The sequence below is a fragment of the Edwardsiella hoshinae NBRC 105699 = ATCC 33379 genome, from assembly GCF_000474215.1.
GTDB lineage: Bacteria > Pseudomonadota > Gammaproteobacteria > Enterobacterales > Enterobacteriaceae > Edwardsiella > Edwardsiella hoshinae.
Genome location: NZ_BAUC01000003.1, coordinates 114,205 through 160,641, shown reverse-complemented (window position 1 = coordinate 160,641; position 46,437 = coordinate 114,205). Strand labels below are relative to the sequence as shown.

Below are 46,437 nucleotides of genomic sequence, written 5' to 3'. Positions count from 1 at the left end.
TGGATGGTGTGATGTTGGGCGTTCTGCCCCTTGGTGCTCTTGGCCTCCAGGCGACTATGTTGTGTGATGGTGCATTCATGGGGCATAAAGCGCATCTGAATTTCTCTGCGGCGTATTAGCTCAGCGCGCGACGGTAGCTAACATCGTGTCGGTTGATGAGCCTTTGGACGCGTTTTATCGTGTAAAAAAACAAACATATCCACAGCATACCGCGACAAGTTTCGCTGTGCGCTTTACTGTCCAGCGCCAGGGGATACAATGGACGCCCTTTGTTCATGCCCCGTTAAGGAGAGAATCATGCGTCCGCGTTATCTATTGGCGTCGTTGGTCTTACTCAGCGCCTGTAGCAGCGTACCGGGTCACTTTGTGCGTAGCGAGGAGGATCCGGTCTCGCACTCCCTGGTGTATCGCTTCGATCCCGCAGTGGTCGACCGGGCGGCGATGGAAGCCGATGCGTTGTCTTATTGCCAGCATAATGGTTTCGATGGCGCCTATGCCATTCCTGGGCTGAAGTCGAGCCCTACGGGGCAGGCGCGCGCGGCTTATCTGTGTGTTTATCACCCCGTCAGCGCCACCAGCAGTGACCAGCGATAAATTCGCTGACGCCGTTGATGGCGCTGGTAATATCACACCAATCGTTGTATATTTTAATATATAGCGATGGTTGACTTCGATTGCTCACAGCTTATCGCTGATATTGTTTGCTACAGTCTACTTTTTGCTTTCATTTTCCCCGTGCTTTTGTTGCGGGGTCTTTTTTTAGGCGTCGGCGAGAGGCGCTTGAGATAATAGAAGCGAGCGACCTTTAGATAGAGCCAGCGCCCGGCGCACCGCATCTTGTCATCGATGTTGCCATGACAGTATGGGACGCCAGCGAACTGGTGGAAAAGAGGGAGAGAGGCGATGTGATGATGCGTTATTATAAATGTTCGCCGGGCAGTAAGATCTCGCCGGTAAACTGACCATAGGCATGGCTCAACGCCTGTTGACGATTACCGTTACCGATCAACTGGCGTAATTCGTCCATCCGTGCCTGTAGCTGTTTCTTCACCTCAGCCTCGTTGCCAAGGATCTGCTGTATTATCTGGCGCAGTTGGTTTTGCTGCGCCGGGGTCGGTTCAGACGGCGACATCAATTGGGCCGTGTTCGATACCGCCGTAAGGTAGTCCACCTCCAGCGCGATCAGCGCCTCCCATTGCTCTTGCTGTGCTAAGTCACGCATGCGCTCGCTTAAGGCCAGAACCTGATGGTAGGCTTGGAGTAGCGGCGGTAGTCCATACATAGTATTACCCCTGCTGGGTGGTTGGAGAATGGGGGCCTATCTGGCGCCAGGCGTCTGCAATGTTGTCGAGGAGTTCTGTCACGTGGCGAACGGCGTCGGCGTCGTTGTGCAGGTTAGCCTGTAGCAGACGTTGCACCATATAGTCGTACAGCGCGCTCAGGTTTTGTGCCAACTCGCCACCCTTCTCCAGATCTAATCCGGCCTTGAGGCCGTTATCGATGATGTTGATGGCCTTACTGAGTGATTGCCCCTTTAGGGCGATCTGCCCGGCATCGATGTGCAGTGCTGCGCGAACCAGGGCGCTATGCGCCCCGTCAAACAGCATCACGATCAGTTGGTGTGGACTGGCGCTCATCGCGCCGCTCTCCAGTCCGACTTTTGCATAGGCTTGGCTGCCCATTGCGTTATACATAGTAACGATTACCCTTATTTACTGTTGCTCATGGCATTAAATTGTTGGGTGAGATAGCTGCTGGTGCTGTTCAGTTTGGCCATCATCTTATCCAGTTGGACAAACTGGGCCTTATAGCGGTTGATGGTCTCGTCGATACTCTGATTGACGCTATCGATACGATCGCTTAGGTGCTGTAGGCTGTTGTTGATGCTCTTGGTGGTCGAGTCGATGACGCCATCGCTCTTGATATAGCTCTGGATCTCTTTGTGGATCATGTTGGCCATACCGCTATCTTTGCCGTCGCCGACAAAGAAGTGCTGCAATTGCTCGGGATACTCGTCGATGACCTTCTTCAGTTTGCTGTCGTCGATGCTCAGTTTGCCGGTCTGCGGATCGGTGCTGATGCCCAGGTTCCCTAGCCCCTTGATGTTAGGGTTGTCTTGCGCCGAGCTCATCACCCCTTTGACGCCGGACTGGATGGCACGCAGCGTGTTGTCGCCCAGCAGTGGGCCGTTGGTGAAGTTTTCGGCCTGACCTTTCTTGACCGGGGTAAATTTGGTCAGCGAGGCGAAGGTATCGATCAGCGAGTTATAGCTGTCGACCCAATCATGGATCTTCTTGCTTACCCCGTCGCTGTCATTGGTAATGACCAGATTTTGTGAGCTGTCTTTAGGCGTGACGGCCTTTAGCTCTAGCGTCACGCCTTGGGGTGCATCGGTGATCTTATTGCTGCTGCGGGTGATCTTCACGCCATTGAGTGTCATTTCGGCGTCTTTACCTTCGACGGTCTGCGCCATATTCGTCGTACCGGTTGCGGGGTGGCTGCTATCGTAGTTCAGCATATCGCCTAACTTACTGTCCCCGCTGACATTGAGCTTGATATTACTCTTCGCCCCGGTTTCGGCGGCGGTAATGGATAGGGTGTAGGCCTTATCGGAGATCTGGATCACACTGGCTTTGACGCCGGCGCCAGACTTGTTGATGGCGTCGCGTAACCCGGTCAGGGAAGTTTGTTCGTCGCTCAGGGCGATCTTGGTCTCTTTCGGCGGCTCGCCGACGGTGATGGTCAGCTCACGGTTGCTGGCACCGGCGCTGCCCATTTGCTCCGTCTGGCTGCTGGCGTGCGTCTGTGCGGTCAGGCTCTGCGCCTGGGCCAACTGGGTGACATTGATCGCATAGTTGCCCGGCACGGCGCTGGCGCTGGTGGTGACGGTAAACTGGTCGTGGCTGCTGGCCTTGGTAATGGTGAATGCATCACTTTTCGCCAGCTCCTTGCTCACATCATCGAACTTTTCTAATGCCCCCTTCAGGGTGCCATAGGCGGTCAGCTTGGATTTATAGCTGCTCTGTTGGGTGGTATAAGGCATCAAGCGTTGTTTCTCGACCCCGGTCAGCTTGGTCAGCAGGGAGTTGAGGTCGAGTCCAGAGCCGATCCCCAGTGATGAAATGGTTGCCATGAATATTTCCTTTCTGAATGACTAGTGCGCTATACGCGTTATCGGCTCTGTCTAAGAAAAGTTTACAGAAAGATCGTAAAAAACGATGGGCCAATAGACGCAGGAAAATGGGGGCTTTTTCGCCGATTGGCGGTGCCACAAAAAAAAATGAAAAATTTACTAAAGGTTATTCTGGGAACGTCGATACCTAGGGGGACGGTGGCTGATGACGCCGTGGGGCAATCAGGCCCGACCGATTAACTGTGATGCGCAACGGCGCAACATTTGAAGGAAAGCATACTATGGCACAAGTCATTAATACCAACAGCCTGTCGCTGATGGCGCAGAATAACCTGAACAAATCCCAGTCTGCCCTGGGCACCGCCATCGAGCGCCTGTCCTCCGGTCTGCGCATCAACAGCGCCAAGGATGACGCCGCCGGCCAGGCGATCTCCAACCGCTTTACCGCTAACATCAACGGCCTGACCCAGGCATCCCGTAACGCCAACGACGGTATCTCCCTGGCGCAGACCACCGAAGGCGCGCTGAACGAAGTCAACGACAACCTGCAGAACATCCGTCGTCTGGCTGTTCAGGCACAGAACGGTTCTAACTCTGCCAGCGACTTGTCATCTATCCAAGATGAAATTAATCAGCGTCTGGATGAAATCGATCGTATTTCTAAACAGACTGATTTTAATGGTGTTAAGGTTCTGAGCGGTGACCAGAAATTGAGTATTCAGGTAGGTTCTCAAGATGGTCAGACGATTGATATTGATTTGAAAGCGATTAATCGCTCTACTTTAGGGCTGGATGGCTTTTCCGTTGCGAAAAATAGTGTCAGTGTTGGGGATGCTATTACCGCTGTAACTGGCGATGGTACTGGTGCTCCTAAAACTGTAGATTTAAGCGCGGCTGCGAAAGATTTAGGTGCTGATGCTTCTACGTTATCTTTGCATGCCCTAAAAGATAAAGATGGTAATTTGACCGGTAATTATGTGGTGCAGTCAGGAGATACTTTCTATGCAGCTTCTCTGGACGCGGCATCAGGTAAAGTAGGCTTGAACAAAACCGATGTTAAATATACCGATCCGGACAATGGTTTGACAACGGCGGCGACTCAGGCTCAACAGCTGGTCAAAATCGGGGTTGATAAAGATGGTAACAATGTCGGCTATGTAACTTTCCAGGGCAAGAGCTATGCAGCAGCAGGTACCTTAGCGAATGGTAAAGATAAAGTTACTGGTAATACGGCAATGGGTGGTACTGCTGTAAATACGACTTTGGCATTAAGTGGTGCAGCAGCAACGGCTACATTTAGTGGCGTATCATCAGCCGATCCGCTGTCTAAATTAGACAGCGCCCTGTCTCAGGTAGATGACCTGCGCAGCGGCTTGGGTGCGGTACAGAACCGTTTCGATTCTGTCATCAATAACCTGAACAGCACCGTCAACAACCTGTCCGCCTCCCGTTCTCGTATTCAGGATGCCGACTACGCGACCGAAGTGTCCAACATGAGCCGTGCGCAGATCCTACAGCAGGCCGGTACCTCCGTACTGGCGCAGGCTAACCAGTCTACCCAGAACGTCCTGTCTCTGCTGCGTTAATTCTCAGCCGAGTCCGTCTCTGTCAAACCCCGCCTTGGCGGGGTTTTTTCATGCTTAGCGCACCGTAGCGCGCCCTGTTACGCAGAACAAAGCGGCTAAAAGGAGGCTTTTTTACCGACTAATTGCACCATTGCCCTTGGTGAGATCCGGGATAATAGCCCGGCATTCATTAACCCGAGTTTTGTCGACGTGACTGATTTGTATACCGCTGAAGGCGTGATTGACAAAAATACGTTATGGCAGCGCTATGCGCCGCTGGTGCGTCATGAGGCGCTGCGCCTACAGGTTCGTCTTCCGGCCAGTGTGGAGCTGGACGACCTGCTACAGGCGGGCGGCATCGGGCTACTGCATGCGGTAGAGCGCTATGACGCCATGCAGGGGACTGCCTTTACCACCTACGCGATCCAGCGTATTCGTGGCGCAATGTTGGACGAATTACGCAGTCGAGACTGGGTGCCGCGTAGTGTGCGCCGCAATGCCCGAGGTGTCTCGGCAGCGATGCAGCGTGCCGAACAGCGCCTGGGACGGGTGCCGAGCGACGGTGAGATCGCTCAGGAGATGGGGATTCCGTTGGCGGAGTACCAGCAGATCCTGCTGGATACCAATAGCAGCCAGCTCTTTTCCTACGATGAGTGGCGTGAGGAGCATGGCGATAATGCGGAGCCGGTCTGGGGCGAGGAGGAGAGCGCGAACCCACTACGCCAGTTGCTGGAGAGCGATCTGCGTGGTCGAGTGATCGCTGCCATCGAGGCCTTGCCGGAGCGGGAAAAGTTGGTCTTAACGCTCTATTACCAGGAAGAGTTAAACCTCAAGGAGATCGGTGCAGTGCTAGAGGTCGGGGAGTCGCGCGTGAGCCAGCTACATAGCCAGGCGATCAAGCGTCTGCGTAGCCGTCTTCTCTCTCAGCATTAAGCCGTCTTTATGCCTACAGCGGAGTGCTGCGATGTCATTCGTCTCTTTTCCATCCCTCAGCAAACCACGGCCATTGAGCCGTTATCTGAAAGACTTTAAACATAGCCAGAGCCACTGCGGCCACTGTGGACGTCCACTAGATCGCATCTCGCTGGTGCTTGGCGGTCACCTGTTAAATCGTGAACGTCAGGCACAAATGGAGCGGCTGATCGATGACGATGACTGGGCCGATTTACAACAGTCGCTGTTAGTGTTGTGCCGCTTCTGTAGCGATGTCTATTGCCATGCCCAAGGCAGTCGGTTCGATATCATGGGTTTTAAGCAATATCTGTGTGAACAGACCGACATGCGCCATAGCAGTATCCGGGAGTATGTGGTACGCCTGCGTCGCCTGGACGAGATGGCGGCGCTCCGCGAGCTCTCGGCGCAGACCTTAAACGATCCTAGCACCGAGTGGGAATGGCTAGAACGCTTGCCGCCATGTAGTCAGAACAACTACCGCATCGCGCTGCGCAAATATCGTCAATTTCTGCGCGCAGGACGAGAAGCCGCCGAGGCGGGGACGAACAGTAGTTATTTCAGTTAACGATTAGCATATGCTTTTTTATTCCTTTTCATGCGGTGATGACTTGCTACAGTGGCCGCAGAGCGCGCCGTGGGGTGGCGTGATGAGGAGAGCAGAGCGTGAGCGCCATCGAACTGACACAACTGGTGAAGTCTTATCATCAACAACGCGTCTTACACGCTATCGACCTGAGCGTCCAACCGGGCGAGGTAGTGGCGATCATCGGCCCCAGCGGTTCGGGTAAGAGTACACTGCTACGTAGCATTAACCTGTTGGAGGCGCCAGACGCCGGACATATCCGCGTCGCCGGGATTGAAGTGGATGCCGCGCGTCCGTTGGCGCGGCAGAAGGCGCAGATCCGCCGCCTACGTCAACAAGTCGGCTTCGTCTTTCAAAACTTCAATCTGTTTCCCCACCTCACGGCGCTGGAGAATGTCAGCGAGGGGCCGCGCGTGGTCAATGGCGTCGCCCGGAAAGAGGCGGAACGCCAAGGGTTGGCATGGTTGGCACGTGTCGGATTGGCCGATAAGGCGCACGCCTATCCGAAGCGTCTCTCTGGCGGCCAGCAACAGCGGGTCGCGATCGCGCGGGCGTTAGCCATGCAACCGCAGGTGTTGCTGTTCGATGAGCCGACCTCAGCGTTGGATCCGGAGCTGGTGGGGGAGGTGTTGGCCACTTTGCGTTCACTGGCGCAGGAGCGGCGCACCATGGTGATCGTTACCCACGAGATGCGTTTCGCCCGAGATGTCGCGCAGCGGGTGATCTTTATGGATGGCGGACGCATCATCGAACAGGGACCGGCCGAACAGTTGTTCAGCCGGCCGCAACATCCGCGTACCCGTCAATTTCTCGCCCAGTATCTGGCGGAGGTCATGGCACCCGAATTTGAGATTTAGGGCTCATCTTCGGTTGGAAAGCGGCGCAACCTGCGCATTGTGTGGGGGCGCTGTATCGTCCTGACTCATCCCGTCCCACCTCGTACATCCTCCCGACATAGCGTGCAGACTTAGTTAGCCTATCCCTTAGTTAACAGCGGCTTGTGCCGGGGGAGGCTTGCATCTTTCGCTCAGGCTGGCTAGGCTTGAGGTGCGGAGTGTGAATAGAGAAACGTGGTCGGCACCTCCATGTAGCGCGTGTCTTTTCTGTGCCGGGTACGTTTCATCTATGGACATTTCGCCGCGCGGTGCCAAGTAGCGTCACGGCTGTAGAGCTCCAGTTTAACTTGCTGCGCATACACTGACGCCTCGGTAGGCTTAAGGATGGAGCAAGGCTGTGAAAATCAAGGGATGGATATTGCTCATCAGCATCGCGCTGGCGGCTGGGGTGTTTGTCTATGCGGTGTTGTTTAGCGCGGATAAGGTTTGTGAGCATCAGCAGTTATTTTCTGACTTCTGCCGCCACGTCGATATATCCGCACCGTATATTACGCAATAAATCACTTGTCGTGTCAGCGTAATTCGAGGTACCAATCTTGTCGCGCTGGCACCCGCTGTCTTCCCCATAGGACAACCGCATTGATACCGTCTGGCGGTGCTTAATGGATTGGCGAGTCATGCCCCTCGGTGTGATGCGTCCTGCCGGCGGATTAGCGCGGTGAGTTCTTTTAATTTGTTAGCCTCTCGCTGCGCGTATGTGTTGTATGGCATAGCGTGCTGCTTCCCGCCATTCCCGTTGCTGACGCTAGGCGCGAGTGTGAGCTGCGTGGCCTAGCGCCGGGGAGGGGAAATTAGGCCTCTTCGCGCATGCAGATCCCACCGCGTGAGGCTTTCCCTGGATGGCTCAGTTAAGCCGCTCTACGATCATGGCTATCCCCTGACCGCCGCCGATACAGAGCGTGGCCAGTCCCAGAGACTTATCGCGGGCGCGCAGCGCATGTAACAGGGTGACCATGATGCGTGCCCCGCTGGCGCCGATAGGGTGGCCAAGAGCGATCGCGCCGCCGTTCACGTTGACCTTATCCGCATCCCAGCCCATTTGGGTGCCTACGGCCAGAAATTGGGCGGCAAAGGCTTCGTTTGCTTCGATCAGGTCAATGTCGGCAAGTGTGAGCCCGGCTTTTTTCAGTGCATTGTGGCAGGCCGGCACCGGTCCCATGCCCATCAGGGCCGGAGAGACGCCACCGCTGGCGTAGCTACGTATGCGTGCCAAGGGCTGAACCCCTAGCGTCTTGGCACGTTGCTCCTCCATAATTACCAGTGCGGCAGCGCCATCATTAATGCCAGAGGCGTTGCCTGCCGTGACACTTCCCTGTTGAGCAAAGACCGGTGAGAGCTTGGCTAACGCTTCCCGCGTGCTATCGGCGCGAGGGAACTCATCCTGCGCTATCGTCTGGGTAACCCGGCGCGTGGTGACTGGGATCGGCACAATTTCGGCGTGAAATGCGCCATGAGCAATGGCCTGGCAGGCTTTTTGCTGAGAGTGCAGGGCCAGTGCGTCTTGGGCCTCACGGCTGATCCCATACTGTTTGGCGATATTTTCCGCCGTTACCCCCATCGCGTAACCCTCTATAGCACAGGTCAGGCCGTCTTGCTGGATGACGTCCAGCAGTGAATGATGGCCCATCCGGTATCCCCAACGCGCATGATGCGTCAGTATATAGGAAGCTTGGCTCATGTTCTCCATGCCGCCAGCGACGATGACGGTGGCATCGCCCGCTTGGATAGCCTGGGCCGCCAGGGCGATACTTTTCAGGCCGGAGCCGCACACTTTATTGACCGTATACGCCGTGACGCTGTCCGGTAGGCCACTTTTTAACGCCGCTTGCCGCGCCGGGTTTTGTCCGAGTCCGGTCTGTAGCACATTCCCCATAATCACCTCGTCGATCATCGTCGGCGCCAGCGCTGCCCGCGCGTACGCCTCCTCAATTACTGCGGCACCCAGCGCGACGGCGCCGAGGTGAGAAAATGCACCACCGAAATTACCGATAGCGCTGCGTACGGCGCTGCCAATCACAATGTTTTTCATGCGCGGGCATCCTGTGGTTGAGGCATGGTAGCGAGTTGAGGAGAAACCAGAAACTGCGCGGTCGTTTTTTGTCGCAAGGTGTCGACATCGATGCCGGGGGCCAACTCAGTCAGCACCATGTGCTGCGGTGTAAAATGAAACACGGCCAACTCGGTGACCAACATGTGTACGGCATTGACCGCCGTCAGGGGAAGGGTACAGCGGCGTAGAACTTTAGCCGCCCCGTCTTTGGTGCAGTGCTCCATCCCGATAATGACCTTACGGGCACCGGTGACCAGATCCATGGCACCGCCCATGCCGGGGACCATCTTCCCCGGAATAAGCCAGTTGGCGAGATTGGCCTGCTGATCGACTTGTAACCCGCCCAAGACGCAGACGTCCAAATGACCTCCGCGGATGAGGGCAAACGACAATGCGCTGTCAAACATGGCGGCGCCCGGCACGATACCGCAAGGCTGCCCGCCCGCATTGACCAGATTAGGTTGAGCCTGGCGCAGTGGGCCGAGGCCAAGAAAGCCATTTTCGGACTGTAGAATAATATCGACACCTGGCGGTAAATAGTCGGCGACCAGGGTAGGTATGCCGATCCCCAGATTGACAATATCGCCATCGTGAAACTCTTGGGTGATGCGATAGGCAATGCGCTGTTTGGCATCCATGTCTATTTCCCCTCTGGCGACAGAATATAATCAATAACGGCGCCGGGCGTGACGATAAGGTCAGGATCTAATTCCCCGGCGTTGACTAGCTGCTCTGGCTCTACCATGGTGACCTCGGCTGCGAGGGCGATCAGTGGATTAAAGTTACGGGCGCTCAGTTGGTAGCATAAATTACCCAGCGTATCGGCCTGATAGGCTTGAATGAGGGCCAGATCGGCCCTCAGCGGGCGCTCCAGTAAATAGGTTTTCCCCTCCAGCGTTATCTTTTGTTTCCCTTCCTCAACCAGGGTACCGACGCCGGTGGGGCTCAGTACGCCGCCTAACCCAGCCCCAGCGCAGCGGATTTGCTCGATGAGGGTTCCCTGGGGAATCAATTGAACCTGCAACTCTCCGGCGATCATCAGGCGACCGGTTTCCGGGTTGGTACCAATATGCGAGGCAATGACTTTTTTTACCCGGCCGTGGTGGATAAGCATACCGATGCCGCTATTGGTAAACGCCGTGTCGTTAGCAATGATGGTTAATGCTTTAGCGCCTGAGTCCAGTAATGCTTGAATTAAACGTGGCGGGCTACCGCAGCCCATGAAGCCGCCGATCATTACGGTCATTCCATCGGCAAAATGTGTATAAGCCTGTGCTATTGTTATTTGTTTATTCCGCATGGCAGGTCCTTTTTATTGGCTGACTGCGTCAGGGCTTGAACCCCAAGCGAGGTCATCATCTTGGTGCAGGAGGTGCATCCGGGGCGTAGTGTTGTCCCCAGTCTGTCTTTCTCAACGTATCGGTGAACACGGGCGCGCCCGGACAGCGGAGATCGGGTGCCTATCCGGTCGCTAACGTAGGCCGCTATTGGGCCAGCCAGCCCCCATCCATATTCCATGCCGCTCCGCGTACCTGATCTGCCGCTGGGCTGCACAGGAACAGCGCCAATGCGCCTAATTGCTGTGGGGTGACAAAATCCAGAGACGGTTGTTTTTCTGCCAGTAGCGCATCACGGGCCTGCTGAGTATCACCGTCGCCCGTCCTGGCATCTATCTGCTGTTGTACCAAGGGCGTGAGCACCCAGCCGGGGCAAATGGCATTGCAGGTGATCGGGCTACGCGCAGTCTCCAGCGCAATCACCTTCGTCAGTCCGACGACGCCATGCTTGGCGGCCACATACGCGGCCTTTTGTGCGGAGGCGACCAAGCCATGTACGGAGGCGATATTGATAATGCGTCCCCAGCCCTTTTCCTGCATGGTGGGCAAGGCTAGGCGGCTGGTATGAAATACCGATGAGAGGTTAACGGCCAGAATGGCATCCCATTGTTCTGGCGGAAAATGCGTGACGTTGGCGACATGCTGTATTCCCGCATTGTTGACCAGAATATCGACGCCGCCGAACTGTGTTGTGGCGTAATCGAGCATCGCGGCGATTTGCTCTGGATGCCTCAGATCGGCCGCGTGGTAGCCGGGGGACGGGCCGAAGGCGGCGATGTGCTCGGACGCGTGCGCCACATCGCCAAAGCCATTCAGGATGATCTGCGCGCCCTGTTGCGCCAGCGCTTGTGCAATACCTAATCCGATTCCACTGGTGGAACCGGTTATCAAGGCGACCTTGCCGTGTAAGCTTACCATATGGACTCCATATCACTTATTACGCCGCATAGCGGCACGCGTTAGACAATGCCGGTCAGATAGAACACGGCGATGACAAAAAATACTGCCAGGGTTTTAATCAGGGTGATGGCAAAGATGCCGCCATAGGATTGGCGGTGGCTCAGGCCGGTAATGGCCAATAATGTAATGACGGCGCCATTGTGCGGCAGTGTATCCATACCGCCGCTGGCCATGGCGGCAATGCGGTGCAACACCTCCATGGGAATACCGCTCGCGTTGGCGGCCTCAATAAAGGTATTGGACATCGCCGCCAGCGCAATACTCATTCCGCCGGAGGCCGAGCCGGTAATCCCGGCCAACAGCGTGATACTGATAGCCTCGTTGACTAATGGGTCTGGGATCGCCTCGAGCCCTTTAGCCAGCAGCAGAAAGCCCGGGAGTGCGGCGATAACGGCGCCAAAACCATATTCTGAAGCGGTATTCATGGCGGCGAGGATAGCGCCGGAAACGGCGTTTTTACTGCCCTCGGCCAACCGCCCGCCGATATTACGAAAGCCGAAGAGGGCGACCAATAGAATGCCGACCAACAGCGCCGCCTCGACGGCCCAGATCGCGGTGACCTGCGCAATGGGGATCACGATCGGGCTGGCCATTCCGGGCAGGGCGAAGGTGTGTGTGGTGCCATACCATTGTGGAATATATTGGGTAAACAGTAAGTTACTTATTCCCACGGCAAGCAATGGCGTCAGGGCGATAAAGGGATTGGGTAAGTTGAGCGTATCGGGGGTTTCGGGCTCATTGAGTAAGTCGACGCCATAGCCCTCATGGGTACGCTGGGCTTTGCGCCGTTGACGCTCCAGGTAAGTCAGACCGAGCGCTATCATAAAAAGTGCGCCGATGAGGCTCAGTGAGGGGGCGGCCCAGGCATTGGTGTTAAAGAAAGCGGCCGGAATAATATTTTGGATCTGGGGGGTGCCGGGCAACGTATCCATGGTGAATGAAAATGCACCCAAGGCTATCGTGGCCGGGATTAAACGTTTGGGAATATTGCTTTGCCGGAACATCTCTGCGGCAAAGGGATAGACGGCAAAGGCGACGACAAACAGCGACACTCCGCCATAAGTGAGCAGGGCGCAGACAATGACGATGACCGGTATGGCATGCCGTTGTCCCAATAGGCGGATAGCGGTAGCGACAATCGCGCGGGAGAAACCAGAAAGCTCAATCAGTTTGCCGAAGAGGGCCCCCAGCAGAAATACCGGAAAATAGAGTTGGATAAAACTGACCATTTTGTCCATGAATAGTCCGCTAAACGCCGGGCCGACTGCGCTGGGGTCGGTGAGCAGTACGGCAGCGAGGGCGGCCAAGGGCGCAAAGAGGATCACGCTGTAACCCCGGTAAGCGGCCAGCATAAGCAAACACAGAGAGGCGAGGGCAATAATAATGTCCATTTATGATTCCTCATTTAATTATAATTAACGTGGCTTGCTGTTATTTACCTGCCAACGCGCGTCATCCAGAAATAAAAAATATGATTTGATAAATTGCATTCACTAATAAGATAAATATCTGCTGTGGCCAATCTCGCCGTCAGTTTTATGGAAGAATAATTGACAAAGCTGGATGTTTTGTTAATTTTATTTTTCCAATGTATTAGTTTGTTATTTTTATTAATGATGGGTTACCCTCTGATTTATAACTGATTGGGACGAATAGGCGATGGCAATGAGCATTAAGCAATTACGCGCATTTTTAGCTGTTGCTCACAGTTTGAACTTCGCACAGGCCAGCGTGAGGCTGAATCTTTCTCAACCGGCGTTGAGTTTGGCTATTCGTAATCTGGAAGACACATTGGGGGGGCGTTGTTTGTGCGGACGACGCGTCAAGTGAGGCTCACGCCGGAAGGGGAGGCTTTTTTTCCGCTGGTGCGCCAATTGCTGGTGGATTGGGATAATACGGTCGAAACGATAAGACAGCGTTTTACATTACAGATCGGTAGGGTCGCCATCGCCGTGATCCCCTCTTTTGCGGCGAACCCGCTACCGTTCATTTTGCAACGCTTTCGCTGCCGTTATGCCGGGGTCAATGTGGTGGTACACGATGTCATTAACGAGGCGGTGTATGAGATGATTGCCGAAGGGCGGGTGGAGATGGGCATCGCGTTTGAGCCGGAGTCCGATGCGCGGTTGCATTTTACCCCATTAGGCATGAACCGATTTATTGCCGTGGTTCCGCCGGCGTGCTCCCTGGCTCGACAGCAGGATATTGGCTGGCGACAGTTACTTTCGCTGGATTTTATTACCCTACAGCGGCCCTCTTCCATGCGTCTGCTGCTGGAGCAGCGTCTGGCGCAGCACGGTCAACACTTGTCGGTAGCGTTTGAAAGCCACCAATTGATAACGGTAGGCAATATGGTCGCTAACGGACTGGGTGTCAGTGCGGTACCAGCATGGTGCGCTCGGCAAATGCGGCAGTTGGGCGCCGTGTGTCTGCCGTTGACCGATCCGGTGATTGAAAACCGCTTCGGCCTGGTAAGTCTGCGGCATCATCCGTTTTCCTGCGCCGCGCAGGCCATGGCTGACACGATTTGTGACTATGCACAGGTTAACGGAGGCGGCTTTACGTGAAGGGGCGAGCGATAGAGTCTGGATTGGTTGATTTTGGCTATTTTGTGCATTTTCTTCATTTTCTTTTTAAATCAAAGTGATTAACCTCTGTTTTTGCTAAACGTCAGACAATTAATCCCCGATAGTTTGATTTTGATCCTGTTACCTCGCTTGGGTTATTTGGCAGGATGGATTGACCTGATGATTACCCGTTTCATGCCGATACTGAGCGCGGTCGCACAACGCTTATTGTAAATAACATGTTAACATCGGGCGGTAAAGTTAACAGGCAGGCGTGGTTTTCTCCGGCCATTCCCTATCCCGGAGGCGCGTGCTGCACGATAAATTTATAGAAGCTGATGTTGTAAGCGAGAGAAAAATGTCAAATAAACCCTTCCATTACCAAGATCCGTTCCCGCTGCAAGGCGATGACACCGAATACTATCTGCTGAGCAAGGAGCATGTCTCCGTGGTCAGCTTCGAAGGTCAAGAGATGCTGAAGGTCGAGCCGCAGGCGTTGACCCTGTTGGCGCAACAGGCATTCCATGACGCCTCTTTCATGCTGCGTCCGGCGCACCAGCGTCAGGTCGCCGCTATTCTGGATGATCCTGAGGCCAGTGAGAACGACAAATATGTCGCGCTGCAATTCCTACGTAACTCAGAGATTGCCGCCAAGGGTGTTCTGCCGACCTGCCAGGATACCGGTACCGCCATCATCGTCGGTAAGAAAGGGCAACGGGTGTGGACTGGCGGTGGCGACGCCGAGGCCTTGTCACGCGGCGTCTATAACACCTATATCGAAGATAACTTGCGCTACTCTCAGAACGCCGCGCTGGACATGTATAACGAGGTTAATACCGGGACTAACCTGCCGGCGCAGATCGATCTGTATGCGACTGACGGTGAAGAATATAAGTTTCTCTGTGTTGCCAAGGGGGGCGGTTCGGCTAACAAGACCTACCTGTATCAGGAAACCAAAGCCTTGCTGACACCGGAAAAATTGAAGGCGTTCTTGGTCGAGAAGATGCGTACCCTGGGAACGGCCGCTTGCCCGCCGTACCATGTCGCCTTCGTGATCGGCGGTACCTCTGCCGAGTCAACCCTGAAGACGGTCAAACTGGCCTCCACCAAATACTATGATGCGCTGCCGACCGAGGGGAACGAACACGGCCAGGCCTTCCGCGATTTGGCGCTGGAGCAGGAGTTGTTGCAGGCGGCGCAGGAGCTGGGGCTGGGAGCACAGTTCGGCGGTAAATACTTTGCACATGATGTGCGAGTGATCCGTCTGCCGCGTCATGGCGCCTCATGTCCGGTAGGAATGGGGGTCTCCTGCTCCGCTGATCGTAACATTAAGGCCAAGATCAACCGTGAGGGGATCTGGATTGAGAAGTTGGAGCACAACCCGGGTAAATATATTCCCGAGGCGCTGCGTCAGGCCGGTGAGGGTGAGGCCATTAAGGTCGACCTCAACCGTCCGATGAAGGAGATCCTGGCTCAGCTCTCTCAATACCCAGTATCGACCCGTCTCTCACTCTCCGGCACCATCATTGTCGGGCGTGACATCGCCCATGCCAAACTGAAAGCCTTGTTGGACGAAGGTAAGCCGTTGCCGCAGTATGTGAAAGATCACCCGATCTACTACGCGGGCCCGGCTAAGACGCCCGCTGGTTATGCTTCTGGCTCCTTGGGGCCAACCACGGCGGGGCGTATGGATTCCTATGTCGATCTGTTCCAGGCTAACGGCGGCAGCATGATCATGCTGGCCAAAGGCAATCGCAGCCAGCAGGTGACCGATGCTTGCCATAAACATGGTGGCTTCTACCTGGGGAGTATCGGCGGCCCGGCGGCGGTATTGGCGCAACAGAGCATCAAGAGCCTGACCTGTGTGGCTTATCCGGAACTGGGGATGGAGGCGATCTGGAAGATCGAGGTAGAAGACTTCCCAGCCTTCATTCTGGTGGATGACAAGGGTAATGACTTCTTCCAGCAGATCCTGAGCAATCGCTGCAATGGCTGCATGAAGTAACCCGCTTACGCCGCCGCGTTTTGGGCGGCGGCGGTATCGCTGAGCGCTCCCCGTAGGCCAGGCCTGCGGGGATTTTTTTACACTTAACGCAACTGATCGCGTGCGGTGTAGAACTTGGCGTAGGCCAGATAGCCGGCGATGATGGTGGAGAGGCTGGCGGTCGACAGCAGCATAAAGGTCACCATGATCTGGTAACGAATGGCCTTGACCGGATCGATGCCAGCGAAGATCAGTCCGGACATCATGCCCGGCAGACTGACCAGGCCGACGGTTTTGGCGGAGTCGACCGTCGGGATCATCGCCGCCTTGATGCTGGCACGAATGATCGCTGCCGAGGCTTGCTTCGGGGTGGCGCCCAGGCTGAGCATCTCTTGCACCCGCTGACGTTCGTCGTGGAAACGTTGGCGTAGGTTATTGTAACACAATCCGACCGCGACCATCGCATTGCCGGCGATCATCCCGGCGATGGGGATCACCTGCATTGGCGTAAAGACGATGGAGCCGCTGACGATGAGGATGGTGAGTGTCAGGGCGGTGCCGGTAACGATGGCGATCAGCGACATGGCGAAGGCATTGCTCAGACCTTTGCTGCGTTTCTTAGCATTCCAGGCGGCATTGACGCAGATGAATAGCACCATCAGCAGCGTTAACAGAGCATTGTCCAGATGGAAGATATATTTCAGGACGTAGCCGACCACGATCAACTGGACGATGGCGCGGCTGATGCTCCAGAGAATGTCTCTACCGAGCCCTAATTTTTCGCGCCCACTGATGACCAGGGCAATGGCGACCAACGCCAGCGCCATCACCAAGGATTGGTCGGTAATGTTGTGGCTAGTCATGTTGTGCCTTCTCCTTAGTTTGGCTGCCGCCTTGTGTGTCGTCGGTTTCGTCTTCCTCGTCATCCGCCAGGCGAGGTAGGGTCAGTACATTGTCACCGTGGGCGATCTCATCGCTGTTGTGCGTCACCCAAATGACCGCGATCCCCTGCTGCTGATTTAGCTGGTTGATCACCTGCTGGACGATGGTGCGGTTATGGCTATCCAGGGCGCTGGTGATCTCATCCAGTAGGAGCACCTGCGGCATATACTGGATATTGCGCAATAGCGCTACGCGCTGGCGCTCGCCACCGGAGAGATCTTCGATACGTTGATCCAGGGTATGCAGCGGCAGGGCGAATTGCATCAGACCGCGGCGAATGCGGTCCATGTCGGGCGGGTCATTACGGATTTGGTAAGGGAACAGCAGATTATCCCGTACTGTGTCGCCGAACAGGACCGGCGTCTGGAAGCTATAGGAAACGCGCTTGCGGTACGCCTCCGGCGAGTAGTCGCTCAGTGGCTTACCCTGGAGGCGGATCTCGCCCTGTTGCGGATCTAGCAGCGAGGCGGCGATCTTCAGTAGGGTGCTCTTGCCGCAGCCCGAGGGGCCGGTAATGATTTTAAATTCACCGGGTTGTAGTGCCAGTGAGACATCGTGCAGGATGGGGCGTCCATCGGCGCTGAAGTGGATGTGGTCGAGCGCCAGTAAGGGGGGGGTCACCATGTTTTCCCTCATGGAGTAGCAATAAAAAAAAGGCCTGTCCCGGGGGGACAGGCCCGTATTGTTCGTCAGGTAAGATTAACTGCGTACCGACCAGCGCAGCGTTTCACCCGCCAGGAAGGGGATCAGCGTCTCCTCGCCGCAGGCGATACTGTCGACCACGGTCGCAGGTTCTTGAACCAGCTCAATATACTCTTCATTCGGCGGGAGTCCATAGAATGCCGGACCATTCAGCGAACAGAAGGCTTCCAGGTGTTGCAGCGCCTGCTCCTGTTCGAAGACCGTAGCGTAAGCCTGTAGGGCGCTGGGTGCATTGAAGACGCCGGCGCAGCCACAGGCGGACTCTTTACGTCCACGCAGATGCGGGGCGGAATCGGTACCGAGGAAGAAGCAGGATTGGCCGCTGGTGGCCGCCTTGCGCAGCGCCTGTTGGTGTACGCTACGCTTGAGGATCGGCAGGCAGTAGAGATGTGGTCGAATGCCGCCGACCAGCATGTGGTTGCGGTTAAACATCAAATGCTGTGGGGTGATGGTCGCCGCCAGATAGCGATCACCCGCGGCGACGAACTGGGCCGCCTCTTGGGTGGTGATATGTTCAAAGACGATGCGCAGCTGCGGGAAGTCGCGGCGCAGCGGGATCATCACCTGATCGATGAAACGCGCTTCGCGGTCAAAGATATCGATATCCGCTTGCGTCACCTCGCCATGGATCAACAGCGGCAGGCCGCTCTGCTGCATCGCTTCAAACAGCGGATAGAGCGCCGGGATAGCGGTGACGCCGGCAGACGAGTTGGTGGTGGCATTGGCCGGGTAGAGTTTGGCGGCGCTGAAGATCCCCTCGCGCTGGCCGAGCATCAGCTCATCGACACGCAGGGTATCGGTGAGGTAGCAGGTCATCAACGGTGTAAAGCGTTGCCCTTGCGGTACGGCAGCCAAGATACGCTGGCGATAGGCGAGACACTGCTGCACGGTGGTGACCGGCGGCATTAGGTTCGGCATCACCATGGCGCGGGCGAAGTGGCGGCTGGTATAGGGCAATACGCTGTGCAACATCTCGTCGTCACGCAGATGGAGGTGCCAATCATCGGGGCGGCGGATCTTCAAGGTGGACTGCATTACGGTCATTACGAACTCCGGCTGATAGAGATGTTTGCGAGGCTGCATAGCGAGCGCGCTGCCAAGGTGCAACGGGTCGCGACGCGGTACATTAACGTTGCCGGGCGTTAAGGATAACGGGAAATGGCGCATGATGCATCCGTTAGTTACCTGGGATGACGAATTTGTGCGCGCGGCCGCGGCGGTTTCGACGTCGCGGCGAATAGGGGGACGCTGCCGGGGTACCTGCTAGCGCCAGTGTGGGCGGTTAATCAGGCGCGCGGAGTCGGGATGCGCGAAGCCGTCGTGGAGCCAGGGGATACGGAGCGGCCGCGCGCTTTTTATGTTCGGCGTGTGCCAGTGCGTATTGGTTGTCTAGCCCGGCGAATGACAGGGCGATGGGGACTGACGCGCCAGAGGCGTGGTCGTTGTGGGTGACAAGGTGCAGCGCTGAAGGTTTGGTTTTCATCCTGCCGGCATAAAAAAAGCCTCATCAGAGTCGTGATGAGGCTTTTTTCGTATTCCCACCGGATCGTTTAAGCGATTATCTGGCTTGATCGAGTGGGGCCAGACGGCGGTCTTTTAACGCCAGAAAGTAGCGTTTAGCCTTGTGGCATCGATGGCTTGGTCGCCGGTGCGCTCGCTTGGCTGGTCGCGGCTGCACCACCAGCCGCTCCACGTCCCTGGAAGTCATAGACCGGACGTACCCAGGTGCTGACGACGACGAGCGGGGCGACGTAGGCCGGCGCCGGTGCTCGGGTCATCGGTGCGCTGGCGTGACCGTGGGCATGGACGACCACACTTGCTTGTGCATGCGTTGCCATTTCCTGTGCGTGGGCGGTTACGCTGGCTTCGGCTTCGGCTTCGGCTTCGGCTTCGGCTTCGGCTTCGGCTTCGGCTTCGGCTTGTGCGAGCGGCGGAATCGTCTCGGCTAACGTCGGGGCGGCTGCGGCGCAGGCGGCGTGAGCCGGAGCCTCTTCGCGCGCGGCCATCTGCGCATCGTCGCTCTTGACATCCTCATCGGCATGGCTCTCGACGCCTGTCTCAACGACGGCAGCAGTAGGCGCGCTAAGCGCAGCGACCTGCGGTGCAGCGATGGCGGCGTCAGACTCGCTTAGTGCTTCGGTGGCGGCCGCTTCGCTGATCACAACGTCAGACGGCACAGCTGCTGGCTGAGGCGCGCTGTCGACGGTAGCGTGCGGAGCGCTTGCGTTGGAGGCGACGCCCTCGACAGTGGCGCGCTGTTCCACATCCTGGTTGTCGGCGCTAAGCGGGGTGACCGGATAGCTGATCCATACTTTGCCGGAGGCCATCTCGGGTGAGTAGACCGCCAGGGTTAACGGCATCGGTGACTGCTGCGGATAACGCTCGTCACGGTAACGGCGGCGGCGCTGACCGCTGACGCGCAGGTGACGCGGCGAGCGACGAGAGCGACGCGGCATGCCATTCTCATGGCGGTTAGCGTTCTCCTCTTCGCTGGCCGGCGCGGCGGCGGTTGGCGGGGTGTTTTCCGCAACCGGGGCGCTAACAGGCGGTAGCGCGGCTTTATTCTCGTCGGCAATAACCTCAAGTGATACGTCACTAGCGCTGGTCGCAATCGCCGCATTATCGACGATACGGACTTTCTGGCTCAGTTGGCGACGCTGACGACGTTGCGCCGGCGCGCTTTCTTCCGCGATCTCTTCATCGGGCTGTGCGGCGACATCCAGTGCTTTGACCTCTTGCTGCGCCTGACGCTTCTCTTCCTGACGACGACGTTGGCGCTCGTTACGCTGTTCGCGGCGTTGCTGCTGATCTTCGCGTGTTTGCTCACTTCCAGCCTCGGCGCTCTGCGCCGGTTGTGACTGACGGCGATTACGACGCTGTTCGTCACGCGCCTCGCGATTTTCGCGATTGCCACGCTCCTGACGCTCACCGCGTTCTGTACGCTCACCGCGTTCACCACGCTCTGTACGCTCGCCACGCTCACGGCGCGGATTCTGACGACGGGCGCGACGCTCTTGCGGTGCACGGCTCTCTTCACGCGGGCTTGCTGTCTCTGAAGCCGGAGCGGCTTCTTGCTGCGGTGCCTCGCCGGCGAAGATCCCTTTCAACGAGGCCATCAGGCGGCCGAACAGACCCGGACGGGCCGCGGCGGCTGGCTGGACGCGGGGCTCGCTCGGACGTACTGCGGCGGAAACCGGCGTGCTGTTGCTCTCTTCCAAGGGGGGCGCGGTGACATCCAGGCTAAAGGCAGCCAGCGCCGGTTGCTCTGGACGTTTACGCTCGGCCGGTACCTCTTCTTCACTACAGGCTTCTGCTTCGTGCAGTTGCGGCAACTTATAACTCAGGGTATGGGTCTCTTCGCCCTTGCGTACACGCATCACGGCGTAATGCGGCGTCTGCATCTGGTCGTTAGGTACCACGATCACCCGAACATCGGTCTGACGCTTTTCAATGGCGCTGACGGCGTCACGCTTCTCATTCAGCAGGTAGGAGGCGACCGGAACCGGTACGATGGCATGGACTTCGCGGGTGTTCTCCTTCAGCGCTTCTTCTTCGATCAGGCGCAGGATGGAGAGCGCCAGTGACTCGTTGTCGCGCACGGTGCCGGTGCCGTTACAACGCGGACAGACGTGGTGACTGGACTCGCCCAGTGACGGGCTGAGGCGCTGGCGTGACATTTCCAGCAAGCCAAAGCGCGAGATGCGACCGATCTGGATGCGTGCGCGGTCTTGACGCACCGCATCACGCAGGCGGTTTTCTACCTCGCGTTGGTGGCGCACCGGCGTCATGTCGATGAAGTCGATGACGATCAGACCGCCCAGGTCGCGTAGACGCAACTGACGGGCGATCTCGTCCGCCGCTTCCAGGTTAGTGTTAAAAGCGGTCTCTTCGATATCACCGCCGCGCGTGGCACGCGCGGAGTTGATGTCGATGGCGGTCAACGCCTCGGTGCTGTCAATGACGATAGAGCCGCCGGAAGGCAGGCGCACCTCACGCTGGAAGGCGGACTCGATCTGCGATTCGATTTGATAGTGGCTGAACAGCGGGATTTCGCCGGTGTACAGCTTAATCTTGCTGCTAAAGTCTGGGCGACCCAGGGCGGCGATATGCTGCTTGGCCAGATCGAGGATCTTCGGGTTGTCGATCAGGATCTCGCCGATATCCGGACGCAGGTAGTCGCGGAAGGCGCGCACGATGACGTTGCTTTCCTGATGGATCAGGAACGGTGCCGGGCGACCCTCTGCGGCTTTCTTGATGGCGTCCCAGTGTTTCAGGCGGAACGAGAGATCCCACTGCAACGCATCGGCAGACTTGCCGACGCCCGCGGTGCGGACGATGAGTCCCATTCCATCAGGGATTTGCAGCGACGAGAGTGCTTCTTTCAGTTCGGTGCGATCGTCACCCTCGATGCGACGAGAAATACCGCCGGCACGGGGGTTATTCGGCATCAATACCAGATAGCTACCCGCCAGGCTAATAAAGGTGGTCAACGCGGCACCTTTATTGCCGCGCTCCTCTTTATCGACCTGGACGATGACTTCCTGCCCCTCTCGCAGCACGTCTTTGATATTAGGACGGCCATGGGCGGAGTAGTTGCTAGGGAAGTATTCGCGGGCGATCTCTTTTAGGGGTAGGAAACCGTGTCTTTCGGCACCGTAATCGACGAAGGCAGCTTCTAGACTGGGTTCAATACGGGTGATTTTACCTTTGTAAATGTTCGCTTTTTTCTGCTCATGACCCGGGCTTTCGATATCCAGGTCGTACAGTCGCTGGCCATCCACAAGGGCGACACGCAACTCCTCCTGCTGAGTTGCGTTGATTAACATTCTTTTCATCGTTAACGTACTCGTTTTTTTGCATTGGCTACTTAAGCTGCGGGCGAAAAGACCTTTTCTGACCGGGAGGAAGACCGATGACCCCGAGTCTTATCGCAAAGTCGTCAACCTCACGGTTGTCGCCTGCATAGGGGCGCAATATTCGGTAAGCCTGCATTTCTTTGTGAAAGGCAGCGCTGTTTATCAGGATGACGCCGCAGAAAAAGGATGCGGCAAACTGACTCCATGTTGTTGGTCAGACTGCGACCCGCAGCCCGCTAATTACTTGATTTCGCATTACGTCTTACGCCATTGCTGCATTTTTGCGCTATCAGGTAAACGTCGTATCCTGCTTCTTTTCCCACATTGGCGGAAAAAAACGCGGAAAACGGCTCCATTATTTCACTGCAATGGCAAATATAGCAAGATGCCATTGCGCCTTGTGCGCAGAAAGTTGCTCAATAGCACGACGTCATACTATTTGGCATATCTATGTATATACGCCGCCAGCGCGCTTGTCAGGGAGATCGCTGCATTATTGTTCTCGCGTGTCAAAATAGCAGTGGCGCGCAGGGCTGCCGCTCTTTAAAATCGCGCCCCATGAATACACAAAATACTTCCGTCAAGTTAGTCACGATCGCCGCCGACGAGGCGGGCCAGCGGATCGATAATTTTTTGCGCAACCAGCTGAAGGGTGTGCCGAAGAGTATGATTTACCGCATCGTGCGCAAGGGTGAGGTGCGGGTCAATAAGAAGCGCATCAAGCCGGAATATAAACTAGCAGCCGGGGATGAGGTGCGTATCCCGCCGGTGCGGGTCGCCGAGCGTGACGAGGCTCCGGTTTCCGCGCGGCTGGATAAAGTGGCGGCACTTAATGATTGCGTCCTGTATGAGGACGACTACCTGCTGGTGCTGAATAAGCCCTCCGGTACGGCGGTACATGGCGGCAGCGGATTGAGCTTCGGCGTGATTGAAGGGCTACGAGCCTTGCGTCCCGAGGCGCGTTTCCTCGAACTGGTACACCGTCTGGATCGCGAGACGTCAGGGGTGCTGTTGGTCGCCAAGAAGCGTTCTGCGTTACGCTCGCTGCATGAGCAACTGCGTGAGAAGGGGATGCAGAAGGATTACCTGGCCTTGGTGCGCGGCCAGTGGCAGTCGCACTGCAAGGTGGTGCAGGCGCCCTTATTAAAGAACATATTGCAGAGCGGGGAGCGCATCGTGCGGGTCAATGCGGAGGGGAAACCGTCAGAGACGCGCTTTAAAGTGGAAGAACGCTTCGCCAACGCGACCCTGGTGAAAGCCAGCCCGGTAACCGGGCGTACGCACCAGATCCGCGTCCATACCCAGCATGCCGGACATCCGATCGCTTTCGATGATCGTTATGGCGATCGCGAATTTGATCGTGAGCTGGCGGATACCGGCCTCAATCGCCTGTTTCTGCATGCGGCGGCCCTGCGTTTTGTCCACCCACATAGCGGCGAGACGATGCGGGTTGAGGCACCGTTGGACGGCACGTTGCGCCATTGTCTGGCGGTGCTACGCGCCCGTAACACGGCGCATTAACGTTCGCATCGCTTCACTCACCTCCGCTGGCTATCACGAGGCCATGCTGAGCGTCATGGGTTTCATCTCAACGCCAGGCATGGCCCGTGGCATGCTGCTGATGCATTGCGCAGCAGCATGCGCTTGCGCCTTAGGCTGACGGCCCGTGTCAGCGCATAGGTTGGCGACTGCCTCTATCGCCCACCGCGCTTTCCGGGGGGGAGCGCGGCAGCGCGCGGCGCGATTAGCCACGTGGCACCAGTAGCGGGTTGACGCCGTGACGGCGCAGCAGTGTGTTGAGCGCAATCAACGGCAGCCCGATCAGGGCGTTGGGATCGCGCCCCTCCAACCGTTCGAATAGCAGGATCCCCGCGCCTTCGCACATAAAGCTGCCGGCACAGTGTAATGGCTGTTCCAGCGCGACATAGGCGGTGATCTCCGCCTCGCTTAACTGACGAAAATGCACCTGGAAGGGTTCGCACAGGGTATGACACTCACCGCTGGTACTGTTGAGCACGCTTAATCCACTGTAGAAGGTGACGCATTGTGCGCTGGCGGCGCGCAACTGAGCACAGGCACGCTCAACGCTGAGAGGCTTGCCGCAGATTTGCCCATCCAGCACACACACCTGATCGCCGCCGATGATCAAATGATCGGGGTAGGCTACGGCCAGGGCGCGTGCCTTGGCTTCGGCCAGGCGACAGACTAACTCTGGCGCTGTTTCACCGGGCAGCGGTGTTTCGTCGGTGTGCGGTGCCGCGCAAATGAAGGGGAGCGCCAGTTTTTCCAACAAGGCGCGGCGATAGGGCGAGGTGGAGGCAAGCAGTAACGGCAACATATTTTTTTCCGAAAGCATGGCGTTAATCATGCCATCATTTTAAACTGTCCGCCGCTCAGGAAGCGAATATTGGGGAAAGGGGCGCGAGAGTGGCCTTTTCCTTTGACTCAATGGCTTTACAAAGTTAATATGCGCGCCCTATGCAAAAGGTAAAATTACCCTTGACCCTTGATCCGGTTCGCGCTGCGCAGAAGCGTTTAGACTATGTTGGTGTCTATGCTTCCGAGCAGGTTACGCGCTTAGCTGAATCTGTGGTCAGCGTGGACAGCGATGTCTGCGCTGAAATGTCCTTTTCGATCGACAATCAGCGCTTGGCTGTGATTCGCGGGCATGCCGACGTTACTGTAACGTTGCAATGTCAGCGTTGTAATCAGCCATTCCAGCATCAACTCCACGCAACGTATTGCTTCAGTCCGGTCGCCAATGACGAGCAGGCTGAGGCATTGCCGGAAATTTACGAGCCGATCGACGTCAACGAATATGGCGAGGTCGATCTGCTGGCGATGGTCGAAGATGAACTCATCCTTGCCTTGCCGGTGGTTCCGGTGCATGAATCTGAACACTGTGAAGTGTCCGACGCGGACATGGTATTCGGTCAGTTGCCTCCCGAGGCGGAAAAACCGAACCCATTTGCCGCACTAGCCAGTTTAAAGCGAAAGTAATCAAGGAGTAAGGTCAATGGCCGTACAGCAGAACAAAAAAACCCGCTCTTGCCGTGGTATGCGTCGTTCCCACGATGCGCTGACCACTGCAACCGTCTCTGTTGACAAGGTTTCCGGTGAAACTCACCTGCGTCACCACGTCACTGCGGATGGTTTCTACCGCGGTCGCAAGGTTATCGCTAAGTAATACAGCTCTGTATTAACAAGGCGATACCTTGACTCGTCTAACCCTTGCGTTAGATGCGATGAGCGGGGACTTTGGTCCCTGCATCACAGTGCCTGCCGCGTTGCAGGCACTGGCTTCAACTTCGTCACTGTCCCTTTTGTTGGTCGGCCAGCCCGACGCCATCGCGCCTTATCTCTCCGCCGCGGACGCAACGCTGCTTTCCCGCTTGCGCGTGGTCGCCGCCGAAACTGTGATCCCCAACGATGCCAAGCCATCACATGCTATTCGTCATAGCCGTGGCAGCTCGATGCGTGTCGCGCTAGAGCTGGTGAAAAATGGCGAGGCCCAGGCGGTGGTGAGTGCAGGAAACACTGGCGCGCTAATGGGGTTGGCGACACTGTTGCTAAAACCGCTCACGGGCATAGAACGCCCGGCGTTGGTGACGGTGTTGCCGAATCAACGCCAAGGGAGGACGGTGGTGCTGGATCTGGGGGCTAACGTGGCCTGTAGTAGCACCATGCTGGTACAATTCGCCGTGATGGGCGCGGTATTGGCCGAAGAGATCGTCGGCATCCCAGCTCCGCGTGTGGCGTTGCTGAATATCGGCGAGGAGGAGTGTAAGGGGCTGGACAATATCCGCGAAGCCGCCGCTGTGCTGAAGACAACGCCGGCCATCGACTATATTGGTTATCTGGAAGGCAATGATCTGCTGAGTGGAAAAACCGATGTATTGGTGTGTGACGGCTTCGTGGGTAATGTTACGCTGAAGACCATGGAGGGAGTGGTACGCATGTTCCTCTCCTTGCTGAAACCAGCGGGCGACAAACCTCGTAGCGCCTGGTGGCTACGCTGGTTAGGTCGTTGGATACAAAAAAGAGTTGCTAAGCGTTTCGGGCAGTTGAACCCCGACCAGTATAATGGCGCTTGTCTGTTAGGATTACGCGGCACCGTAATCAAGAGCCATGGGGCGGCAAACCAACGGGCATTCGCCGTCGCCATACAACAGGCTGTGCAGGCGGTGCAACGGCAGATCCCTGAGCGGATCGCGCTGCGCCTTAAGGCTGTATTACCCAAGAGTGACTAATCGTACATGCATACAAGAATTCTCGGTACGGGGAGCTACCTGCCCGTACAAGTACGCACCAATGCTGATTTAGAGAAAATGGTGGAGACCTCTGACGAGTGGATCGTCAGCCGTACCGGCATCCGTGAGCGTCGTATCGCCGCGCCGGACGAATCGGTCGCTACCATGGCATTTGAGGCCGCTAAACACGCCTTAGCGATGGCGCAGGTCGATAAAGACGACATCGGCCTGATCATCGTGGCAACCACCTCGGCGAATCACGCCTTCCCCAGCGCCGCCTGTGAGGTGCAGAATCTGCTGGAGATGCGCAACGGTTGTCCGGCGTTTGATGTCGCCGCCGCCTGCGCTGGCTTCACCTATGCCCTGAGCATCGCCGATCAGTATATTAAGAGTGGCGCGGTACGCCATGCGCTGGTGATCGGTTCCGATGCGCTGGCGCGTACCGTTGATCCGCAAGATCGCGGTACGGTGATCCTGTTTGGTGACGGTGCCGGTGCCGTGGTACTGGGAGCCTCCGAGCAGCCGGGTATCCTGTCGACGCACATTCATGCCGATGGCCGCTATGGGGCGCTGTTGACATTGCCCAATCGCCCGCGTCATACCGAAGACCAGGCTTACCTGACTATGGCCGGTAACGAGGTATTTAAGGTGGCGGTGACTGAACTGGCCCATATTGTCGATGAGACTTTGCAGGCGAACCAGCTGTCTCGAGAAGATCTCGACTGGCTGGTGCCGCATCAGGCTAACCTACGAATCATCAGCGCCACCGCCAAGAAATTGGGGATGAGTCTGGATAGCGTGGTGGTGACCCTGGATCGTCACGGCAATACTTCTGCGGCTTCGGTTCCGGCGGCGTTGGACGAGGCGGTGCGCGATGGCCGTATCCAACGTGGTCAGTTGATTTTGCTGGAAGCCTTTGGTGGAGGATTCACCTGGGGCTCCGCCTTGGTTCGTTTTTGATTTTTTGTTCAGGAAAACACTCATGTCTACATTTGCAATGGTATTCCCGGGACAAGGCTCGCAGAGCGTCGGGATGCTGGCCGATCTGGCCGCACACTATCCACTGGTCGAACAGACTTTCGCCGAGGCCTCCGAGGCTCTGGGTTATGATCTGTGGAGCCTGGTGCAGCAGGGGCCGGCCGAAGAACTGAACAAGACCTGGCAGACCCAACCGGCGCTGTTGACCGCGTCCGTAGCGATCTACCGTGTCTGGCAGCAGAACCATGGCAAGCAGCCGGCGATGATGGCAGGGCATAGCCTGGGAGAATACTCCGCGTTGGTGTGTGCCGGGGTAATTGACTTTAAACAAGCGGTACGCCTGGTCGAGCTACGTGGTCAGTTGATGCAGCAGGCGGTGCCGGAAGGTACCGGTGCCATGTATGCCATCATCGGCCTGGATAACGATGCGATCGCACAGGCCTGTGTCGACGCGGCCCAGGGCCAGGTCGTCGCACCGGTTAACTTCAACTCACCGGGACAAGTGGTGATCGCCGGTAATAAAGAGGCGGTCGAGCGTGCCGGTGCGGCGTGTAAAGCGGCTGGTGCCAAGCGGGCGCTACCCCTGCCGGTCAGCGTGCCGTCACATTGTGCCCTGATGAAGCCGGCGGCCGATAAACTGGCTGAGGCGCTGAAGGCGATCCCATTCATGGCGCCGCACTGTCCGGTGATCAATAACGTCGATGTGCAGCCGGCCAACGATGCGGAGGCGATCCGTGATGCATTGGTGCGCCAGCTGTACAACCCGGTACGTTGGACCGAAACTGTGCAGCAGATGGCCAGCGATGGCGTGACGCAGTTACTGGAAATCGGTCCGGGCAAAGTGTTGACTGGCCTGACCAAGCGTATCGTGGACAGCATGAGCGCGGCCGCGGTGAATGACTGCGCTTCCCTGAACGCCGCTCTCGAACAGTAAGACGAGGAAAACATGAGCTTAGAAGGTAAAATTGCACTGGTAACCGGTGCCAGCCGTGGCATTGGCCGCGCTATTGCCGAGACGTTGGTCGCACGCGGTGCGCGCGTCATCGGGACCGCTACCAGCGACAAGGGCGCGGAAGCTATCAGTGCCTATCTGGGCGATAACGGCAAGGGAATGGCGCTGAACGTGACTGATCCGGCCTCTATCGACAGTGTGCTGGAGCGCGTGCGTGCCGAGTTCGGCGAGATCGATATCCTGGTTAATAACGCCGGTATCACCCGCGACAATTTGCTGATGCGCATGAAGGATGATGAGTGGCAGGATATCCTGAACACCAACCTGACTTCGGTTTTCCGCCTGTCAAAAGCGGTAATGCGCGCTATGATGAAAAAGCGTTGTGGGCGCATCATTACCATCGGTTCGGTGGTGGGAACCATGGGGAACGCCGGGCAGGCTAACTATGCTGCCGCCAAGGCTGGCCTGATCGGGTTCAGTAAGTCGCTGGCGCGTGAAGTCGCTTCACGTGGTATTACTGTTAACGTGATTGCACCGGGTTTCATTGAAACCGACATGACGCGCGCACTCTCCGATGAGCAGCGCAGCGGCATTCTGGCTGAGGTTCCGGCCGGTCGTCTGGGCGATGCCAAAGAGATCGCCTCTGCTGTCGCATTTTTGGCTTCCGATGAGGCGGCTTACATTACCGGCGAGACGTTACATGTCAATGGCGGCATGTACATGATCTAAAAATCACGAAAACTATTTGCCTTTCTTGAGCGAAACACCGCAAAATAGGGCAAAATCGTGGTTTGACCAGCCGGGATTTGGTTGCATCTTTTTCAACTTTCAATACACTACGAAAACCATCGCGCAAGCGAGTTTTGATAGGAAATTTAAGAGTATGAGCACTATCGAAGAACGCGTTAAGAAAATCATTGTTGAACAGCTGGGTGTTAAAGAAGACGAAGTTGTGAATTCAGCTTCTTTCGTTGACGATCTGGGTGCTGATTCTCTTGACACCGTTGAACTGGTTATGGCTCTGGAAGAAGAGTTTGATACTGAGATTCCGGACGAAGAAGCAGAGAAGATCACCACTGTTCAGGCTGCTATCGACTACATCGAAGCTGCAAACAAGTAAGTGAACTCATCTAGGCGGTCACTCGACCGCCTACGTTTTTCCTGCGTTTAATCAGTATCATTTCCCTCCCTGGAGGACAAACGTGTCTAAGCGTCGAGTTGTTGTGACCGGACTGGGCATGTTGTCTCCTGTCGGCAATACCGTAGATTCCACATGGAATGCGCTTCTTGCCGGTCAGAGTGGCATCAGCCTGATCGACCATTTCGATACTAGCGCCTATGCAACGCGTTTTGCGGGCTTAGTAAAGGATTTTAATTGCGAAGAGCATATTTCGCGCAAAGACGCGCGGAAGATGGATCTCTTCATTCAGTACGGGATCATGGCTGGCATTCAGGCCTTCCACGACTCCGGGCTGGAGATTACGGAAGAAAACGCCCCGCGTATTGGCGCCGCTATCGGCTCCGGGATCGGCGGCTTAGGTTTAATCGAAGAGAACCACAGTGCGTTGATGCACGGCGGTCCGCGTAAGATTAGCCCGTTCTTCGTCCCGTCGACCATCGTCAATATGGTGGCCGGGCATCTGTCTATCATGTTAGGGCTGCGTGGTCCGAGCATTTCTATCGCCACGGCCTGTACCTCCGGCGTGCATAACATCGGCCATGCCGCGCGCATGATCGCCTACGGCGATGCCGACGCGATGCTGGCGGGGGGAGCCGAGAAGGCCAGTACCCAGTTGGGCGTTGGCGGATTCGGAGCCGCGCGTGCGCTCTCGACCCGTAACGATGATCCGCAGGCCGCCAGCCGTCCGTGGGATAAAGACCGCGACGGTTTTGTGCTAGGTGATGGCGCCGGCATCCTAGTGCTGGAAGAGTACCAGCATGCCTTGGCGCGCGGTGCCAAGATCTATGCCGAGCTGGTTGGCTTCGGCATGAGTAGTGATGCCTATCACATGACGTCACCGCCTGCCGATGGCGCAGGGGCGGCGCTGGCGATGGCAAACGCCTTGCGTGATGCGGGCGTGACGCCGGAACAGGTCGGCTATATCAACGCCCATGGCACCTCGACGTCAGCCGGCGACAAGGCGGAAACCCAGGCGGTGAAACGCGTCTATGGCGATGCCGCTGCGCGGGTGATGGTCAGTTCGACCAAGTCGATGACCGGCCACCTGCTGGGCGCGGCCGGCGCGGTAGAGTCGATCTTTACCATCCTGGCGCTGCGCGATCAGGTGGTGCCGCCGACCATTAACTTGGACAACCCCGATGAGGGCTGTGATCTGGACTTCGTGCCGCATGAAGCCCGCCAGGTTAGCGGTTTGGAGTATGCCCTGTGTAACTCCTTCGGCTTTGGCGGAACCAATGGCTCGATCATCTTCCGTAAGATGTAACCGGGTCACGCCGCCTAATGGCTCCTTCGGGAGCCATTTTTTTTGTCTCTGCGGGTAGAATAGGCGAATAGGGCAGCGCGGCAGAGGGAGTAAGGAGAAGGCATGTACTGGATCGATGGCGAAGAGCAGGCGCAGATTGCGTTGAGCGATCGTGGCCTGAACTATGGTGATGGGTGCTTCACCACCGCCCGGGTTTGGCAGGGGCGCATCGATGGATTGCGCGCCCATCTGGCACGCATGCAGCATGCCTGCGCGCGTCTACAGATCTACGGTGTGGATTGGGCGTGTTGGCAGGCGGAGGCTGAGCGTGCCGCCGCGCTACAAGGCGAGGGGATGCTGAAGAGCGTGATTACGCGCGGCAGCGGCGGACGCGGCTATGATCCGCATGGCGCCGACACCCCACGCCGGATCTTGCTCACGGCCGCAGCACCGGCGCACTACCCGAAGCTGCGCGAGCGGGGGATCACCTTGAGTGTCAGCCCGATACGCCTGGCGCGTCAGCCGCTGTTGGCCGGCATCAAGCACTTGAACCGACTGGAGCAGGTGTTGATCCGTGCCAACCTGGCGCAGAGCGCGGCGGATGAGGCGCTGGTGCTTGACACCCAGGATAGGCTGGTGGAATGCTGTGCGGCCAATCTATTCTGGCGCTGTGGACAGCAGGTTTTTACTCCACGTCTGACGCAGTGCGGTGTCGATGGAGTGATGCGCCAGCGTATCTGCCGTCTATTGGCGTCGAGTTCTTATCGTCTGCACGAAGTGGAGAGTGGGCTGGAGGCATTGCTCCAGGCCGATGAGGTGGTGGTGTGTAATGCGTTGATGCCGTTATTGCCGGTCAATCAGGCGGCGGGGCGGCGCTTTACGGCACGCACATTGTATCAATTTTTATTGCCGCATTGCTTAAACGGTGAGGCATAGCGGCGTGATGGCGGTGGAATGAAGAAAAAACGGATAGCCTTGATGGCGGCGTTGGTGCTGCTGTTACTGCTCGGTTTAGGTCTGCTGGGGTATCGGCAGGTGGAGCGGTTCGCTCACACGCCGTTGCCGTTGAGCCAACCGACACTGTTCAAACTGCCGGCCGGTAGCGGACGGGAGATGTTACAGACGCTGTTGCTACGCGATCGTCTGATCCAGTCGGGACGTTACCTTCCCTGGTTGTTGCAGTTGGAACCGGCGCTGGCCAAGTTTAAAGCGGGAACCTACCGACTGATGCCTGGTATGACGGTGCGTGACATGCTGGCGTTGTTTAGCAGTGGACGCGAGGCGCAATTCGATGTGCGTTTTATCGAGGGAACCCGCTTCAGCGACTGGTTGAAGGTCCTGGCCGATGCACCGCAGTTGAAGCATACCTTGCAACGGGCGAGTGAGGCGCAGATCGCCCAACAACTGGGGGTGAAGGCGGGACAGTCGTTGGAGGGGGGGTTCTATCCCGACACCTATCGTTATACCGCCGGCACCACGGATCTGATGCTATTGAAGCGCGCCTATGTACGCATGGAGAAAGAGGTGGAGCAACAGTGGGCGCAGCGTGATCGGACATTGCCCTACAAGACGCCGCAGCAGTTGGTCACCATGGCTTCGATCATCGAGAAAGAGACCGGATTAGGTGAGGAGCGTCCCAAGGTCGCCTCGGTATTTATCAACCGCCTGCGTATCGGTATGCGCCTGCAAACCGATCCGACGGTGATCTATGGTCTGGGAAAGGCCTATAATGGCAACCTAACGCGGCGCGATCTTCAGCAGCCGACCCCCTATAACACCTATGTGATCGCCGGCCTACCGCCGACGCCTATCGCCATGCCGAGTAAAGCCTCGCTGGTCGCGGCGGCGCATCCGGCCAAGACGCCCTACCTCTACTTCGTGGCAGATGGCAAGGGCGGACATGTATTTAGCACTAACCTGCAAAGCCATAATCAGGCGGTGCGCGCCTATTTGCAGGTATTAAGGGATAAGAATGAAAAGTAAGTTCATCGTGATCGAGGGGCTAGAGGGTGCCGGCAAGACGACGGCGCGCGAGGTGGTGGTGGAGGAGCTGCGCCGGCACGGGGTGCAAGAGGTGGTCTTCACCCGGGAGCCCGGCGGTACGCCGTTGGCCGAACAGTTGCGTCAGTTAGTGAAAGAGGGGTGTAGCGGGGAGACACTGACCGATCGCGCCGAGGTGTTGATGCTCTATGCCGCTCGGGTTCAACTGGTGGAGAATGTGATCAAGCCGGCGCTGGCGCGTGGCGCTTGGGTCATCGGTGACCGGCATGATCTCTCCTCGCAGGCCTATCAGGGCGGTGGGCGTGGCATCGATCCGCAACTGTTGCAGACCCTGCGTGATACGGTGCTGGGGGCCTTCAAGCCCGATCTCACCCTCTATCTGGATATCCCTCCCCAACAGGGGCTAGCGCGTGCGCGCAGTCGCGGCGAGCTGGATCGCATCGAGCGTGAGTCGCTGGCGTTTTTTGAACGTACCCGGGCGCGCTATCTGGCGTTGGCCAGCCAGGATGACAGCATCATCACCCTCGACGCCTCGCAGCCGCTGGCGCAGGTGAGTGCCGCCATCCGTCAAGCGTTGCAAGCGTGGCTGGCGCGTCAGGAGGCCCAGGCGTGAACTGGTATCCCTGGCTCAACGTCCCCTATCGTCAATTGTTGGCGCAGCATCAGAGCGGACGCGGTCACCATGCGCTGTTGTTGCATGCCATCGCTGGCATGGGGGAGGCGTCGCTGGTGTATGCCTTGGCGCGTTGGCTGCTTTGCCAACATCCCCTGGGGGAGAAGAGCTGCGGCCAGTGCCATGCTTGTCGACTGATGACGGCTGGCACGCATCCCGACTGGCATTGCCTCCAAGCGGAGAAAGGTAAAAGCACACTGGGCGTCGAGCCGGTACGTCAGATCATCGAGCAGTTGCAAAGCCATGCCCAGCAGGGCGGGGCGAAGATCGTCTGGATCGCGCGTTGCGAGCAACTGAGCGAGGCGGCGGCCAATGCGCTGTTAAAGACGCTGGAGGAGCCGCCTGCCCAGACCTATTTCCTGCTGACAACCCGAGAGCCGGCGCAGCTGCTGCCAACCTTGCGCAGTCGCTGTTTCTATCTGTATCTGGCACCGCCAGCGGAAAGCCACAGCTTGCATTGGCTGCAACAGCAACAACCCGGCGATCCCCAGGCGATGCATGCAGCCTTGCGGTTGTGCGCCGGGGCTCCTCTCGCCGCGCTGGCTTTGCTGCAACCGGCGCGCTGGGCGCAGCGTGAAGCCGTGTGTCAGGCGCTGAGCCAGGCGCTGGCAAGCCAGCAATGGCTCGATCTGCTGCCGTCGTTGAACCAGGAGGATGTTGCCGAGCGGCTGGGATGGTTATGTGCGCTGTTGTTAGATGCACAAAAACGCCAGCTCGCAGGCACCGCGAGTATCGCCAATTGTGATCAGGTAGCGCTGGTCAACCGCCTCGCGGAAACTTATGCCCCGGCTGAACTGCAACGCCTGTGGCACGCCTGGGTGGCGTGCCGTCATCAACTCCTGGCTACGCCGGGTATCAATCGTGAATTATTGCTGATGCGCCAGCTGTGCGCATAGCGCGATGCCTTGCCGGCTGATGTGTCGGCTTGGCATAGAGAGAAATAGGTTGCTTATGTATCTAGTTGATTCTCACTGCCATCTTGATGGCTTGGATTATGATGGGCTGCACGACAGCGTCGATAGCGTACTGGCCGCGGCACGCGAGCGCGGTGTCGAGTTAGTGTTGGCCGTTGCCACCACCCTGTCGGGTTATCGCGCGATGCGCACCCACATCGGCGAGCGTCCCGATGTGCTTTTCTCTTGCGGGGTGCATCCGTTGAATCTGGAAGAGCCGTACACGCCGGAGACGTTGCAGCAACTGGCCGCCGAGCCAGGAGTGATCGCGTTGGGTGAGACCGGGTTGGATTATTTCTACCAGCAGGACAACATCGCCGAGCAACAGGCATCGTTTCGCCAGCATATTCGTGCCGGCCGCGCACTGGGTAAACCGGTGATCGTGCATACTCGGGAGGCCCGCCAGGATACGCTGGCGATCCTGCGTGAGGAGGGGGCTGAGCAGTGCGGTGGGGTGCTGCATTGTTTCACGGAAGATAAGGCAACGGCGGCGGCGCTGCTGGATCTTGGTTTTTATCTTTCCTTCTCCGGAATTGTCACCTTTCGTAACGCTGAAGCGTTGCGCGAGGTGGCGCGCTATGTGCCACTCGATCGCCTGCTGGTGGAGACTGACTCCCCCTATCTGGCTCCGGTGCCGCACCGTGGACGCGAGAACCAGCCGGCTTATGTGCGCGATGTCGCCGACTATCTGGCACTATTGAAAGGTATTGACCCGCAAGAGCTGGCTGCCGCGACCAGTGCGAATTTTAGCCGCCTGTTTGCAGTAACATTGCCGCATGCCGATTAATATATTTTACGCTGCGTAAAAATGCCCATGAATGGGCATTTTTTGTGCATTTATTCGTTAATAAACTATCTGATAATTCAATATGATAGTTAATATCGGTCGATTTTCTTGCAAAAATGTTAAATAGATCGCTGTAATATGTGAAACGTGACAGCCATCAAACACAAAATACGCTATTTATTTTACTCTGTGTAAAAAACAACAGGGTGCAAAGACACCCCTTGCCCGGGGCCCTCTTCCCTATGGCACGCGCCGCCCCTGGCGTGAATAAAAAGAGCATTTTTACTCAGGAGCACACTCAGACATGTTTAAAAACGCATTTGCTAACCTGCAAAAGGTAGGCAAGTCGCTGATGCTGCCAGTATCAGTCTTGCCCATCGCAGGTATTCTTCTTGGCGTCGGTTCGGCTAACTTCAGTTGGCTGCCCGAGATTGTTTCCCATGTGATGGCCGAAGCCGGCGGTTCGGTATTTGCCAATATGCCGCTGATCTTCGCTATCGGCGTGGCATTAGGCTTCACTAACAACGATGGGGTATCGGCGCTGGCCGCCGTGGTCGCCTATGGCATCATGGTGAAAACCATGGCGGTGGTCGCACCGTTAGTGCTGCATTTGCCGGCCGAAGAGATCGCCTCGAAACACCTGGCGGATACCGGGGTGCTGGGTGGCATCATCGCCGGCGCTATCGCGGCCTATATGTTTAATCGCTTCTATCGCATCAAGCTGCCTGAGTATCTGGGTTTCTTCGCCGGTAAGCGTTTTGTGCCGATCATCTCGGGTCTGGCAGCTATTGCGCTTGGCGTGGGGCTCTCCTTCATTTGGCCGCCGATCGGCTCCGCCATTCAGCACTTCTCACAATGGGCGGCTTACCAAAACCCGGTGGTGGCCTTTGGCATCTATGGTCTGGTAGAGCGTGCGCTGGTGCCGTTTGGTTTGCACCATATCTGGAACGTACCTTTCCAGATGCAGATCGGTGAATATGTCAATGCGGCCGGACAAGTGTTCCACGGCGATATTCCGCGCTATATGGCGGGGGATCCGACGGCGGGCAAACTCTCTGGCGGCTTCCTGTTCAAGATGTACGGCCTGCCGGCCGCCGCGATTGCCATCTGGCATTCGGCGAAACCGGAGAACCGCGCTAAAGTCGCCGGGATCATGATTTCGGCAGCGCTGACCTCGTTCCTGACGGGGATCACCGAGCCGATCGAGTTCGCCTTTATGTTTGTGGCGCCGATCCTGTATGTGATCCACGCCATCCTGGCCGGTCTGGCTTTCCCGATCTGTATTCTGTTGGGGATGCGCGACGGTACCAGTTTCTCGCACGGCCTGATCGACTTCATCGTATTGAGCGGTAACGGCAGCAAGTTGTGGCTGTTCCCGATCGTCGGCCTGTGCTATGCCTTGCTGTACTATGTGATCTTCCGTGTGCTGATCGTCAAACTGAATCTGAAGACCCCGGGGCGCGAAGACAGCGCCGCCGAACAGGCGACCCAGGGCAGCAACGAGATGGCCGCTGCATTGGTACACGCCTTTGGGGGTAAGGACAACATTACCAACCTGGATGCGTGCATTACCCGCTTGCGCGTCAGCGTTGCCGATGTCGCCAAGGTGGATCAGGCCGGCTTGAAGAAGTTGGGTGCCGCAGGCGTCGTGGTGGCCGGTTCCGGCGTACAGGCCATTTTCGGCACTAAATCGGATAACCTGAAAACCGAGATGGATGACTATATTCGTAGCCATTGATGCAAGTCGGTGATACGCCTGTAACCGGGTGATTACATCGCTTCGCCCCCGTACTGACTGGACGGGGGTTTTTTTTGTTTATCGCACAACCGCGTGCACCACAAGAAAACGCCGATCAGAACGGTTAGCTTGGTCTGCGTCACGTCTCCCTACCGGTAACACCGCCGTCCATTGGAAGGCTCGCCTGGCTGCTCTTGGCTGAGAGGGCACATGTCGCCCGCTGAATTTATCCCCGAGATATGGCTTATTCCGCACCAGCTTAAGATCGTCTCCAGAAACCGATTTGGGGGTTAACTGAACTAAGGAATCCGCTGCACCAGTTATTGCTGGCTGGTTACGCTAGCGAAAATAGAGGCCCCCTACTGCGCGGTTTGTTTCAACTGGAGAAGAGACAAAAGCCGCAAGCGTTGCTAACGGCGCTGACATCGCCGGTGGCGCTAGCGAGAGGTACACGGATGACCCGCGCTGAACAATGCGGGTACAAAGGCATACAGCATGCGCCCATCTCCTCTGCCGCATAGCCGATAAGGCCATCTGCTCATGTGTGTTCCCTGAGCTTCGACTGTGCCGACTAGTAAATACATTTAATAAATTAAATTTAATATCGCTCTATCCTGAATACCAACAGCATTAACTCTTATTTTAATATTATCAAATCTAATTGATGTTACTTTTTTTTGGGGGCGTTTTATTTGCGACGTTCTATCATATTGGCTTGCTCGCGGCTTGGCGTTTTCCCCGGTGCTGTAAGATGATATTGATATATTTATATTAATAGTTTATTTGGATATATGATCGCGGCCAATGTATTACTGGTTTGCAGCACAAACGGCATCGTCGCCGTTTATTTTGGCGTCATCGTGAGGTGAGGTATCAAGGTGAATATTATGATTGATAATTTTTATACTGATTATTTTATATGAATGAAAAATGAAATGTTTTACTACACGCTAATTTATCAAGTTAAAACGAACTGGTCGCGGCAGCATAATACCGCGGACCGGTGCTATTTATTGGCGCTTCAATCCGCAGGCCAGGTCATGTCGAGTCTACCCTCTGACACCTGACCTATGCGGCATCACCGCACCGGCAGGTTGGCGCAGAGCCGGTAACCGAGTTCCCCTCGGGGCGGCGTCAAGGGAATACCATATTAAGGGTAACATTCATTCTCTGTATTTATTCTATTGGCCTGGGACGGTGGGTGGATCAAGCGCAATAGCACGCTTATCATAAGGATTTGATATGAATAAAATATTTTCATTAAAGTATAGCGCTAGCGCCGCAGGGTATATTGCGGTGGCTGAGATTTGTCGTGGCGCGCAAAAGTCCGGAACGGCGAGACGGCCATCTGGCGTGTCGCTGCTCTTATTTTTCAGCGCGCTGTTGAGTGTGCCGCCAGGTATTGCCAGCGTGGTCAGCGATGAGATCCCGTATTTGGTATTTCGCGACTTTGCGGAAAATAAGGGCGAGTTTCAACCCGGCACTAAAAATATAAAAATCTATGATAAATCGGGAGCGTTGGTCGGCGTCCTTGATCAGGCGCCGTTTCCTGATTTCAGCTCGGTCTCAGCCTTCGATAACGATACCGGTGGCATCGCGACGCTGGTGGCACCCCAGTACATTGCCAGTGTCGCCCATAACCGTGGTTATTCTGCGGTGGCTTTCGGCTATCGCGATGATGGCAGTAATCGTTATCGTTTGGTGGATCGCAATGATTATCCTGATAATTCTCTGGATTTCCATCTTCCCCGGCTAAATAAAATCGTTACCGAAGTCGTGCCCACTCCGATGACGACCGCGGGTACGGTCAAGGATACCTATAAAAATACCACCCGTTTTCCGGTGTTTTACCGGGTCGGGAGCGGCAGGCAGTATACGAAGACACGCGATGGGAGGTTGAATTATCTACAGGGACCTTACATCTATATGACTGGGGGAACCATCGGCGTACCGCAGATCTCCGATCGCTCCATCGTATCCAATCCGGGCAACACCTTTGATCCGGTCAATGGGCCGCTGGCCAGCTACGGTACCCCGGGAGACAGCGGCTCGCCGCTGTATACCTACGATGCTTATGAGGGGCGCTGGGTGTTGGTGGCGGTGGCGCGCGCCTACAGTGGCGATGCCGGTGCGACCAATTGGTGGGTCGTGTTGCCGAGCGATTTTATTCGCACGGCAATGGCGGAGGACAACGATCCGGCGATCACCCCCAGAGCGGGGCAGGGGGCGCTGCTCTGGACTTACAATAGTGACGCGCATAGTGGCACCCTTTCCCAACCGCAGAGCGGCGTTTCGTTTAGCATGCATGGGCCGACAGGAGAGGATCTGAATACCGGTAAAAACCTAACTTTTCAACGTAATGATTCAGGCACGGGCGGTGGTGAGATCGTGTTGCAGAGCAATATTGACCAGGGCGCCGGGGTACTGACCTTTGACGCTGATTATCGGGTTAGCGCCCAGAATGGGCAGACCTGGCAAGGCGGCGGCGTGATTATCAACCAGGATAAACAAGTCGATTGGCAGCTAAACGGTGTCGCCGGGGATAATCTGCACCGTTTGGGGACGGGGACGCTGCATATTAACGGGATGGGGGAGAATCCGGGCGGGCTGAAAGTGGGCGATGGTCTGACCCTGCTGGATCAACGCCCTGATGCGGCGGGGAAGGTGCGGGCCTTTCGCTCCCTGAATATCGCCAGCGGTCGTCCGACGGTAAAGTTGATGGCGGATCAGCAGTTGGATCCGGACAGTATCACTTGGGGCTTTCGTGGTGGGACGTTAGACGCTAACGGTCATGATCTGACCTTTCACCGCTTGAATATGGCCGACTATGGCGCTCAATTAACTAATAGCGCCAGTGAGACGGCAACAGTCACGCTGGATTTACGCAGGAGCGCTGATCCCAACTATTTGGTCCATGGTCGGTTCAGCGGCAAACTGGATCTGGTGAGCCAGATGCCCGGCGCGTCTGCCGGTACACTGGCCTTTGACGGCGGCATCGATATTGACGGTACGCTCAGCGCCAGCGGGCAGCGGCTGTTGTTTCAGGGACACCCGCGCATCCACGCGCGCGATTACTCCCGCAATCGTCCGCCGGTCTCCGCTGCCCAGCCCGATTGGGAGGAACGCCAGTTTACACTGAACACGCTAGCATTGACGCAGACCGATTTTAGCCTGGCGCGTAACGCCGCCATGCAGGGGGATATCCAGGCTAATGCCAGTAACATCACTTTGAATGATAGCCAGGTGTTTGTGGATAATCTCGATGGCGAAGGGGTCGCAATGGAGATAATGCCTGGGATATCGCGCGCGCCTGGCCAGGAACGTAGTCGCTATCGGGGTAATATTTCGCTGAATAATCGCTCGTCGCTGGATAGTGGCGGACGGTCCGCGGGAGCGATTACGGCGCGCGGTGGCGACATCAGATTGCAGTCGGGGGCCGAGCATCAGGGGGATATTACGCTGAGTGCTGCGGACCTAACCATTCAGGGCAATCATCAGGGAGCCATCTCGGCCGATGGTGGTAGCCGAGTCACCTTGGCGCGGGGCAGCGTACAAAACGGGGATATTACGCTGACGAATGCGGCGACGCTGACGATGGCTAATCGCAACCATAGCGCTATCACGGCGGCGGCCAGTCGTATTTCGTTGACTTCAAGCGCGGAGCATCAGGGTGTGCTTGCGCTCCGCGATCACACAGCCCTGACCCTCCAAGGGCGTAACAGCGGCATCATTACGGCGGCCGCCAGTGAGGTCACGCTGGCGCCAGGCGCGGAGCATCGCGGGATAGTGGCGCTCCGCGATCACGCGCGTCTGGCGCTCCAAGGGCGTAGCAATGGCGCCATCACGGCGTCCGCCAGTGAGATCACGCTAGCCCCGGACGCGGAGTATCGCGGAACGCTTGACCTTAGGGAGCACGCGACATTGGCGTCACAGGGACACAGCAATGGCGCCATCACGGCGTCCGCCAGTGAGATCACGCTCGCTTCGGACGCGGAGCATCGCGGAACGCTTGACCTTAGGGAGCAGGCGACATTGGCGTCACAGGGACACAGCAATGGCACCATCACGGCGGAGGCCAGTCAGCTCACTTTGCAGGGCAAGCACAGCCGTCATGATGGCGAGGTGAACTTGAGCAATAATGCGACCTTGTTCAGCCAGGGCTTCATTGACGGGGACATTCATGCCGTCGCCAGTCAAGTGACGCTGGAGAACGACCATCGCGGCAATATTGTCCTGACGGCAGGGGCTACGCTGACAGAGCAGGGTACGGTATCTTCCGGTAACGGCAACGATATTGTTGCCGATAACAGCCAAGTGACGCTGGAGAGCGGATACGAGCGACGGGGTGGCGCGATTACCCTGCGTCATGCATCAACCTTGATCAGCAAGGGAAATAACGCCAGTGATATCAGCGCAGATGGCAGCCGCGTGAGTCTTGAAGGGCCGGGGATGTTTAGCGGCAATCTGGCGCTGGCTAATGGATCGGCGCTGACGCTGTATAACCATAACCGCAGCCCGATTGTGGCGAGCGCCAGCCAGGTGACGCTGACGCCGGGCAGTGAGCACCGCGATGGGGCGATGACTCTCAGCGATAACGCGGCCTTGACTATTCAGGGGCGTAACAGCGGTACCATCATGGCGCGGCACAGCACAGTAACGCTAGATGGCGCAGGACAGCATCATGGCGATATCGCTCTGAATGATAATGCTCGGCTGACGGTGAAGGCGGCCGCGGCAACGCCAATATCCGCCGCGGCGCCGCTACCGTTGCTGCGTTCGGCGCCTCCCCCGCAGCTTAGCGGCGCTATTACGCTACATGCTCAGTCGACGCTGGATTCCGAAGGGCAGAGTGTTGCAACGATGACGGCCAGTAACGCCAGCGCGGTGCATCTGGGCGTGCACAGCCGCCATACGGGGCCCATTACCTTACAGGCCTCGACACTGAACGCCGCTGGGGTCAGCGTAGGCGACTGGAGTGCGGGCAATACGAGCACTATCATCTTGCGGGAGAGGGGACAGCAACTAGGCGATATCAACCTGGCTAACGGCAGCAGGTTGATGGCTCAGGGCGATGTTGAAGGTAAGCTCCATGCCGAGCATGGGCGCATTACCTTGCAGCCGCAGGGGATACTGAGGGGCGATATCCACCTAGAGGCCGCCTCCCGCCTGATCTCCGAGGGCAAGAGCGAGGGGGCGCTGAGGGTCGATGCCAGCAGCGTGACCTTGCAGGGTGATGGGCTGCATAGGGGGGCCGTCACCCTGGATAATGGCGCCATGTTGGCTATTCAAGCGCCGACGCTGGGGACGGCGCCGGCAGAGACAAGGAGGCAACTGCAAGGCGATGTACACCTGATGCACGCATCATCGTTAATCTCCGCAGGACGTATCGATGGAAAGCTGAGCGCGGCGGACAGTACGCTATATCTGGGGCCGGGGAGCCAGCATCAAGGGGGTGACATCGCATTGAACGAGGGCGCGATACTGGCGTTGGACGGTCGTAATCAGAGCGCTATCAAGGGCGCAGCGAGCCTGCTGACGTTGGGGCGTAGCGCCGAGCAGCAAGGCGATATTACGCTAAGCCATGGGGCGTTTCTTACCAGCGCGGGCCGTAGTCACGGTGTGATTGATCTGAACGACAGTGGCGCTTACTTTGGGCCGGAGAGCCAGCATCGGGGCGATCTCTACCTAACGGGGGATAACGCGCGCTTAGCGCTATTGGGCGGGGCGGCGTTGCAGGGCGATCTGCATGTCGCCGGTGAGAGTCTGTTGCGCTTTGGCGTCAAGCCGGCGATGGGGTGGCCGATTAGCGCAACGCCGTCCACTGGCGGGACAGTGGACTACCGTGGCCGTATCGCAGCGCCACAGGCCCACGTTGAGATGTACGATACCTTGTGGCGCATGAGTGGCGACTCCAGACTCGCTGCGTTGCAGGCCGAGAACAGTCTGATCAGCGCGACCGGCAGCGATTTTATGACCTTAAACGTGGATCGTCTGCACGCCGACGGTGCGCTGGTGGCGTTGCGTGCCGACGAGGCAGGCAGCGATCGGCTGGTGATCAACGAGAGACTGAGCGGCAACAACAACGTCGTGCTGGTGAATTATCTGGAGCCGACCCTGCCGCAAGGGCGGCTGAACGTTAGCCTGATCAGCGCCCCTGCGGGTAGTGACCGAGAAAGCTTCCGCACCCGTCTCCAGCCTATGGGCTTTAGCGAAGTGATGCCGGAGTTGATCACCCGCGAGTCGGACGGACAAATGGACTGGGTGCTGAGCGGCTTTGCCGTGGCGCCGGATGCGCAGCGTGAAGAGGATGCCGTCAGCTTGCTCTCCTTGAATTATCGCCGCTTTATGGCCGAGGTGCAGTATCTGGACAAACGCCAGCTGGATCTGCGTAACGATCCATCGGCCAGTGGCGTGTGGGCCAGGCTTCTGCACGGAGCGGGCAGCGCGGCGGAAAACTACCGTGACCGCTATCTGCACCTACAGCTAGGGGCCGATCGCCGCTATGCGTTGAGGGGGACGGGCGAGTTGCTGGCGGGGGCTACGTTCACCGTGACCGATGGTCGAGCCAGCGGCGATGCCTTTAGTAGTCGGAGTCGTACGCTGGGGGCCGGGCTGTATGCCACGGCGCTGTTTCCCTCCGGATGGTTTGTCGATCTGAACGGTAAGTACGCCCACCAACGTACCGTCTACCAGGTCAGCCTGGCGGGGCTGGGGGAACGTCAGGCGAATAACCACGCCTGGTACGCGCGCGCTGATGTCGGCTACCGTTACGCGTTGAGTGAGCATACCTTCATCGAGCCGCACCTGGAATTGGTGTCTGGCGGGTATTCATCCACCCGCTTCGACTGGCAGGATCACGGTATGGCGGTGTCGCTGGCGCAACCGGGATTTACGCCGTTGCTGGCGACGGCGGGCCTCGCGCTGGGCAAGCACTTCATTAGCGGGCAGGGGCAAACCACGCTGCGTATGGCTATAGACTATCAGAGCGAACTACTGACGACGGGGGATACGCAGTTGCGTGACGCCAGCGGCGAACGGACGATCCGCGGCGATCGCGACGCTCGGTTGCGCTATAGCCTGGGGATTGAGAGTCGGATCAGCGACGCTCTACAACTGGGACTGGAGGTGGAGCGCAGCAGCTTCGGTGACTATAACCTGGACTATAGTCTTCAAGCCACCCTACGCTACCGCTTCTAAGAGGGTGGCACCCGCCACTGCGACGGGCACCGGGGTGGCGCATGGCAAGGGCGGCGGGGCCGCCCCGGCGCGTTTAGCCGTTTAACAGATGCCCCATCTTGGCCGCCTTGGTAGCCAGATAGCGTTCATTCTTCGGATTCCGCCCGACGATCAGCGGTACACGCTCAACGATGTTGATCCCCGCTTGGGTCAGGATATCGACCTTTTTCGGGTTATTGGTCAACAGCCGAACTTGGCTTACGCCCAGCAATTTAAACATATCGGCGCACAGGGTGAAGTCACGCTCATCGGCGGCGAAGCCCAACTGATGGTTGGCTTCGACGGTGTCGGCGCCTTGATCCTGCAAGGCATAAGCACGGATCTTGTTGAGCAGGCCGATGTTGCGTCCCTCCTGACGATGGTACAGCAGGATGCCACGTCCCTCTTCTGCAATGTGCTCCAGTGCAGCCTCCAACTGAAAGCCGCAGTCGCAGCGCAGGCTGAACAGGGCATCGCCCGTCAGACACTCGGAGTGAACACGCGCCAGTACCGGCGTTGCGCCGGAAATATCTCCATAAACCAGGGCCAAATGGTCATGACCTGTCGCAATCTCTTCAAAGCCGACCATTAAAAAGTCGCCCCATGGCGTCGGCAGTTTTGCCTCTGCCACCTGTTTAAGCTGCATGTTTGTCTCCACAACCACATCATTTTCCATCATGACGGCGTCACATCTACGGCGCGCTGCGGATGTAGATAGCACAGGGCGCGTAAGGTCATGAGTGACGCTTCCTACTTCGGCTACAAAAATCAGGCCTCATTTTGCCATAAAATGCGCGGCAATCTCGGTCAAGAAAGCACATTTGTTGTAGTTGATACCGCAAAAAAAGGAATAAAAATGCTGCATCAATTGTAAAACTATGGGCTGATATGGTGATGCCGAGGGCGGTATTCAAGCGCAAGAGGCAAAGAGGTGGCGATGACGGTATAAAAATAGCGCATCACGCAATAAACCCTTGCCTTTCTGTCAGGCGGGGTTTCCATGCCCCATGAGTAAATGTTAATTTAGACGCTGTCTCGATTTTGTAAGCATTATTCATTTGCTTAACCTGAACAACAGGAAGAAATGTGAAATATTTGCTGATTTTTCTGATCGTCTTGGCGATCTTCGTACTGTCGGTCACCCTCGGCACGCAAAATGATCAGCTGGTTACCTTCAACTATTTGTTAGCGAAGGGCGAGTACCGTCTGTCGACGCTGCTGGCGACGCTGTTCGCGGCGGGCTTCGTGCTGGGCTGGGTGATCTGCGGTCTGTTCTATCTGCGTGTGCGCGTGGGGCTGGCGCGCGCGCAGCGTAAGATTCGGCGTTTGGAACAGCAACTGGCCCCGGCTGATGCGCCGGTTAGCGCCAATGCCAACGTCGCGTCGACCCCTGCCGCCAAGGAATAATCGCCATGCTCGAGCTGCTGTTTCTGCTTCTCCCGGTAGCGGCTGCCTACGGCTGGTATATGGGGCGCAGGAGCGCACAGCAGGATAAACAGCAAGAGGCGAATCGCCTGTCGCGTGAATACGTGACCGGGGTGAACTTCCTGTTGTCTAACCAGCAAGATCAGGCGGTCGAGCTGTTTCTCGATATGCTCAAGGAGGACAGCAACGCCGTCGAAGCGCATCTGACACTCGGTAACCTGTTTCGTTCTCGTGGCGAGGTCGATCGCGCCATTCGTATCCACCAATCGTTGATGGAGAGCGCGTCGCTCTCCTTTGAGCAACGCCTGCTGGCGGTGCAACAGTTGGGGCGCGACTATATGGCAGCGGGCTTGTACGACCGCGCCGAGGAGATGTTCAGCCAACTGGTGGATGAGGCCGATTTTCGCCTATCGGCGTTGCAACAATTACTGGTGATCCACCAGGCGACCAGTGACTGGCACAAAGCCATCGAAGTGGCGGAGAAACTGGTGCGCTTGGGTAAAGAGCAGCAGC

General features: G+C 57.1%; 41 protein-coding genes and 1 pseudogene (1 of these 42 only partly in view). 28 read left to right on the top strand and 14 right to left on the bottom strand.

Features of this window, described 5'->3' with window-relative positions; all coding sequences use genetic code 11:
• The first annotated feature begins 297 nt into the window (after window positions 1–297).
• Window positions 298–594 carry a hypothetical protein gene (locus EHO01S_RS01590; protein ID WP_024522310.1) on the top strand — a complete coding sequence of 99 codons (297 nt, stop codon included), beginning with the start codon at window positions 298–300 and terminating at the stop codon, window positions 592–594.
• A gap of 325 nt (window positions 595–919) precedes the next feature.
• Here the strand turns inward: EHO01S_RS01590 and fliT are convergent, their stop codons facing one another.
• The 3 genes from fliT to fliD are packed head-to-tail and all read right to left on the bottom strand — an operon-like array spanning window position 920 to window position 3,133.
• A complete protein-coding gene (fliT, locus tag EHO01S_RS01585) occupies window positions 920–1,282 on the bottom strand; it encodes a flagella biosynthesis regulatory protein FliT (RefSeq protein ID WP_024522309.1) in 363 nt (120 codons plus the stop codon).
• A gap of 4 nt (window positions 1,283–1,286) precedes the next feature.
• The gene (fliS, locus tag EHO01S_RS01580; protein WP_024522308.1) at window positions 1,287–1,694 is read right to left on the bottom strand and encodes a flagellar export chaperone FliS; all 408 of its coding nucleotides are present in this window, start codon (window positions 1,692–1,694) and stop codon (window positions 1,287–1,289) included.
• A 14-nt stretch (window positions 1,695–1,708) separates the two neighbouring features.
• On the bottom strand, window positions 1,709–3,133 hold the full coding sequence (gene fliD / locus EHO01S_RS01575) for a flagellar filament capping protein FliD (RefSeq protein WP_024522307.1): 1,425 nt from the start codon (window positions 3,131–3,133) through the stop codon (window positions 1,709–1,711).
• 281 nt (window positions 3,134–3,414) lie between these two features.
• Between fliD and EHO01S_RS01570 the strand changes: the two genes are divergently transcribed.
• The 5 genes from EHO01S_RS01570 to EHO01S_RS19130 all read left to right on the top strand — a co-directional run bounded on the left by EHO01S_RS01570 (window position 3,415) and on the right by EHO01S_RS19130 (window position 7,630).
• Window positions 3,415–4,719, top strand: a complete 1,305-nt coding sequence (locus EHO01S_RS01570; protein ID WP_024522306.1) for a flagellin FliC — start codon at window positions 3,415–3,417, stop codon at window positions 4,717–4,719.
• 189 nt (window positions 4,720–4,908) lie between these two features.
• Window positions 4,909–5,631 (top strand): RNA polymerase sigma factor FliA, encoded by a 723-nt coding sequence (locus EHO01S_RS01565; RefSeq protein WP_005287369.1) that lies wholly within the window; start codon window positions 4,909–4,911, stop codon window positions 5,629–5,631.
• A gap of 31 nt (window positions 5,632–5,662) precedes the next feature.
• Complete coding sequence (gene fliZ / locus EHO01S_RS01560; RefSeq protein ID WP_024522305.1) at window positions 5,663–6,217, top strand: flagella biosynthesis regulatory protein FliZ; 555 nt, start codon at window positions 5,663–5,665, stop codon at window positions 6,215–6,217.
• Between the two features lie 98 nt (window positions 6,218–6,315).
• Window positions 6,316–7,092: an L-cystine ABC transporter ATP-binding protein TcyN gene (gene tcyN, locus EHO01S_RS01555; protein WP_024522304.1), complete on the top strand. Its 777-nt coding sequence runs from the start codon at window positions 6,316–6,318 to the stop codon at window positions 7,090–7,092.
• 376 nt (window positions 7,093–7,468) lie between these two features.
• Complete coding sequence (locus EHO01S_RS19130; RefSeq protein ID WP_167352255.1) at window positions 7,469–7,630, top strand: hypothetical protein; 162 nt, start codon at window positions 7,469–7,471, stop codon at window positions 7,628–7,630.
• A gap of 345 nt (window positions 7,631–7,975) precedes the next feature.
• Here EHO01S_RS19130 and EHO01S_RS01545 read toward each other — a convergent pair whose 3' ends face one another.
• The 5 genes from EHO01S_RS01545 to EHO01S_RS01525 all read right to left on the bottom strand — a co-directional run bounded on the left by EHO01S_RS01545 (window position 7,976) and on the right by EHO01S_RS01525 (window position 12,869).
• Window positions 7,976–9,160, bottom strand: a complete 1,185-nt coding sequence (locus EHO01S_RS01545; protein ID WP_024522303.1) for an acetyl-CoA C-acetyltransferase — start codon at window positions 9,158–9,160, stop codon at window positions 7,976–7,978.
• Window positions 9,157–9,819 (bottom strand): 3-oxoacid CoA-transferase subunit B, encoded by a 663-nt coding sequence (locus EHO01S_RS01540; protein WP_024522302.1) that lies wholly within the window; start codon window positions 9,817–9,819, stop codon window positions 9,157–9,159. The genes EHO01S_RS01545 and EHO01S_RS01540 overlap by 4 nt, the downstream gene beginning before the upstream one ends.
• 2 nt (window positions 9,820–9,821) lie before the next feature.
• The gene (atoD, locus tag EHO01S_RS01535) at window positions 9,822–10,481 is read right to left on the bottom strand and encodes an acetate CoA-transferase subunit alpha (protein WP_024522301.1); all 660 of its coding nucleotides are present in this window, start codon (window positions 10,479–10,481) and stop codon (window positions 9,822–9,824) included.
• Between the two features lie 184 nt (window positions 10,482–10,665).
• The gene (locus EHO01S_RS01530; RefSeq protein WP_024522300.1) at window positions 10,666–11,436 is read right to left on the bottom strand and encodes a 3-hydroxybutyrate dehydrogenase; all 771 of its coding nucleotides are present in this window, start codon (window positions 11,434–11,436) and stop codon (window positions 10,666–10,668) included.
• A gap of 41 nt (window positions 11,437–11,477) precedes the next feature.
• Window positions 11,478–12,869, bottom strand: coding sequence for a GntP family permease (locus tag EHO01S_RS01525; RefSeq protein WP_024522299.1), 1,392 nt, complete (start codon window positions 12,867–12,869; stop codon window positions 11,478–11,480).
• 268 nt (window positions 12,870–13,137) lie between these two features.
• Between EHO01S_RS01525 and EHO01S_RS17350 the strand changes: the two are divergent.
• Window positions 13,138–14,045, top strand: a pseudogene (locus EHO01S_RS17350) (LysR family transcriptional regulator).
• A gap of 358 nt (window positions 14,046–14,403) precedes the next feature.
• Complete coding sequence (gene fumA, locus EHO01S_RS01515; protein WP_024522298.1) at window positions 14,404–16,050, top strand: class I fumarate hydratase FumA; 1,647 nt, start codon at window positions 14,404–14,406, stop codon at window positions 16,048–16,050.
• Window positions 16,051–16,133: 83 nt separating this feature from the next.
• Here the strand turns inward: fumA and fetB are convergent, their stop codons facing one another.
• The 4 genes from fetB to rne form a co-directional block, all read right to left on the bottom strand.
• A complete protein-coding gene (gene fetB, locus EHO01S_RS01510) occupies window positions 16,134–16,892 on the bottom strand; it encodes an iron efflux ABC transporter permease subunit FetB (RefSeq protein WP_024522297.1) in 759 nt (252 codons plus the stop codon).
• Window positions 16,885–17,595, bottom strand: coding sequence for an iron efflux ABC transporter ATP-binding subunit FetA (gene fetA, locus EHO01S_RS01505; protein WP_070244755.1), 711 nt, complete (start codon window positions 17,593–17,595; stop codon window positions 16,885–16,887). Before fetA ends, fetB begins: the two co-directional genes overlap by 8 nt.
• Window positions 17,596–17,670: 75 nt before the next feature.
• Window positions 17,671–18,717: a dihydroorotase gene (gene pyrC, locus EHO01S_RS01500; RefSeq protein ID WP_024522295.1), complete on the bottom strand. Its 1,047-nt coding sequence runs from the start codon at window positions 18,715–18,717 to the stop codon at window positions 17,671–17,673.
• 572 nt (window positions 18,718–19,289) lie between these two features.
• A complete protein-coding gene (gene rne, locus EHO01S_RS01495) occupies window positions 19,290–22,508 on the bottom strand; it encodes a ribonuclease E (RefSeq protein WP_024522294.1) in 3,219 nt (1,072 codons plus the stop codon).
• Between rne and EHO01S_RS18805 the strand changes: the two genes are divergently transcribed.
• Both EHO01S_RS18805 and rluC read left to right on the top strand, forming a co-directional pair.
• Window positions 22,489–23,076 carry a hypothetical protein gene (locus tag EHO01S_RS18805; RefSeq protein WP_155964353.1) on the top strand — a complete coding sequence of 196 codons (588 nt, stop codon included), beginning with the start codon at window positions 22,489–22,491 and terminating at the stop codon, window positions 23,074–23,076. The two genes, rne and EHO01S_RS18805, sit on opposite strands and share 20 nt — an antisense overlap.
• Window positions 23,077–23,087: 11 nt before the next feature.
• Window positions 23,088–24,050, top strand: a complete 963-nt coding sequence (rluC, locus tag EHO01S_RS01490; RefSeq protein ID WP_024522293.1) for a 23S rRNA pseudouridine(955/2504/2580) synthase RluC — start codon at window positions 23,088–23,090, stop codon at window positions 24,048–24,050.
• 223 nt (window positions 24,051–24,273) lie between these two features.
• Here rluC and EHO01S_RS01485 read toward each other — a convergent pair whose 3' ends face one another.
• Complete coding sequence (locus EHO01S_RS01485) at window positions 24,274–24,867, bottom strand: Maf family protein (protein WP_024522292.1); 594 nt, start codon at window positions 24,865–24,867, stop codon at window positions 24,274–24,276.
• Between the two features lie 140 nt (window positions 24,868–25,007).
• On the opposite strand from EHO01S_RS01485, the gene yceD reads away from it, so the two are divergent.
• The 15 genes from yceD to EHO01S_RS01410 all read left to right on the top strand — a co-directional run bounded on the left by yceD (window position 25,008) and on the right by EHO01S_RS01410 (window position 44,481).
• A complete protein-coding gene (gene yceD, locus EHO01S_RS01480; protein WP_024522291.1) occupies window positions 25,008–25,529 on the top strand; it encodes a 23S rRNA accumulation protein YceD in 522 nt (173 codons plus the stop codon).
• 16 nt (window positions 25,530–25,545) lie between these two features.
• Window positions 25,546–25,716, top strand: coding sequence for a 50S ribosomal protein L32 (gene rpmF, locus EHO01S_RS01475; protein WP_005287307.1), 171 nt, complete (start codon window positions 25,546–25,548; stop codon window positions 25,714–25,716).
• Between the two features lie 28 nt (window positions 25,717–25,744).
• Window positions 25,745–26,779, top strand: coding sequence for a phosphate acyltransferase PlsX (plsX, locus tag EHO01S_RS01470; RefSeq protein WP_024522290.1), 1,035 nt, complete (start codon window positions 25,745–25,747; stop codon window positions 26,777–26,779).
• 6 nt (window positions 26,780–26,785) lie between these two features.
• On the top strand, window positions 26,786–27,739 hold the full coding sequence (locus EHO01S_RS01465) for a beta-ketoacyl-ACP synthase III (RefSeq protein ID WP_024522289.1): 954 nt from the start codon (window positions 26,786–26,788) through the stop codon (window positions 27,737–27,739).
• Between the two features lie 22 nt (window positions 27,740–27,761).
• Window positions 27,762–28,691, top strand: coding sequence for an ACP S-malonyltransferase (fabD, locus tag EHO01S_RS01460; RefSeq protein WP_024522288.1), 930 nt, complete (start codon window positions 27,762–27,764; stop codon window positions 28,689–28,691).
• 12 nt (window positions 28,692–28,703) lie between these two features.
• Window positions 28,704–29,438 (top strand): 3-oxoacyl-ACP reductase FabG, encoded by a 735-nt coding sequence (fabG, locus tag EHO01S_RS01455; protein ID WP_024522287.1) that lies wholly within the window; start codon window positions 28,704–28,706, stop codon window positions 29,436–29,438.
• A 154-nt stretch (window positions 29,439–29,592) separates the two neighbouring features.
• Window positions 29,593–29,829 (top strand): acyl carrier protein, encoded by a 237-nt coding sequence (gene acpP / locus EHO01S_RS01450; RefSeq protein WP_005293837.1) that lies wholly within the window; start codon window positions 29,593–29,595, stop codon window positions 29,827–29,829.
• A gap of 82 nt (window positions 29,830–29,911) precedes the next feature.
• The gene (gene fabF / locus EHO01S_RS01445) at window positions 29,912–31,153 is read left to right on the top strand and encodes a beta-ketoacyl-ACP synthase II (RefSeq protein ID WP_024522286.1); all 1,242 of its coding nucleotides are present in this window, start codon (window positions 29,912–29,914) and stop codon (window positions 31,151–31,153) included.
• Between the two features lie 102 nt (window positions 31,154–31,255).
• On the top strand, window positions 31,256–32,068 hold the full coding sequence (gene pabC, locus EHO01S_RS01440) for an aminodeoxychorismate lyase (protein ID WP_024522285.1): 813 nt from the start codon (window positions 31,256–31,258) through the stop codon (window positions 32,066–32,068).
• Window positions 32,069–32,086: 18 nt separating this feature from the next.
• The gene (gene mltG / locus EHO01S_RS01435; protein ID WP_024522284.1) at window positions 32,087–33,115 is read left to right on the top strand and encodes an endolytic transglycosylase MltG; all 1,029 of its coding nucleotides are present in this window, start codon (window positions 32,087–32,089) and stop codon (window positions 33,113–33,115) included.
• Window positions 33,105–33,746, top strand: coding sequence for a dTMP kinase (gene tmk / locus EHO01S_RS01430; protein ID WP_024522283.1), 642 nt, complete (start codon window positions 33,105–33,107; stop codon window positions 33,744–33,746). The genes mltG and tmk overlap by 11 nt, the downstream gene beginning before the upstream one ends.
• Complete coding sequence (holB, locus tag EHO01S_RS17345; protein WP_035370159.1) at window positions 33,743–34,702, top strand: DNA polymerase III subunit delta'; 960 nt, start codon at window positions 33,743–33,745, stop codon at window positions 34,700–34,702. The genes tmk and holB overlap by 4 nt, the downstream gene beginning before the upstream one ends.
• A 55-nt stretch (window positions 34,703–34,757) precedes the next feature.
• Window positions 34,758–35,546: a metal-dependent hydrolase gene (locus EHO01S_RS01420; RefSeq protein ID WP_024522282.1), complete on the top strand. Its 789-nt coding sequence runs from the start codon at window positions 34,758–34,760 to the stop codon at window positions 35,544–35,546.
• Between the two features lie 304 nt (window positions 35,547–35,850).
• Window positions 35,851–37,284 (top strand): PTS glucose transporter subunit IIBC, encoded by a 1,434-nt coding sequence (gene ptsG / locus EHO01S_RS01415; protein WP_024522281.1) that lies wholly within the window; start codon window positions 35,851–35,853, stop codon window positions 37,282–37,284.
• Between the two features lie 1,242 nt (window positions 37,285–38,526).
• Complete coding sequence (locus EHO01S_RS01410) at window positions 38,527–44,481, top strand: S6 family peptidase (RefSeq protein ID WP_024522280.1); 5,955 nt, start codon at window positions 38,527–38,529, stop codon at window positions 44,479–44,481.
• Window positions 44,482–44,554: 73 nt separating this feature from the next.
• On the opposite strand, the gene ribA is transcribed toward EHO01S_RS01410, so the two are convergent.
• Entirely contained in the window at window positions 44,555–45,145 is a 591-nt protein-coding gene (gene ribA / locus EHO01S_RS01405) for a GTP cyclohydrolase II (protein WP_024522279.1), read from the bottom strand.
• A 90-nt stretch (window positions 45,146–45,235) separates the two neighbouring features.
• Between ribA and EHO01S_RS18800 the strand changes: the two genes are divergently transcribed.
• The 3 genes from EHO01S_RS18800 to lapB form a co-directional block, all read left to right on the top strand.
• A complete protein-coding gene (locus tag EHO01S_RS18800) occupies window positions 45,236–45,373 on the top strand; it encodes a hypothetical protein (protein WP_155964351.1) in 138 nt (45 codons plus the stop codon).
• Between the two features lie 212 nt (window positions 45,374–45,585).
• Entirely contained in the window at window positions 45,586–45,906 is a 321-nt protein-coding gene (locus tag EHO01S_RS01400; RefSeq protein WP_024522278.1) for a LapA family protein, read from the top strand.
• Between the two features lie 5 nt (window positions 45,907–45,911).
• Window positions 45,912–46,437 carry the 5' portion of a lipopolysaccharide assembly protein LapB gene (gene lapB, locus EHO01S_RS01395; RefSeq protein ID WP_024522277.1) on the top strand. The gene runs 644 nt beyond the window's last position, so only the first 526 of its 1,170 coding nucleotides appear in the window; its start codon is at window positions 45,912–45,914; the stop codon falls past the right edge of the window.

Excerpts from the sequence above, each read along its gene's own strand:
- EHO01S_RS01590 (WP_024522310.1), top strand. The coding sequence starts at position 298 with ATGCGTCCGCGTTATCTATTGGCGTCGTTGGTCTTACTCAGCGCCTGT.
- fliT (WP_024522309.1), bottom strand. The coding sequence starts at position 1,282 with ATGTATGGACTACCGCCGCTACTCCAAGCCTACCATCAGGTTCTGGCC.
- fliS (WP_024522308.1), bottom strand. The coding sequence starts at position 1,694 with ATGTATAACGCAATGGGCAGCCAAGCCTATGCAAAAGTCGGACTGGAG.
- fliD (WP_024522307.1), bottom strand. The coding sequence starts at position 3,133 with ATGGCAACCATTTCATCACTGGGGATCGGCTCTGGACTCGACCTCAAC.
- EHO01S_RS01570 (WP_024522306.1), top strand. The coding sequence starts at position 3,415 with ATGGCACAAGTCATTAATACCAACAGCCTGTCGCTGATGGCGCAGAAT.
- fliZ (WP_024522305.1), top strand. The coding sequence starts at position 5,663 with ATGTCATTCGTCTCTTTTCCATCCCTCAGCAAACCACGGCCATTGAGC.
- EHO01S_RS01545 (WP_024522303.1), bottom strand. The coding sequence starts at position 9,160 with ATGAAAAACATTGTGATTGGCAGCGCCGTACGCAGCGCTATCGGTAAT.
- EHO01S_RS01540 (WP_024522302.1), bottom strand. The coding sequence starts at position 9,819 with ATGGATGCCAAACAGCGCATTGCCTATCGCATCACCCAAGAGTTTCAC.
- atoD (WP_024522301.1), bottom strand. The coding sequence starts at position 10,481 with ATGCGGAATAAACAAATAACAATAGCACAGGCTTATACACATTTTGCC.
- EHO01S_RS01530 (WP_024522300.1), bottom strand. The coding sequence starts at position 11,436 with ATGGTAAGCTTACACGGCAAGGTCGCCTTGATAACCGGTTCCACCAGT.
- EHO01S_RS01525 (WP_024522299.1), bottom strand. The coding sequence starts at position 12,869 with ATGGACATTATTATTGCCCTCGCCTCTCTGTGTTTGCTTATGCTGGCC.
- fumA (WP_024522298.1), top strand. The coding sequence starts at position 14,404 with ATGTCAAATAAACCCTTCCATTACCAAGATCCGTTCCCGCTGCAAGGC.
- fetB (WP_024522297.1), bottom strand. The coding sequence starts at position 16,892 with ATGACTAGCCACAACATTACCGACCAATCCTTGGTGATGGCGCTGGCG.
- fetA (WP_070244755.1), bottom strand. The coding sequence starts at position 17,595 with ATGGTGACCCCCCCCTTACTGGCGCTCGACCACATCCACTTCAGCGCC.
- pyrC (WP_024522295.1), bottom strand. The coding sequence starts at position 18,717 with ATGACCGTAATGCAGTCCACCTTGAAGATCCGCCGCCCCGATGATTGG.
- rne (WP_024522294.1), bottom strand. The coding sequence starts at position 22,508 with ATGAAAAGAATGTTAATCAACGCAACTCAGCAGGAGGAGTTGCGTGTC.
- rluC (WP_024522293.1), top strand. The coding sequence starts at position 23,088 with ATGAATACACAAAATACTTCCGTCAAGTTAGTCACGATCGCCGCCGAC.
- EHO01S_RS01485 (WP_024522292.1), bottom strand. The coding sequence starts at position 24,867 with ATGTTGCCGTTACTGCTTGCCTCCACCTCGCCCTATCGCCGCGCCTTG.
- yceD (WP_024522291.1), top strand. The coding sequence starts at position 25,008 with ATGCAAAAGGTAAAATTACCCTTGACCCTTGATCCGGTTCGCGCTGCG.
- rpmF (WP_005287307.1), top strand. The coding sequence starts at position 25,546 with ATGGCCGTACAGCAGAACAAAAAAACCCGCTCTTGCCGTGGTATGCGT.
- EHO01S_RS01465 (WP_024522289.1), top strand. The coding sequence starts at position 26,786 with ATGCATACAAGAATTCTCGGTACGGGGAGCTACCTGCCCGTACAAGTA.
- fabD (WP_024522288.1), top strand. The coding sequence starts at position 27,762 with ATGTCTACATTTGCAATGGTATTCCCGGGACAAGGCTCGCAGAGCGTC.
- fabG (WP_024522287.1), top strand. The coding sequence starts at position 28,704 with ATGAGCTTAGAAGGTAAAATTGCACTGGTAACCGGTGCCAGCCGTGGC.
- acpP (WP_005293837.1), top strand. The coding sequence starts at position 29,593 with ATGAGCACTATCGAAGAACGCGTTAAGAAAATCATTGTTGAACAGCTG.
- pabC (WP_024522285.1), top strand. The coding sequence starts at position 31,256 with ATGTACTGGATCGATGGCGAAGAGCAGGCGCAGATTGCGTTGAGCGAT.
- mltG (WP_024522284.1), top strand. The coding sequence starts at position 32,087 with ATGAAGAAAAAACGGATAGCCTTGATGGCGGCGTTGGTGCTGCTGTTA.
- tmk (WP_024522283.1), top strand. The coding sequence starts at position 33,105 with ATGAAAAGTAAGTTCATCGTGATCGAGGGGCTAGAGGGTGCCGGCAAG.
- EHO01S_RS01420 (WP_024522282.1), top strand. The coding sequence starts at position 34,758 with ATGTATCTAGTTGATTCTCACTGCCATCTTGATGGCTTGGATTATGAT.
- ptsG (WP_024522281.1), top strand. The coding sequence starts at position 35,851 with ATGTTTAAAAACGCATTTGCTAACCTGCAAAAGGTAGGCAAGTCGCTG.
- EHO01S_RS01410 (WP_024522280.1), top strand. The coding sequence starts at position 38,527 with ATGAATAAAATATTTTCATTAAAGTATAGCGCTAGCGCCGCAGGGTAT.
- ribA (WP_024522279.1), bottom strand. The coding sequence starts at position 45,145 with ATGCAGCTTAAACAGGTGGCAGAGGCAAAACTGCCGACGCCATGGGGC.
- EHO01S_RS18800 (WP_155964351.1), top strand. The coding sequence starts at position 45,236 with ATGAGTGACGCTTCCTACTTCGGCTACAAAAATCAGGCCTCATTTTGC.